General features: G+C 75.3%; 49 protein-coding genes (2 of these 49 running past the window's edge). 27 read left to right on the forward strand and 22 right to left on the reverse strand.

What is annotated here, in order from left to right; all coding sequences use genetic code 11:
- Positions 1-310 carry the 5' end (the start) of an AAA family ATPase gene (locus QK442_RS25960; RefSeq protein ID WP_282696483.1) on the reverse strand. 1610 nt of this gene lie to the left of the window's left edge, so 310 of the gene's 1920 nt are visible here — the first part of the coding sequence; it begins with the start codon at positions 308-310; the stop codon falls past the left edge of the window.
- Between the two features lie 308 nt (positions 311-618).
- The gene (locus QK442_RS25965; RefSeq protein ID WP_282696484.1) at positions 619-1248 is read right to left on the reverse strand and encodes a hypothetical protein; all 630 of its coding nucleotides are present in this window, start codon (positions 1246-1248) and stop codon (positions 619-621) included.
- A 183-nt stretch (positions 1249-1431) separates the two neighbouring features.
- Here QK442_RS25965 and QK442_RS25970 point away from each other — a divergent pair, with 183 nt between their 5' ends.
- Positions 1432-2802 (forward strand): peptidase C39 family protein, encoded by a 1371-nt coding sequence (locus tag QK442_RS25970; protein ID WP_282696485.1) that lies wholly within the window; start codon positions 1432-1434, stop codon positions 2800-2802.
- Positions 2803-2833: 31 nt separating this feature from the next.
- Here the strand turns inward: QK442_RS25970 and QK442_RS25975 are convergent, their stop codons facing one another.
- On the reverse strand, positions 2834-3019 hold the full coding sequence (locus tag QK442_RS25975) for a hypothetical protein (RefSeq protein WP_282696486.1): 186 nt from the start codon (positions 3017-3019) through the stop codon (positions 2834-2836).
- Between the two features lie 397 nt (positions 3020-3416).
- Here QK442_RS25975 and QK442_RS25980 point away from each other — a divergent pair, with 397 nt between their 5' ends.
- Together QK442_RS25980 and QK442_RS25985 are read left to right on the forward strand one after the other, a co-directional pair.
- A complete protein-coding gene (locus QK442_RS25980; protein WP_282696487.1) occupies positions 3417-4538 on the forward strand; it encodes a hypothetical protein in 1122 nt (373 codons plus the stop codon).
- 128 nt (positions 4539-4666) lie between these two features.
- Positions 4667-5773 (forward strand): phosphotransferase family protein, encoded by a 1107-nt coding sequence (locus QK442_RS25985; RefSeq protein ID WP_282696488.1) that lies wholly within the window; start codon positions 4667-4669, stop codon positions 5771-5773.
- Here the strand turns inward: QK442_RS25985 and QK442_RS25990 are convergent.
- On the reverse strand, positions 5770-6156 hold the full coding sequence (locus QK442_RS25990; protein ID WP_282696489.1) for a hypothetical protein: 387 nt from the start codon (positions 6154-6156) through the stop codon (positions 5770-5772). The two genes, QK442_RS25985 and QK442_RS25990, sit on opposite strands and share 4 nt — an antisense overlap.
- A 226-nt stretch (positions 6157-6382) precedes the next feature.
- On the opposite strand from QK442_RS25990, the gene QK442_RS25995 reads away from it, so the two are divergent.
- The 4 genes from QK442_RS25995 to fxsA all read left to right on the forward strand — a co-directional run bounded on the left by QK442_RS25995 (position 6383) and on the right by fxsA (position 10426).
- Positions 6383-6823, forward strand: coding sequence for an Lrp/AsnC family transcriptional regulator (locus QK442_RS25995; protein WP_030493658.1), 441 nt, complete (start codon positions 6383-6385; stop codon positions 6821-6823).
- A 9-nt stretch (positions 6824-6832) separates the two neighbouring features.
- Positions 6833-8461, forward strand: coding sequence for an amidohydrolase (locus tag QK442_RS26000; RefSeq protein ID WP_282696490.1), 1629 nt, complete (start codon positions 6833-6835; stop codon positions 8459-8461).
- A 471-nt stretch (positions 8462-8932) separates the two neighbouring features.
- Positions 8933-9709 (forward strand): polyprenol monophosphomannose synthase, encoded by a 777-nt coding sequence (locus QK442_RS26005; protein ID WP_282696491.1) that lies wholly within the window; start codon positions 8933-8935, stop codon positions 9707-9709.
- 120 nt (positions 9710-9829) lie between these two features.
- On the forward strand, positions 9830-10426 hold the full coding sequence (fxsA, locus tag QK442_RS26010) for an FxsA family membrane protein (RefSeq protein ID WP_282696492.1): 597 nt from the start codon (positions 9830-9832) through the stop codon (positions 10424-10426).
- 94 nt (positions 10427-10520) lie between these two features.
- On the opposite strand, the gene QK442_RS26015 is transcribed toward fxsA, so the two are convergent.
- From QK442_RS26015 to QK442_RS26030, 4 genes are all read right to left on the reverse strand, one after another.
- Complete coding sequence (locus tag QK442_RS26015) at positions 10521-10895, reverse strand: RNA polymerase-binding protein RbpA (protein ID WP_026278069.1); 375 nt, start codon at positions 10893-10895, stop codon at positions 10521-10523.
- Between the two features lie 256 nt (positions 10896-11151).
- Positions 11152-12534 (reverse strand): MFS transporter, encoded by a 1383-nt coding sequence (locus QK442_RS26020; protein WP_282696493.1) that lies wholly within the window; start codon positions 12532-12534, stop codon positions 11152-11154.
- A 49-nt stretch (positions 12535-12583) separates the two neighbouring features.
- The gene (locus tag QK442_RS26025) at positions 12584-13348 is read right to left on the reverse strand and encodes a glycerophosphodiester phosphodiesterase (protein ID WP_282696494.1); all 765 of its coding nucleotides are present in this window, start codon (positions 13346-13348) and stop codon (positions 12584-12586) included.
- On the reverse strand, positions 13345-14055 hold the full coding sequence (locus QK442_RS26030; RefSeq protein ID WP_282696495.1) for a hypothetical protein: 711 nt from the start codon (positions 14053-14055) through the stop codon (positions 13345-13347). Before QK442_RS26030 ends, QK442_RS26025 begins: the two co-directional genes overlap by 4 nt.
- A gap of 136 nt (positions 14056-14191) precedes the next feature.
- Here QK442_RS26030 and QK442_RS26035 point away from each other — a divergent pair, with 136 nt between their 5' ends.
- On the forward strand, positions 14192-15691 hold the full coding sequence (locus QK442_RS26035) for a PLP-dependent aminotransferase family protein (protein WP_282696496.1): 1500 nt from the start codon (positions 14192-14194) through the stop codon (positions 15689-15691).
- A 116-nt stretch (positions 15692-15807) separates the two neighbouring features.
- On the opposite strand, the gene QK442_RS26040 is transcribed toward QK442_RS26035, so the two are convergent.
- Together QK442_RS26040 and QK442_RS26045 are read right to left on the reverse strand one after the other, a co-directional pair.
- A complete protein-coding gene (locus QK442_RS26040) occupies positions 15808-17409 on the reverse strand; it encodes a hypothetical protein (protein ID WP_282696497.1) in 1602 nt (533 codons plus the stop codon).
- Positions 17410-17446: 37 nt separating this feature from the next.
- Complete coding sequence (locus QK442_RS26045) at positions 17447-17641, reverse strand: hypothetical protein (protein ID WP_282696498.1); 195 nt, start codon at positions 17639-17641, stop codon at positions 17447-17449.
- Positions 17642-18009: 368 nt separating this feature from the next.
- Between QK442_RS26045 and QK442_RS26050 the strand changes: the two genes are divergently transcribed.
- From QK442_RS26050 to QK442_RS26075, 6 genes are all read left to right on the forward strand, one after another.
- The gene (locus tag QK442_RS26050) at positions 18010-18402 is read left to right on the forward strand and encodes an ankyrin repeat domain-containing protein (protein ID WP_282696499.1); all 393 of its coding nucleotides are present in this window, start codon (positions 18010-18012) and stop codon (positions 18400-18402) included.
- Positions 18403-18676: 274 nt separating this feature from the next.
- The gene (locus QK442_RS26055; RefSeq protein ID WP_282696500.1) at positions 18677-20173 is read left to right on the forward strand and encodes a HEAT repeat domain-containing protein; all 1497 of its coding nucleotides are present in this window, start codon (positions 18677-18679) and stop codon (positions 20171-20173) included.
- A 208-nt stretch (positions 20174-20381) separates the two neighbouring features.
- Positions 20382-21503, forward strand: a complete 1122-nt coding sequence (locus tag QK442_RS26060) for a glycosyltransferase family 1 protein (RefSeq protein WP_282696501.1) — start codon at positions 20382-20384, stop codon at positions 21501-21503.
- A 107-nt stretch (positions 21504-21610) separates the two neighbouring features.
- Positions 21611-22774: a glycosyltransferase gene (locus tag QK442_RS26065; protein WP_282696531.1), complete on the forward strand. Its 1164-nt coding sequence runs from the start codon at positions 21611-21613 to the stop codon at positions 22772-22774.
- Positions 22771-23673, forward strand: a complete 903-nt coding sequence (locus QK442_RS26070) for an SGNH/GDSL hydrolase family protein (RefSeq protein ID WP_282696502.1) — start codon at positions 22771-22773, stop codon at positions 23671-23673. Before QK442_RS26065 ends, QK442_RS26070 begins: the two co-directional genes overlap by 4 nt.
- Positions 23670-27290, forward strand: coding sequence for a hydantoinase B/oxoprolinase family protein (locus tag QK442_RS26075; RefSeq protein ID WP_282696503.1), 3621 nt, complete (start codon positions 23670-23672; stop codon positions 27288-27290). The genes QK442_RS26070 and QK442_RS26075 overlap by 4 nt, the downstream gene beginning before the upstream one ends.
- On the opposite strand, the gene QK442_RS26080 is transcribed toward QK442_RS26075, so the two are convergent.
- Genes QK442_RS26080 through QK442_RS26090 form a run of 3 tightly spaced genes read right to left on the reverse strand, consistent with a single transcriptional unit; the run spans position 27277 to position 29554 of the window.
- Positions 27277-28143, reverse strand: a complete 867-nt coding sequence (locus QK442_RS26080) for a biotin-dependent carboxyltransferase family protein (RefSeq protein ID WP_282696504.1) — start codon at positions 28141-28143, stop codon at positions 27277-27279. The two genes, QK442_RS26075 and QK442_RS26080, sit on opposite strands and share 14 nt — an antisense overlap.
- The gene (locus tag QK442_RS26085) at positions 28140-28772 is read right to left on the reverse strand and encodes an allophanate hydrolase subunit 1 (RefSeq protein ID WP_282696532.1); all 633 of its coding nucleotides are present in this window, start codon (positions 28770-28772) and stop codon (positions 28140-28142) included. Before QK442_RS26085 ends, QK442_RS26080 begins: the two co-directional genes overlap by 4 nt.
- An 8-nt stretch (positions 28773-28780) precedes the next feature.
- On the reverse strand, positions 28781-29554 hold the full coding sequence (locus QK442_RS26090) for a 5-oxoprolinase subunit PxpA (protein WP_282696505.1): 774 nt from the start codon (positions 29552-29554) through the stop codon (positions 28781-28783).
- A 182-nt stretch (positions 29555-29736) separates the two neighbouring features.
- On the opposite strand from QK442_RS26090, the gene QK442_RS26095 reads away from it, so the two are divergent.
- From QK442_RS26095 to QK442_RS26115, 5 genes are all read left to right on the forward strand, one after another.
- Positions 29737-30438 carry a GntR family transcriptional regulator gene (locus tag QK442_RS26095; RefSeq protein WP_282696506.1) on the forward strand — a complete coding sequence of 234 codons (702 nt, stop codon included), beginning with the start codon at positions 29737-29739 and terminating at the stop codon, positions 30436-30438.
- A 132-nt stretch (positions 30439-30570) separates the two neighbouring features.
- Positions 30571-32100, forward strand: a complete 1530-nt coding sequence (locus tag QK442_RS26100) for a hypothetical protein (RefSeq protein ID WP_282696507.1) — start codon at positions 30571-30573, stop codon at positions 32098-32100.
- Positions 32097-32705, forward strand: coding sequence for a hypothetical protein (locus QK442_RS26105; RefSeq protein WP_282696508.1), 609 nt, complete (start codon positions 32097-32099; stop codon positions 32703-32705). Before QK442_RS26100 ends, QK442_RS26105 begins: the two co-directional genes overlap by 4 nt.
- Complete coding sequence (locus tag QK442_RS26110; protein WP_282696509.1) at positions 32702-33625, forward strand: hypothetical protein; 924 nt, start codon at positions 32702-32704, stop codon at positions 33623-33625. The genes QK442_RS26105 and QK442_RS26110 overlap by 4 nt, the downstream gene beginning before the upstream one ends.
- A 90-nt stretch (positions 33626-33715) precedes the next feature.
- Entirely contained in the window at positions 33716-38341 is a 4626-nt protein-coding gene (locus QK442_RS26115) for a hypothetical protein (RefSeq protein WP_282696510.1), read from the forward strand.
- Positions 38342-38401: 60 nt separating this feature from the next.
- Here the strand turns inward: QK442_RS26115 and QK442_RS26120 are convergent, their stop codons facing one another.
- Positions 38402-38761, reverse strand: a complete 360-nt coding sequence (locus tag QK442_RS26120; RefSeq protein ID WP_282696511.1) for a hypothetical protein — start codon at positions 38759-38761, stop codon at positions 38402-38404.
- Positions 38762-39218: 457 nt separating this feature from the next.
- Between QK442_RS26120 and QK442_RS26125 the strand changes: the two genes are divergently transcribed.
- The 4 genes from QK442_RS26125 to QK442_RS26140 are packed head-to-tail and all read left to right on the forward strand — an operon-like array spanning position 39219 to position 43659.
- Complete coding sequence (locus tag QK442_RS26125) at positions 39219-42170, forward strand: nitrate- and nitrite sensing domain-containing protein (protein ID WP_282696512.1); 2952 nt, start codon at positions 39219-39221, stop codon at positions 42168-42170.
- A complete protein-coding gene (locus tag QK442_RS26130) occupies positions 42167-42610 on the forward strand; it encodes a roadblock/LC7 domain-containing protein (protein WP_282696513.1) in 444 nt (147 codons plus the stop codon). The genes QK442_RS26125 and QK442_RS26130 overlap by 4 nt, the downstream gene beginning before the upstream one ends.
- A gap of 10 nt (positions 42611-42620) precedes the next feature.
- Positions 42621-43073 carry a DUF742 domain-containing protein gene (locus QK442_RS26135; RefSeq protein WP_282696514.1) on the forward strand — a complete coding sequence of 151 codons (453 nt, stop codon included), beginning with the start codon at positions 42621-42623 and terminating at the stop codon, positions 43071-43073.
- Positions 43054-43659: an ATP/GTP-binding protein gene (locus QK442_RS26140; RefSeq protein ID WP_282696515.1), complete on the forward strand. Its 606-nt coding sequence runs from the start codon at positions 43054-43056 to the stop codon at positions 43657-43659. The genes QK442_RS26135 and QK442_RS26140 overlap by 20 nt, the downstream gene beginning before the upstream one ends.
- A gap of 30 nt (positions 43660-43689) precedes the next feature.
- Here QK442_RS26140 and QK442_RS26145 read toward each other — a convergent pair whose 3' ends face one another.
- The 3 genes from QK442_RS26145 to QK442_RS26155 all read right to left on the reverse strand — a co-directional run bounded on the left by QK442_RS26145 (position 43690) and on the right by QK442_RS26155 (position 46256).
- Entirely contained in the window at positions 43690-44847 is a 1158-nt protein-coding gene (locus QK442_RS26145) for a lipid-transfer protein (RefSeq protein WP_282696533.1), read from the reverse strand.
- 26 nt (positions 44848-44873) lie between these two features.
- Entirely contained in the window at positions 44874-45362 is a 489-nt protein-coding gene (locus QK442_RS26150) for a zinc ribbon domain-containing protein (protein ID WP_282696516.1), read from the reverse strand.
- 81 nt (positions 45363-45443) lie between these two features.
- The gene (locus tag QK442_RS26155) at positions 45444-46256 is read right to left on the reverse strand and encodes a M15 family metallopeptidase (protein ID WP_282696517.1); all 813 of its coding nucleotides are present in this window, start codon (positions 46254-46256) and stop codon (positions 45444-45446) included.
- A 60-nt stretch (positions 46257-46316) separates the two neighbouring features.
- Here QK442_RS26155 and QK442_RS26160 point away from each other — a divergent pair, with 60 nt between their 5' ends.
- Positions 46317-46835 carry an NUDIX domain-containing protein gene (locus QK442_RS26160; protein WP_282696518.1) on the forward strand — a complete coding sequence of 173 codons (519 nt, stop codon included), beginning with the start codon at positions 46317-46319 and terminating at the stop codon, positions 46833-46835.
- Between the two features lie 24 nt (positions 46836-46859).
- Here the strand turns inward: QK442_RS26160 and QK442_RS26165 are convergent, their stop codons facing one another.
- Both QK442_RS26165 and QK442_RS26170 read right to left on the reverse strand, forming a co-directional pair.
- Entirely contained in the window at positions 46860-47669 is an 810-nt protein-coding gene (locus tag QK442_RS26165; protein ID WP_282696519.1) for a DUF4253 domain-containing protein, read from the reverse strand.
- Between the two features lie 51 nt (positions 47670-47720).
- Entirely contained in the window at positions 47721-50105 is a 2385-nt protein-coding gene (locus tag QK442_RS26170) for a TIM-barrel domain-containing protein (protein WP_282696520.1), read from the reverse strand.
- 213 nt (positions 50106-50318) lie between these two features.
- Here QK442_RS26170 and QK442_RS26175 point away from each other — a divergent pair, with 213 nt between their 5' ends.
- The gene (locus tag QK442_RS26175) at positions 50319-52298 is read left to right on the forward strand and encodes an acetoacetate--CoA ligase (RefSeq protein ID WP_282696521.1); all 1980 of its coding nucleotides are present in this window, start codon (positions 50319-50321) and stop codon (positions 52296-52298) included.
- A 51-nt stretch (positions 52299-52349) separates the two neighbouring features.
- Here QK442_RS26175 and QK442_RS26180 read toward each other — a convergent pair whose 3' ends face one another.
- Together QK442_RS26180 and QK442_RS26185 are read right to left on the reverse strand one after the other, a co-directional pair.
- Positions 52350-53375: a CU044_5270 family protein gene (locus QK442_RS26180; protein ID WP_282696522.1), complete on the reverse strand. Its 1026-nt coding sequence runs from the start codon at positions 53373-53375 to the stop codon at positions 52350-52352.
- Positions 53372-54091 carry an RNA polymerase sigma factor gene (locus tag QK442_RS26185; RefSeq protein WP_282696523.1) on the reverse strand — a complete coding sequence of 240 codons (720 nt, stop codon included), beginning with the start codon at positions 54089-54091 and terminating at the stop codon, positions 53372-53374. Before QK442_RS26185 ends, QK442_RS26180 begins: the two co-directional genes overlap by 4 nt.
- A gap of 133 nt (positions 54092-54224) precedes the next feature.
- Here QK442_RS26185 and QK442_RS26190 point away from each other — a divergent pair, with 133 nt between their 5' ends.
- A complete protein-coding gene (locus QK442_RS26190; protein ID WP_282696524.1) occupies positions 54225-55964 on the forward strand; it encodes a serine protease in 1740 nt (579 codons plus the stop codon).
- Between the two features lie 72 nt (positions 55965-56036).
- Here the strand turns inward: QK442_RS26190 and QK442_RS26195 are convergent, their stop codons facing one another.
- Entirely contained in the window at positions 56037-57356 is a 1320-nt protein-coding gene (locus QK442_RS26195; RefSeq protein WP_282696525.1) for an aminotransferase class I/II-fold pyridoxal phosphate-dependent enzyme, read from the reverse strand.
- Between the two features lie 47 nt (positions 57357-57403).
- On the opposite strand from QK442_RS26195, the gene QK442_RS26200 reads away from it, so the two are divergent.
- A protein-coding gene (locus QK442_RS26200; RefSeq protein WP_282696526.1) for an MFS transporter crosses the window boundary here: on the forward strand, positions 57404-57671 show its 5' portion. Its footprint extends 1016 nt past the window's final position; the window shows 268 of its 1284 coding nt (coding positions 1-268); the start codon lies at positions 57404-57406; the stop codon falls past the right edge of the window.

Raw genomic sequence — 57671 nt, forward strand, 5'->3', positions numbered from 1 at the left:
GGTCGCGCGGACTTTCGAGCACCGGCTGCACCCACCAGCCCAGCCAGTACCAGGAGTTGAGGGTGCGGCGGTGCCGGGCGCGCTGCTCGCCGAAGCGCTCGCGGTTGCGGTACATGCGCAGCAGCGCGGTCGTGGTCTCCACCCGGAGCGCGTGCAGCCCCAGCCAGGCGTCCGCCATGCCGGGATCGCTCCGCACCGCGGCCCGGAACTCCTCCTCGGCCTGCGGATAGGCGCCCATCGTGTAGGCGTCCACTCCGCGCAGCCAGGCGAGCTCGGCGGGGGCCTGTGAGCCCTGCGTGCCGATGTCCATCGGGTCCCCCACAACCGTCGGCGTATGGACGGGATTTGACCGCACCTGCGGGCATCGTACCTGCGCAGGACCGGTGTGCTTAAGGAGAAGCGAAAGATCCGGAAGCCGTGACCCTGGGTGATCCTGCAGGGGTGGCGGGGGCTTCGTGAGGGGCGCGGCGGGCGGAACGAAGCCCCCGGTCACGGGGGAACAACCGGGGGCTTCGCGTCCGCGGCGGCCGTCGAAAGCCGCACATTCAGAACGTAAGACCTGTACGCCCCCGGGGTCAAGCGGAGTTGGAGCACGTATGGAAACGGACTTCCGGGAACTCAGTCCACCGCCATCAGGCCGTCACGGTGGGTGATGATCCGGCCCGCGCCCGCGGTCACAGCAGGCCCGGGAAGCCAGTCGTACCCCTCGCCACGCTCCCGTACCAGGGTGTCGGCGAAGGGCCGCGACGGATCCCCGGAGAAATGGCGAGTCTCCGCCACCACCCAGCTGTCCCAGAACTCCGCCTGCTCCGGCCCGTCCCGGCGCCGGCCCCGCTCCCAGGACGCCCCGGCCGGCCGCTCCATCCACAGCAGCCACGCCAGGTGCGGGCGCAGCTCCCGCCGCCCGGCCCCCACCCCCTCCACCAGTACCACCGGCGCGGGCGGCAGCTCGCGGGCGGGGCCGAAGCGCCGCAGGATCCAGTCGTACGGGTGATAGCGCGCGGTCGCGCCGCGCCCCAGCGGCTCCAGGATCTGTTCGCGCAGTCGGCCGGTCCAGGCGAAGAGCTCCTCGTGGGTGGCGAGGTCGTCGAGCCGGAGGACGGGCGCCCCGCCGAGGGCGGCGGCGAGCCGGCCGGCGAGGGTGGACTTGCCGGAGCCGGCGTGGCCGTCGACCGCGACGAGCCGGACCGGCCCCAGCGAGGGCGGCAGCCGGAGCAGCGCGCGGGCCGCGCGGTCGAGGTCGTCCATGCGGCCCAGGGTAGGCCAGGGGCGCCGCCGCAGGTCAGCGTGGTGCCGTCGTCACTGGTCCACACCCATGACGGTGGCGGCGACGCGGGCCGAAGTGCTGGCGCGGGCCCCGTCGAGCCGGGATAGTGGGCCCGCGCAGCCCCGCCCGATCGCCGTCCCGTCCCATGACTGGGGGTTCTCGCCATGCCCGGATCAGCGTCACGCCGGACCGTCCTCGCCGCGGCGCTCGCGGCCGCCGCGGGCACGGCCGCGACCGGAGCCGTACCGGCCTCGGCGGCCGAACCCGCCCCCGCTCCCGGAGGGGACGCGGGCGCCGGGGCGCCCGGGACCGTGGCCAACCGCTTCTGGTCCACCCTCACCGACTGGCGGTCCGGGGCCGCCGAGGGGACCCGGGCCGTCGCGGGGCACCGGCCGGGGCTGGTCCTGGACGCCCCCCTGGGCCGTACCGACCACACCGACCCGCACACCGGACGTACCTCCCCCTGGGAGTACGCCCGCTGGACCTCGCCCGCGCACACCCCGGCCGTCCCCGCCACCGAGGTGATCGCCTCCTGGAACGCGCGGACCCCGGCCGGCACCTGGCTGCAGGTCGAGCTGTCCGGCACGTACTCCGACGGGACGGACACCCCGTGGTACGTGATGGGCCGGTGGGCCTCCGGCGACACCGACATCCGGCGCACCTCGGTGGACGACCAGACCGACGGCCGCAGCAGCGTCTGGACCGACACCCTCGCGGTCGACGACCCCGCGAGCGGCCTGCGGCTCGCCGCGTACCGGCTGAGACTCACCCTCTACCGCCGCCCCGGCACGACGCTCACCCCCACCGTCTGGCGGCTCGGCGCGATGGCCTCGGACGTTCCCGACCGCTTCACCGTCCCTGCCTCCGTGCCCGGCCTCGCCCGCGAGCTGGCCGTCCCCCGCTACTCGCAGAACATCCACATCGGCCGGTACCCCGAGTACGACAACGGCGGCGAGGCCTGGTGCAGCCCGACCTCCTCGCAGATGATCGTCGAGTACTGGGGCCGCCGCCCCTCCGCCGAGGACCTGGCCTGGGTGAACCCCGACTACGCCGACCCGCAGGTCTGCCACGCGGCCCGCTTCACCTACGACCACCAGTACGCAGGCTGCGGCAACTGGCCCTTCAACGCCGCCTACGCCGCCACCTACCCCGACCTGAACGCGGTGGTGACCCGGCTCCGCTCCCTCGCCGACCTGGAGACCCTGATCGCCGCCGGCATCCCGGCCATCACCTCCCAGTCCTTCCGCGCGGAGGAACTGACCGGCGCCGGCTACGGCACCTCCGGCCACCTCATGACCGTGATCGGCTTCACCGCCGACGGCGACGTGATCGCCAACGACCCCGCCTCCCCGACCGACGAGGCCGTCCGCCGGGTCTACCGGCGGCGCGAGTGGGAGAACATCTGGCTGCGGACGAAGCGGTACGACGCGAACGGCAGGGTCAGGAGCGGTACGGGCGGGGTCTGCTACCTGTACTTCCCCGAGCGGCCGACTTCCGCGCAGTGCAAGGCGCTTCGGGCCGTCGGGGTGCTCTGAGCCGCGGTCCGCCGGGGCCTCGCCGTCGTGGTCACCGGGCGGCGCCGGGCGGGACCAGGACGCCACTGGCCCGGACGGTCCGGTCGGCCCAGACGGGGCCCGCGGCGAGCCGCGCCCACTCGGCGTCCCGGCGGCCCGGCAGGGTGCGGCCCTGGCTGGCCCAGAGCGCGTACAGGGCCTGGTAGATCGGCGGGTCCGGGTGGACCTGCACGGGCACCGGCGCGGGCAGGGGGGCTGGTACGGGGGTGGGCGCGGGTGTTCTCTCCGGGGCCGGAGCCTGCGCGGGGACCGGGGTCGGCGCGGCGGCGACGGGGGAGGGGCCGGGCAGGTCCGGCGCCTCCGGAATGCGGCGCGGAACCGATTCTTCACCGCGTGGGTCAGTCTGCCGGTGCCGACCGACTCCGCTGGGTGTGGAGTACAGCGTGGTCATGACCGGACCAACGCGCCCCGGGCCGTCGGGTCACCGTCGGACGGATTCGAGCGGCAGTTCGTCCCTTACCCGCGTCTTACCCGCGTCCGCGTGTGCTCCAGGCCTGGGGCCCGTGCACGACTCTGGCCCCGGTCACGGTTGCTGACGTACCGTCAGATCCTCTTCGAGGACCAGGAGGTCAGCCGTGGACGACGACCGGCCCGTCGCGCTCGACGAATACCCCGTGCACCAGGCCCCGCTGTCGATGAAGCACCACGTCAGCGGCGACCGGAACGCCTACGACCGCTGCATCTTCCACGTCTTCGACCACGGCGGCCGGGCCCTGCTCATCGCCGGGCTCGGCGTCTACCCCAACACCGGGGTCGTCGACGCCTACGCCACCCTGCGCACCGGCGACCGGCTGCACGCCGTCCGCGCCTCCGACGCGCTCGGCGACGACCGGATGCGGCTGGAGGTCGGTCCGCTGCGGATCACCGTCGACGAACCGCTGCGGCGCTTCACCCTGAGCTGCGCCGCCGACCCGGGCGACCCCGACGGGCTCTCCTTCGACCTCGCCTGGACCGGCGACTTCCCGGCCGTCTGGGAGCCGCACCACCTCCAGCGCACCGGCGGCCGGCTCACCCTGGAGGGCCGCCGGTTCGTCCAGGCCGGCCGGTGCACGGGCACCGTGCGGGCCGGCGGCGAGCGGTTCGACGTCACGGCGGGGGAGTGGACCGGGACCCGCGACCGCAGCTGGGGCGTCCGTCCGATCCCCGGCGAGGAGCCGGGCCGCGCCGCCGAACTCCGCCCCGAGGGCTTCCACTGGCTCTGGATCCCCATGCGCTTCGAGGACCGCTTCGTGATGGTCGTCGCGCAGGAGGACGCCGACGGCTACCGCACCCTCAACCAGGCCCTGCTCGTCCGCGACGGCCACCGGGACGTCCAACTCGGCTGGCCCCGCACCGAGATCGCCTACCGGTCCGGCACCCGCCACCCCGAGAGCGCCGTCGTCCACCTCACCGACCCCACCGGCAAGCCCCTGGAGATCGGCGTCGAGGTCCTCGCCTCCTCCCCGCTCGCCGTCGGCGCGGGCTACCCGCCCGCCGACGACTGGCAGCACGGCACCTGGCAGGGGCGCGACTGGGCCGACCGGCGCGTCTACGACCTCTCCGACCCGGCCGCCCATCCGCTCGCCGCCTACGGCGTCACCGACCACTCCGCCCGCTTCACCCTCGACGGCCGCACCGGTCACGGCATCTTCGAACACGGCTCCTTCGGCCGCCACGACCCCAGTGGCTTCACGGACTTCACCTCCACGGCCCCCTGATCCCCGCCCCTGAGCCGCTACGCGGCGAGCCCCTGCAGAACCCGGCGAGCGGGCTGAGCGCGGCTGGGGCCGTGAGCTCGGCCGAAGTGCTACCGGAGGCAACCGAGCCCGAACGAGAAGGAGCCCCCATGGTCACGGCACCCCGACCCCGCACCACCACCCGCGACCCCGAGGAGCTGGCCGCGCGGCTCACCGCCTGGCTCGACCGGCGGCTGCCCGGCGCCACGGTCTCCGGCCTCGCCGTGCCCGGCTCCAACGGCATGTCCAGCGAGACCCTGCTCTTCGACCTGGAGCACCCGGACGCGCCCGTGCGCGGCTGCGCCCTCCGGCTGGCCGCCGACCCCGCCGCGTACACCGTCTTCCCCGTCTACGACATGGCCCGCCAGCACCGCGTGATGGCGCTCGTCGCCGAGCACACCGACGTGCCCGTGCCACGGGTGCTCTGGCTGGAGGAGGACCCGGAACCGCTCGGCGCCCCCTTCTTCGTGATGGCCCGCGCCGAGGGCCGCGTCCCGCCGGACGTCATGCCCTACACGTACGAGGGGAACTGGCTGCACTCCGCCACCGACGCCCAACGGGCCGCGCTGGAGGCCGAGTCGGTGGGTGTCCTGGCCCGGCTGCACGACCAGTTCCCGGCGAAGGAGGCCGAGTTCCTGCTCCCGGACGGCACCGGCAGCCCGCTGCGCCGCCACGTCGACGCCCAACGCGCCTACTACGCCTGGGTGGTGGAAGGGCTGGCACCCTCACCGCTCATCGAGGCCGCCTTCGCGCGCCTGGAGGAGCTGTGGCCGGACGACGAGGGGCCCGCGGTGCTCTGCTGGGGCGACGCCCGGATCGGGAACATCGTCTACGACGGCTTCGCCCCCGCCGCCGTCCTCGACTGGGAGATGGCGGCCTGCGCGCCCCGCGAGGTGGACCTCGGGTGGACCGTCTACCTGCACCGTTTCTTCCAGGACCTGACCGTGGGCTTCGGCCAGCCGGGCCTGCCCGGCCTCCTGCGCCGCGACGCGGTCGAGCGGCGGTACGCCGAGCTCACCGGCCACGTGCCGCGCGCGATGGAGTTCCACACCCTGTACGCGGCGCTGCGGCACGCGATCGTGATGCTGAGGATCGCGTACCGCCAGGCGTACTTCGGCGAGGTCGAGGTCCCCGCGGACCCCGACCGCCTGATCCTGCACCACGCCACCCTCGCGGCGATGGTGCGCGGAAGCTACTGGAGCGACACGGACGCCTAGGCGGCGCGGCGCAGCTGCGCCGGACGGATCGGGCGCGAGCCCGGGCCGCCGATGTGCGAGAAGGGCTGCGTCCGCCAGTCGAGTCCCTGAGGCAGCGTCAGGAGCAGGGAGGTGTCCTGCTCCTGGACCCCCAGGCCGTCGTCGGCCGAGCGGGCCTCGGCGGCGGGCCGGCCGGTGCCCGGGCAGACCGTCAGGGTGAAGGGGTTCCACGGCGACGGGCAGAGGGCGTGCTCGGGCAGCGCGTCCTCGTCCGCCAGCAGGGCGATCGGCTGATCGCACTGCGGGCACATCACCCGGAACATCTCAAAGGTGTCGTACGCGTCGAACTCGTCGGCCGTGTCGGCCTGGGCGGACGTGTCGACGGAATCAACGGGCTCCTGCATGGAGAATCTCCCCCTCGGACGGGTCGGCCGAATGTCGTGCGGCCGGGACCACAGCAAGCCCTTCCCATGCGGAACTCCGCATAACCGTGAGCCGCCTCTCGACCCCCGGCCCAAACCTGTGGCGTTCGTCACATGCCTGTCGCAGGTGCCCCGTGACCGCCCATAGCGCCCCATACGGCCCGCTCCCCACTGGGCCCGGGACCCTTCGGCGCAATAGGGTCGGCGCATGGAGGAGCTGGATCGTCAGATCGTCGAGTTGCTCGTCAAGGACGGGCGCATGAGCTACACCGACCTGGGCAAGGCCACCGGCCTGTCCACCTCGGCCGTGCATCAGCGCGTCCGCCGCCTGGAGCAGCGCGGTGTCATCCGCGGCTATGCCGCCGTCGTCGACCCCGAGGCGGTGGGCCTCCCGCTCACCGCCTTCATCTCGGTCAAACCCTTCGACCCCAGTGCCCCCGACGACACCCCCGACCGGCTCGCCGACATCCCCGAGATCGAGGCCTGTCACAGCGTCGCCGGCGACGAGAACTACATCCTCAAGGTCCGCGTCGCCACCCCCCTGGAGCTGGAGCACCTGCTCAGCCGGATCCGCTCCCAGGCGCACGTCTCCAGCCGCACCACCGTCGTCCTGTCCACCCCGTACGAAGCCAGGCCGCCGCGCATTTAGCCTGGTCGCATGAGCGAAAGCCTGAACTCCGGCGAACACCGCACCGTGCTGCTGCGCGGTGGAGAAGTCCACAGCCCCGCCGACCCCTTCGCCACCGCCATGGTGGTGGAGCGCGGTCACATCGCCTGGGTGGGCGAGGAGGGCGCCGCCGACGCCTTCGCCTCCGGCGTGGACGAGGTGATCGACCTGGAGGGCGCGCTCGTCGCCCCGGCCTTCGTGGACGCCCACGTCCACACCACGGCCACCGGCTTCGCGCTCACCGGCCTCGACCTGTCCTCCGCCGCCTCGCTCGCCGAGGCGGCGGAGCTGATCCGCGCCCACGCCGCCGCCCGCCCCGAGGACCGCATCCTCGTCGGACACGGCTGGGACGCCTCCCGCTGGCCCGAGCGGCGTCCGCTCACGCGTGAGGAGCTGGACGGCCTCACCGGCGGCCGCCCGCTCTACCTCACCCGGATCGACGTCCACTCGGCCGTCGTCACCACCGCGCTGCTCGACCTCGTCCCCGGCGTACGGGACCTGGGCGGCTTCCACGACGGGCGCGCCCCGCTGACCGGCGACGCCCACCACGCGGTCCGCGCCGCCGCCTTCGCCGCCGTCTCCCCGCGCCAGCGCACCGAGGCCCAGCGCGCCGCCCGCGCCCACGCCGCCTCCCTCGGCATCGGCACCCTCCACGAGTGCGGCGGGCCGCGGATCTCCTCCGAGGACGACTTCACCGGCCTGATGGACCTCGCCCGCAGCGAGCCCGGCCCCCGCGTGGTCGGCTACTGGGCCGACCTCGACATCGAGCGGGCCCGTGCGCTCGGCGCCCTCGGTGCGGCCGGCGACCTCTTCGCCGACGGCTCCCTCGGCTCGCACACCGCCTGCCTCCACGAGCCGTACGCGGACTCCGCCGGCCACACCGGATCCGCCCACCTGGACGCCGCCACCGTCGCCGCCCATGTCGTCGCCTGCACCGAGGCGGGCCTCCAGGCCGGCTTCCACGCCATCGGCGACGCCGCCGTCACCGCCGTCGTCGACGGCGTCCGGGCCGCCTCGGAGAAGCTCGGCCTCGCCCGGATCCGGGCCGCCCGGCACCGCGTCGAGCACGCCGAGATGCTCACCCCCGAGACGATCGCCGCCTTCGCCGAGCTCGGCCTCACCGCCTCCGTCCAGCCCGCCTTCGACGCGCTCTGGGGCGGCGAGGAGGGCATGTACGCCGAGCGGCTCGGCGCCGAACGGGCCCGCACCCTCAACCCGTACGCGGCCCTGCTGCGCGCCGGCGTGCCGCTGGCCTTCGGCTCCGACAGCCCGGTCACCCCGCTGGACCCCTGGGGGACCGTCCGCGCCGCCGCCTTCCACCGCACCCCCGAGCACCGCGTCTCGGTCCGGGCCGCCTTCACCGCCCACACGCGCGGCGGCTGGCGCGCGGTCGGACGGGACGACGCCGGCACCCTGGTCCCCGGCGCCCCCGCCGACTACGCGATCTGGCGGACCGGCGACCTGGTCGTCCAGGCGCCCGACGACCGGGTGGCCCGCTGGTCCACCGACCCGCGCTCCGGGACGCCCGGTCTGCCCGATCTGTCCCCCGGGGCCGACCTCCCTGTCTGCCTGCGGACCGTGGTGCACGGACAGACGGTGTTCGTACGTCCGAACGAGTGATGTCCGGTTGACGGCCACCCGGATGTGCGTGCCACGGGTTCCTGCCCGACCTGCGCATCTCCCCGTCCGGCCTGCGGCTTCTCGGGAACTCCGCAGGTCAAGCGGGTGTTGACAGGCGACCACCAGGGGCGGGTAGGTTCTCCCGCGTCCACCACAGGACATCCGACCGGATCACGCCTCCTCGCCCGTGCCGACCGCCGCCCGCGCCTCGGCCGCGAAGGAAGGTTCCGCCGGCGGAAGGTGCGACCCGGGTGGGGCCCGGACGTTCAGTAGACAACGGCCTCGTGCCGATCCGCAGCCGGCGGGTCCCGGGTCGGACCGAAGGACGTCGGGCCCCGCACCGCACCGCACCGCACCGCACCACCCGCCCCCTCCGCCCCGCCGCGTCGCACGTCTCACACCCCGCAGGACCGGACCACGCCGGAGACCTCGCTAAGGTGGGGGCCTGTGTCTGTATCCGAAGGGGCAGTAGTGAACGACGGTGGCGTGAGGCGTTACGGCCCGCTCGGCAAGGCCTTGGTGATCATTCCGACCTACAACGAGGCGGACAACATCAGGCCGATCGTCGCGCGCGTGCGGGAGGCCGTGCCGGAGGCGCACGTGCTCGTCGCCGACGACAACAGCCCCGACGGCACGGGCAAGTTCGCCGACGAGATCGCGGCGGAGGACGACCACGTCCACGTCCTGCACCGCAAGGGCAAGGAGGGGCTGGGCGCCGCCTACCTCGCCGGCTTCCGCTGGGGCATGGAGCACGGCTTCGACGTTCTCGTCGAGATGGACGCCGACGGCTCCCACCAGCCCGAGGAGCTGCCCCGACTGCTCACCGCGCTCAAGGGCGCCGACCTCGTCCTCGGCTCCCGCTGGGTGCCGGGCGGCCGGATCGTGAACTGGCCGAAGTCCCGTGAGTTCATCTCCCGCGGCGGCAGCCTCTACTCCCGCGTGATGCTCGACGTCCCGATCCGTGACGTCACCGGCGGCTACCGGGCCTTCCGCAAGGAGACCCTGGAGGGCCTGGGCCTGGACGACGTGGCCTCCGCCGGCTACTGCTTCCAGGTCGACCTGGCCCGCCGGGCCGTCGCCGCCGGCTTCCACGTCGTCGAGGTCCCCATCACCTTCGTCGAGCGCGAGGTCGGCGACTCCAAGATGAGCCGCGACATCCTCGTCGAGGCCCTCTGGCGCGTCACCGGCTGGGGTCTCGCCGCCCGCGCCGAGAAGGTCACCAAGCTCCTCGGCCGCAAGCGCGGCTGACCCCCGGCCCGTACCGGCCCGGACCGCCCCGCGTGGTCCGGGCCGGGCCATTTCCCGCCACCTTCCGTCCTGATCTTTTCCTTACGACGTTCCTGCGGCGCGCCAGGCACACTGGACGGCATGACGACCGGCGCACCGCCCCCTCACGCACCCCAGCGCTCCCGTGCGCGCACCTTCCTCCCGCTGGGCCTCGCCGCCTGGCTGGTCCTGGAGATCTGGCTGCTCACCGTCGTGGCGAACGCGACGAGCGGGCTGATCGTGCTGCTGCTCCTCGTCGGCGGCGCCGTCCTCGGCGCCACCGTCGTCAAGCGGGCCGGCCGGCGGGCCTTCGCCAACCTCACCTCCACCTTCCAGCAGGCCCAGGACGCGGCCCGGAGCGGTACGGCCCCGAGTGCGGCCGACCGGAAGGGCGCCGAGGACCGCAACGGCTTCCTGATGCTCGGCGGCCTGCTCCTGATGATCCCCGGCCTGATCTCCGACGCCGCCGGACTGCTGCTGCTCGTGCCCCAGGTCCGCACGGCCCTCGGGCGCGCCGCGGAGAAGGCCGTGGAGCGCCGGATGGCCGCCGCATCCCCCGGCAGCCTCCAGGACGCCTTCCAGCAGGCCCGTATCCACCGCCCGGACGGAAAGGTGGTCCCGGGCGAGGTCATCCGTGACGACGCGCCCCGGGGGCCGTACGGCCCCGCCGACGGGCAGCGCCCGCCGCTGACGCCCTGACCACCGGCGTACCGCGAGGAACCGCGCGGACGCCGAGGGGCCCGGTACACGGATCGTGTACCGGGCCCCTCGGCGTTGCTCTGTCAGCCGTCCGTCAGGCGGACTTGCGGCTGTCGCGCGGGTGCACCGCGATGTTCATGGCGCCGGAGCGCAGGACGGCCAGCCTCTCGGCGAGGACCTCCTCCAGCTCCTCACGGGTACGCCGCTCCATGAGCATGTCCCAGTGCGTACGCGCCGGCTTGCCCTTCTTCTCCTCGGGACCGTCCCCGTCCACCAGGAGTGCCTGGCTTCCACAGACCTTGCATTCCCACTCCGGCGGAATCTCCGCCTCCACCGAGAAGGGCATCTCAAAACGATGGCCCTTCTCGCATGCGTACTCCACGGCCTGGCGCGGGGCCAGATCGATGCCGCGGTCGGTCTCGTAGCTGGTCACCACGAGGCGCGTGCCGCGAAGAGCTCGCTCACTCATGAATCGTGCCTCCCGGGCTTGTCGCCCACAGGACAGGTGTCGCTGTCGTCGTCATCCGGTCAACGTCCGGTCGGCGAGAAAGATTCCCGTTCCGGGTCATGCGTCGCCCGTCGTGCCGCCCCTTGTTGTACCCACCAGTGCCCGTTTTGTCACATCTGACGGCAGAATATGACTCGACGTTTTCACCAAAGCAGCACGCAGTAACGGTCCGCCTGGCAGGCCAAACGCGTACACTACCGGCCTTTCACTCCCGCGTCTAAATCCGCTCCGGCACGACGTTGCCCGCCGCCCGTACGGCGTCCCGCACGGGCACCCGCGCGAGCAGGGCGAAACCGGCCACGAAGAAGACCAGCAGAGAGATGATGGCAGCTCGGTAGCTGTCCGTCAGCTGGTACACGAGCCCGAACATCAGCGGCCCCAGCCAGCTCAGCCCGCGGTCGCTCAGCTCGTACGCCGAGAAGTACTCCGCCTCCTTGCCCTCCGGCACCAGGTGCGAGAACAGCGAACGGGACAGCGCCTGGGTGCCGCCCATCACGAGCCCGATGGCCGCCGCCAGACAGAAGAAGAGGACCGGCGCCCCGGCCGGCAGCAGATACCCGGCCAGGAGGATGACCGTCCACACGAGGAGTGCGCCCAGGATCGTCCGCTTGGCGCCGTGCGTCCGGGCGAACCGGGCCATCAGGAGCGCCCCGGCCACCGCGAGCACCTGCACAAGCAGCACCGCCGTGATGAGCGTCGTCTTCTCCAGGCCCAGCTCCTTCTCGCCGAAGATCGCGGCCTGGGAGATCACCGTCTGCACCCCGTCGTTGTAGACGAGGTACGCGAGGAGGAAGGCCAGCGTCAGAGGGTGCCGGCGCATGTCCTTCAGGGTCGACCGCAGCTGCCGCCAGCCCGCCCCGACGGTTCCCGAGCCCGCCGCGCCGTCCGCCCCGGCGGCCGCGGGCGGCAGCCGCCGGTCGCGCAGCCGGCGCAGCGGGATCAGCGCGAAAGCCCCCCACCACAGGCCCGCCGAGGCCAGGCAGATCCGCACCGCCTCGCCCTCCTCCAGGCCGAAGGAGTCGTGGGCCGAGTACAGGACCAGGTTGAGCACCAGGACCAGTGCGCCCGAGGTGTAGCCGAAGGCCCAGCCGCGCGAGGAGACCTCGTCCCGCTCCTCAGGGCCCGCGATCTGCGGCAGATAGGCGTTGTAGAGCATCATCGCGACCGCGAAGGCCGCGTTCGCCACGATCAGCAGGAACGCGCCGAGCAGGTACCGCGTGCCCTCCAGGAAGAACATCCCGGTGGTCGCGCCCGCCCCGATGTACGCCGCCGCCGCGAGCAGCGGCTTCTTCCGGCCCCGGCGGTCCGCCGCCGCGCTCACCAGGGGCATCGCGACAATGGCCACCACGAGCGAGACGGAGACCGCGTACGGGAAGAGCGAGCCCGGCGCCACGGGGATGCCGAGCGGGTACACGAGTCCGTCCTCGCCGCCCGCCGCGTTCTCGGCCACCGAGGTGAGGTACGGCCCCAGGAACACGGTCACGACGCTGGTCGAGTAGACCGAGCAGGCGAAGTCGTAGAAGTACCAGCCGCGCTGCTCCCGTCTGCGCGCGGCCGGATCGGTGATGGGCCCTTCAGGACCGGTCGTCTCGGCGGTCACGGCCGCACGCCCCCTCGTTCGTCCCCGACGCGGGGACGCCCGCTCGGCCTCAGACCCATGCCCCGCGGGCGGCGAGGACCTCGCGCAGCGTCTCCAGATGATCGGTCATGATGCCATCCACCCCCAGGTCGAGGAGAGAGTCCATGCGCTCCGGATCGTTCACGGTCCACACGTGCACCTGGAGCCCGCGCGCGTGCGCCGCCCGGACGAACCGGCGGTCCACCACGCGGATCCCGCCCTGGCTCTCCGGGACCTGCGCCGCCACCGCGCCCGCCCGCAGCGGGGCCGGGACCCCCAGGGAGCGCATCCGGAGGGCGGCGACGCCGGTCACGCCGTACGAGGTGGCGAGGCGGGGGCCGGCGAGCCGTTGGGCCCGCGCCACCCGGGCCTCGGTGAAGGAGCTGACCAGGACCCGGTCCCAGGCCTCGGTCCGGGAGATCAGGTCCACCAGCGGGGCGAGCGCCGACTCGGTCTTCAGGTCCACGTTCCAGCGGGCCTCGGGGAACTCCTGGAGCAGGTCCTCGAAGAGCGGCAGCGGCTCCTTGCCGGCCACCCGGGCCTCCCGCACCGCCGCCCACGGCAGGTCCCGGATCCGGCCCGACGCGTCCGTCACCCGGTCCAGGGTGGCGTCGTGGAAGGCGACGAGCACCCCGTCGGCGGTGGTGTGCACATCGGTCTCGAAGTAGCGGTAGCCCGCCGCGGCGGCCCGGCGGAAGGCGGCCGCGGTGTTCTCCAGGCCGTCCGCCGTGCCGCCCCGGTGGGCGAAGGGCAGCGGGACGGGGTGGTCGAGGTAGGGATGGCGTACGCGAGTCACGGGCGCAGTATGGCGCCTTCCGGTGACGTCGGGGCGACGATGGCGTCGACGGCAGGGGTGCCCTGCTCCTGGGCGGTCGCCGGCTCGGGGAGGGCCGCCGGCCCCGGTACGGCGAAGAGGCGCAGGAAGAACTGGGCGAGCGGGCCGATCGACAGCGCGTAGAGGACCGTGCCGACGCCGACCGAGCCGCCCAGCAGGAAGCCGGTGGCGACCACCGTGACCTCGATCAGGGTGCGGATCAGCCGGATCGAGCGCCCGGTGAGGCGGTGCAGACCGGTCATGAGGCCGTCGCGCGGCCCCGGACCGAAGCGGGCCGCGATGTACAGACCGGTCGCCACTCCGTTCAGCGTGATCCCGAGCACCAGCAGGGCGATGCGCGCGGGCAGCCCGTGCCCCTCGGGCAGCAGGGCCAGGCCGCCGTCCATCGCCGCGCCGATCACGAGGACGTTCGAGACCGTGCCCAGGCCCGGCCGCTGCCGCAGCGGGACCCACAGGAGCAGGACGAGGGCGCCGACGATCGTCAGGACGACGCCCATGGAGAGCCCGGTGACCTCCGACAGGCCCTCGTGCAGCACGTTCCACGGCTCCAGGCCGAGGCCGCTGCGGACGAGCATCGCCGAGCTCACGCCGTAGAGGACGAGACCGGCGTAGAGCTGGACGAGCCGCCGGGCGAGGTGCCGGCCGCGCGGGCCGGAGGCGATGGACATGGACGGTGCCCCCTTGTGAGTGGTGATGACGGTGGATCGCGGCCCCCGTGTGGTGAAGGTGGACCGACCCATGACACTCTGTGGCGGGAGGACAGATGCCAACCATGGCCAATTCGAGGAAGGTGGACTGATTTCCATGGCTCAGTGGACCTCGGCCGTCGGGGCCGCTCAGCTCGCCCGGCAACTCCAGGCGCAGCAGCCCCGCCCGGCGGGCCCCGGCACGCGGAAGCCACCCGCCTACCGGGCCCTCGCCGACGGCATCCGCCTGCTCGTGCTCGAGGGCCGGGTGCCGGTCGCCGCCCGGCTTCCCGCCGAGCGTGAACTCGCCCTCGCCCTCACCGTCAGCCGCACCACCGTGGCCGCCGCCTACGAGGCGCTGCGCACCGAGGGCTTCCTGGAGTCCCGGCGCGGCGCCGGCAGCTGGACCGCCGTCCCCGCCGGGAACCCGCTGCCCGCGCGCGGCCTCGAACCGCTGCCGCCGGAGACCCTCGGTTCCCTCATCGACCTCGGCTGCGCCGCCCTCCCGGCCCCCGAACCCTGGCTGACCCGCAGTATCCAGGGCGCCCTGGAGGAACTGCCGCCGTACGCGCACACCCACGGCGACTACCCGGCGGGCCTGCCCGCGCTGCGCGCCATGCTCGCCGAGCGCTACACCGCCCGCGGCATCCCGACCATGCCCGAGCAGATCATGGTCACCACCGGCGCCATGGGCGCCATCGACGCCATCTGCCACCTCTTCGCCGGGCGCGGCGAGCGGATCGCCGTCGAGTCCCCCTCGTACGCCAACATCCTCCAGCTCATGCGGGAGGCCGGCGCCCGGCTGGTCCCCGTCGCCATGTCCGAGGGGCTCGGCAGCTGGGACCTCGGCCGCTGGCGCCAGGTGCTGCGCGACGCCGCGCCCCGCCTCGCGTACGTCGTCGCCGACTTCCACAACCCGACCGGCGCCCTCGCCGACGAGGACCAGCGGCGGCGGCTCGTGGAGGCGGCCCGCGCGGCCGGCACGGTCCTCGTCGTCGACGAGACCATGACCGAGCTCCACCTCGACGACGACGTGGAGATGCCCCGGCCGGTCTGCGCCTTCGACCCGGCCGGCTCCACGGTCCTCACCGTCGGCTCGGCCAGCAAGGCGTTCTGGGCCGGGATGCGGATCGGCTGGGTCCGCGCCGCGCCCGACGTCATCCGCTCCCTCGTCGCCGCCCGCGCCTACGCCGACCTGGGCACGCCCGTCCTGGAGCAGCTCGGCGTCAACTGGCTGATGCGCACCGGCGGCTGGGCGGAGGCGGTCGGGCTGCGCCGGGCGCAGGCCCGCGAGAACCGGGACGCGCTCGTCGCCGCGGTCCGCAAGGAGCTGCCGGGGTGGGAGTTCGAGGTGCCGAAGGGCGGCCTGACGCTCTGGGTGCGCACCGGCGGGCTCTCCGGCTCGCGGCTGGCCGAGGCGGGCGAGCGGGTGGGTGTACGGGTCCCCTCCGGCCCCCGCTTCGGCGTCGACGGCGCCTTCGAGGGGTACGTCCGGCTGCCGTTCACCGTCAGCGGCCCGGTCGCCGAGGAGGCCGCGGCCCGGCTCGCCGCCGCGGCCCGCCTGGTGGAGTCCGGCCTCGGCGGGGGATCGGAGCCGTCGCGGGCGTTCGTCGCCTGAGGACGACCGGGGGCGTTCGCCGCTCGAGAACGACCGGCGGAGCGGAGAGCCACGCGCGCGTGGGCCCGGCGAGGTTCTCGACCGGGGCCACGCGCGCGTGGACGTCCCCGCGCGGGTCAGCCCTCCGCAGGGACCGGCGCGTGGCGGGGGACGGGTCCTGTGGTCGGTTCGGCCGCCGCCTCCGGGACCTTCTCCAGGGCCACCGTCGCCGCCGTCCGCCGCTCCGGCAGCAGGTCGAGGACGGCCTGCCGGTCGGCGTCGCCCGCGGCCTCGTCGTACGGGTCGGGGGTGGCCGGCACCTGGAGCCGGAGGACCGGACCCGTGCCGAGGCGGGCGTAGCCGCGGCCCGGCGGGACCTGCGGGGTCGGGGTGGTGTGCGGCGTAGTACCCAGCACCGCCGCGATCTGGTCGGAGGAGGCGGGCCCGAGGACCACGCGGGCGCGGGTGTGCGCGCGTACCCCCTCGTGGAGCGCGTCGACCGTGTCGAACTGCTCGGCCACCACCACCGTCACCTGGGCCGCCCTGCCGTGCCGCAGCGGCACCTGGAGCAGTTCCTGGGGGTCGGGGCGGCCCTGGGAGGCGGCCAGGTGGCCGAGGATGCCGGGGCGGTCGAGGAGGATCCACAGCGGGCGGCGGGTGTCCGCGGGGGTCGGGCGGCCGGCCTGCCGGGCGCGGTTGGCGGAGATCAGCCGCCGCTCGGTCTCGTGGGCGGCCCATTCCAGGCTCTCCAGGGCTCCGGACAGCTCGCTCTCGACGCCGAGGACGCCGTCGCGGCCGACCAGGCAGGCGTACTCGCCGGTCCCGGTGCCCTCCACGATCAGCACGTCCCCGTGGGTGAGGGCCTGGAGCGCGAGGGAACGCAGCAGCGAGGTGGTGCCGCTGCCGGGCTGGCCGACGGTGAGCAGGTGCGGCTCGGTGGAGCGGGGGCCGGTGCGCCAGACGACGGCCGGCGCGTCCTCGGAGCCGTCCGCCGCGACGACCGGCACCGTCCGCTGCACGGCGTCGGCGTCGGTGAAGCCGAGCACGGTCTCGCCCGGGGCGGTGACGAACCGCTGGGCGGCGATGGTGGTCGGGAGGGCGGGCAGCACGTGCATGACGAGCCGGTTGCCCTCCTCGTCCCAGTCGAAGAGGTACTCGCGGCCGCGCCCCGACTTGGCGTGGAGCAGCTGCTCGATCCGGGCGCGGGAGGCCGCCTCGCCGTCCGTGAAGTACGGCGGGTAGGAGATCCGCAGCCGGGTCAGGCGGCCGTCCTCGTCGAAGGCGTGGTCGCCGAAGGCCCGGCTCCAGTCGCCGCCGTGGGCGAAGAGCGGGTCGGGGTCCTCGGGGACGGAGAAGTACGGCACCAGGGCCTCGTACAGCCCCTTCAGGCGGGCCGTCTCCGCCTCGTCGGGACCGGTCCTGACGACCGGTTTCTCACGCCCCTTCCACGCGGCGGCGCCCATGAGCGCGACGAGCGCGAGCAGCGGCCCGTACGGCACGAGGGCGACGGCCAGGAGGCAGGCCGCGACCAGGAACAGCATGGGACCCCGCCGCTCCTTGGGGGTCGCGGCCCACTTGGCGCGCGCGGTCGCGGCCAGCTTCCGCAGACCACGGGAGACCGTGATCAGCGGGTGGAGCACGTCGGTGGCGCTGTCGGCGGCCGACCGCGCGATCTCTCGGCTGCGCGCGAGCTGCGCGCCGCCGCTGCTCAGAATGCGGGGGAGTGGTCGCCGGGCCACGTCGTACTCCTGGAGGGGTGGAAGGGGGTGAGAGGCGTCAGAACTTGATTCCGCCCAGCAGGCCGGCCAGGCTCTGGCCGCCCGCGGTGATGCTCGGTGCGATGGCGGTGCCCGCCAGGTAGAAGCCGAAGAGCGCGCAGACGAAGGCGTGCGAGGCCTTGAGGCCGTCCTTCTTGAAGAACAGGAAGCAGATGATGCCGAGCAGGACGACGCCTGAGATGGACAGGATCATGGGGTGTTCTCCTGGTTGAGGGGACAGTCACGATGAGTCCTTCCAGGTTCACGGCAAGTATCTATGTGACTAAAGGTGCATTCAGGTGAATGGCGGGCGTTTTCACTTGACCGGCCGACGGTGACCCCCGTCCCGGGTGGCGAAACGGCGGAAGTGGGGTAAGGGGGCGTCGAGGGGTTCCGGCCACGGGCGGTGGACGCGGTGATCCTTGCCTCGGCCGGACGCGGTCATGTCGCCGTCCGGGCAGTACCCTGTCGATTCACTCGTACGGCCGCGCTTGCCGTGCGCAGGTCAAGGGCAGGCGGTACCCGGCGGCCCACGCGCGGCAGCACGGACGGAACGATGGAACACGGAAGGCGGAAGCGAAGATGAGCGAGACCCCGGACCCCGAGGTCGTCGAACTGGCGTCGAAGGTCTTCGACCTGGCGCGCACCGGCGACGCCGAGGCCCTCGCCGCCTACGTCGACGCGGGCGTCCCCGCGAACCTCACCAACGACAAGGGCGACTCGCTCGTCATGCTCGCCGCCTACCACGGCCACGCCGCCGCGGTCACCGCCCTCCTGGAGCGCGGCGCCGACGCCGACCGCGCCAACGACCGCGGCCAGACCCCGCTCGCCGGCGCCGTCTTCAAGGGCGAGGAGGCCGTGATCCGCGCCCTCCTGGCCGGCGGCGCGAATCCGGAGTCCGGCACTCCGTCCGCCGTGGACACCGCCCGCATGTTCGGGAAGACCGAACTCCTGGAACTCTTCTCCAGCCGGTGAACGAGGGCTGAACCCCAGGTGGGAACGGTGCCGTAAATGTGGTCGCGGCGGTGGAAACGGTCGGTCATCATGACGACAAGCCCGGCCGTCCGACCGGGCCACGGACGAGAGGCAGAGGAAGATGAGCAGCACGCACAAGCGACGTACGACGGACGGCCCGGCATGTTGTCCCGCGGCCTACTAGGGCGGGCACCGCGCGGACGGGCCCAGCGCCCGACCCGGTCCAACCCGGTCCACCCCGTCGTGTCGACAGCTTGATGTGAGGCGTCTTCCCATGTTCGAACCAGCCATAGCGCCGAGCGGCACCCTGCTCGGCCTGCTGCAGCGCGGCCGCGGCGACGGCACCCTGCACGCCCTCGCCGCACCACGCGCCGAGGCCCTCGCGGCCCTCGACCGCTGCGTGCTCGCCGACCCCCGCCACGACTGGCGGGTCGAGAACCGCTCCCTGTACTACGCCCGGCTCTACCTCGACCTCCACGGAGGCCTGGAGGCCGTCGAGGCGCACCTCTTCGCGCCCGAGGACCACCTCGACACCGAGGAGCACCGCACCGGGCTCGCCCTCGCCGTCCTCGGCCACCTGGCCTCCTACGGCCGCCACGACGCCCTGCTCCTGCTCCGGCGCTACGCGGCCACCGGGGCCAACTGGGCCTGGGCCCTCGACGAGCTCGCGCTCCGCGACGACGACGCCGGGCTGCGCTCCCTCGCCGAGCCCGTCCTCGCCCGCTTCCCCCGGGACCCGTCCGGCGACGCCGCGCTCGCCGCCGCCGTCCGCGACTCCTTCGAGCCCCGGCCCTGGCGGCTGTGGGCCGAGGACCGGCGCGAGACCGTCGGCGCCCGCGTCCGGGCCGCCCAGGAGCACGGCTCCTTCGACCGCTGGCAGCGGCAGCTGCGCCCCACCGGGCCCCGCCCCGGCTGGAGCGTGCGCGCCGTCCTCGACTGGGCCCAGGAGGGGTACGAGCGCGGCGCCGACCTCTCCGGACCCGCCGCCCGCTGTCTGGCCGCGGTGGCCGGTCCTGAGGACCGCCCCGAGCTGCTGGCCGCCGGCCGCTCGGGCGCCCCCGGCGCGCGTGCCGCCGTCCTGCACCACCTGGCCGCCACCCGCGACCCCGCCGTCCTCGACCTCGTCGAGGCCGCCGCCGACGCCGTCCATCCCCTCGACAACGCGGCCGCCGCCGCGGCCGCGCCCGGTGATCCGTACGGCGACGTCCCCGGGGCCGTCGACCGCGACGCCCTGGCCGTCGCCCGGGCCGCCGTCACCGCCTACCTCCGCATGTGCGGCGAGGACGCGGTCGCCCGCGCCCGCGCCTGGATCCACCGCGCCGACCCCCTCGGCGCCGCCGCCGGCGAACTCCTCGCCGCGCGCGGCGAGGACCGGGACGCCGGGCTCGTCCTCGGCGCCCTGCGCACCGCCATCCGCACCGCCGGGCCCGACGCGCCCGCCCTCGGCGCCCTCGTCGACGGGGCGGGCCGCCTCGGCATCGCCTGCGCGGCCCCCGTGCTGCGCCACGTCTACCGGGAGACGGCCTCCTCCCAGCTGCGCGGCCGCACGGCCCGCGCCCTCGCGGCCACCGACCCCTCCTTCGCCAGCGGCTTCGCCGTCGAGTGCCTCTGGGACTGCGAGGAGACCACCCGGGAGATCGCGGCCCAGCACGCCGAGACGGCCGACGTCCGCGTGGCCGAGCGATTGCGCCGCCTCGCCGCCGACCCGGCCGAGGAGGTCGAGGTCCAGACCGCGGTCCGCAACCGCATCGGGCCCGACCTCCAGGTCTGACCCCGGCACCCGCCACCGCCTCCGCCCGGGGCGGCGCGGCCTGCGGCGGCACCCCCGCCGATCGTGGCCCCGCCCCGGGACCGGGCGGCCCCGTGAGGCTTCGGGCGTACGGCTCCGAGGCCGCCGCGCGGTAAAAGCTCACGGGACGTTCCCCCCGCGTCCAGATCCACGTCGGCGGGGACACGTCGAGCGCGACGAGAACACCCGTATGCGTGTCGTCATCGTCACCGAATCCTTCCCCCCTGACGTCAACGGTGTGGCGCACTGCGCCCTGCAGACCGCGCGCCACCTCGTCCGCCGGGGCCATCGGCCCCTCGTGATCGCCCCGGCCGTCCCCGACCCCGACGCCGACGCCGACGCGCCGTGCCCCGTGGTCCGCGTCCCCTCGCTGCCCCTGCCCGGCTACGCCCAGGTACGGGTCGCCCTCCCCAGCCGCCGGGTGGCCGCGGCCATCGCCGCCCACCGCGCCGACCTCGTCCACCTGGCAGGACCCTTCGTCCTCGGCGCCCGGGCGATGGCCGCGGCCACCCGGCTCCGGGTGCCCGCCGTCGCCGTCTACCAGACCGACCTCGCCGGCTACGCCCGCACCTACGTCGGCGCGGGCGAGGGCACCGCCTGGCGCCGGCTCCGCGCCGTCCACGGCGCCGCCGACCGCACCCTCGCCCCCTCCACCGCCGCCCGGCGCGACCTGGAGGCCCACGGCATCGAGCGGATACGCCTCTGGGGCCGCGGCGTCGACACCACCCGCTTCCACCCCGGCCACCGGGACCCCGCCCTGCGCCGTGCCCTCGCCCCCGGCGGCGAACTCCTCGTCGGCTACGTCGGCCGCCTCGCCCCCGAGAAGCGCGTGGAGCTCCTCGCCGCCACGGACGGGCTCCCCGGGGTCCGGCTCGTGGTCGTCGGCGACGGCCCCAGCGGCCCGGCCCTCCGCGAACGCCTCCCGCACGCCCGTTTCCTCGGCCGCCGCACCGGCGACGACCTCGCCCGGGTCTTCGCCTCGCTCGACGTCTTCGCCCACACCGGTCCGTACGAGACCTTCTGCCAGACCGTCCAGGAGGCGATGGCGAGCGGCCTGCCGGTGATCGCCCCGGCCGCCGGGGGCCCGCTCGACCTCGTCGCCCACCGGCGCACCGGCCTCCTCGTCCCCCCGGAGGACCCGATCGCCCTCCGCGAGGCCGTCACCGCCCTCGCCGCCGCCCCCGCCCTGCGCGCCGCCTACGGCAGAGCGGGCCGGAGCGAGGTCGCCGGACGCACCTGGGAGGCCGTCGGCGACCAACTGATCGGCCACTACCGGGAGGTCCTGCGCGAGCGGACGGCGGTGGCGGCGTGAACGGGCGGAGCCGCGGAACCACCGACCCCGCGCGGGCGCGCGCGTACGGACCGGCGTACGGCGCCCCGCACGGACCGGCGCGCAGGGCCTCGCACGGCCGTGAAGGGCTGCGCATCGTCCGGCTCGCGAACTTCGTCACCCCCACCTCCGGCGGGCTGCGCACCGCGCTCGACCGGCTCGGGCGCGGCTACCGCGCCGCAGGCCACGAACCCGTCCTGATCGTCCCCGGCGCCACGGCCTCGGACCAACCGGCCGAACAGGGCCGGGTGATCACCCTGCCGGGACCCGAACTCCCCGGCACCGGCGGCTACCGCGTCCTCGCCGACCGGCGCCGGCTCGCCGCCCTCCTCGACGCGCTCGCCCCCGACCGGATCGAGGTCTCCGACCGCACCACCCTGCGCTGGACGGGGGAGTGGGCCCGCCGCGCCCGCGTCCCCTCCGTGATGGTCTCCCACGAGACCGCCGACGGCGTCCTGCGCACCTGGGGCGTCCCCGCCGCCCTCGCCGCCTGCGCGGCCGACCGGCTCAACCGCCGCAGCGCCTGGGCCTACGGCCGGATCGTGTGCACCACCGCCTGGGCGGAGGACGAGTTCGCCCGCGTCGGCGCCCGCAATGTCGTACGCGCTCCGCTCGGCGTCGACCTGGAACGCTGCAGGCCCGGCCGGCGCGACCCCGCCGTACGGGCCCGGTACGCGGAAGGGGCCGGGGTCCTGCTGGTGCTCTGCTCCCGGCTCTCCGTGGAGAAACGTCCCGGCACGGCGCTCGACGCGCTCGCCGGGCTGCTCGACGCGGGCGTCCCGGCCCGGCTGGTCGTCGCGGGCGACGGGCCGCTGCGCGCCGGTCTGGAGCGCCGGGCCCGGGAGCGGCGCCTCCCCGCGCGGTTCCTCGGCCACGTCGCCGACCGGGAGGAACTCGCCGACCTCCAGGCCGCCGCCGACCTCTGCCTGGCCCCCGGCCCCGCCGAGACCTTCGGACTCTCCGCCCTGGAGGCGCTGGCCTGCGGGACCCCCGCCGTCGTCAGCGCCTCCTCCGCCCTCCCGGAGGTCGTCGGCACGGCCGGCGCCGCGGCCGCCGACACCCCGGCCGCCTTCGCGGACGCCGCCCGGGGACTGCTCGCCCTGCCGGAGGCCGCCCGCCGGGCCGCGGCACGCGCGCGTGCGGAACGCTTCTCCTGGGACCGCTCGGTGGCGGCCTTCCTCCGGGCCCACGAGGCGGCCACGGCGGCGGTCTCCCCGGCCCCGGCACCCCTGCGCCAGGAGGTCGGCGGATGAGCCCGGCACGCGGGCGTGCCGGGGTGCGGCCTGTTCAGGGGATCCGGGTCCCGGCGGAGACCGAGCCCCTGCGGTTCGTCGCGCTCGGGGACTCGTTCAGCGAGGGCGTCGGGGACCGGGCCGCCGGGGCGTGGCGCGGATGGGCCGCGCTGCTCGCCGACGGGCTCGCCGGGCCGGGGCAGCGCCTGGAGTTCACCAACCTCGCCGTCAGCGGCGCGCTCAGCGCGGATGTCGCCGAGGACCAGGCGCCGCGCGCGGTCGCCCTCCGGCCGCACCTCGCCTCGGTCGTCGTGGGCGTCAACGACACCCTCCGGCACACCTTCGACATCGGCCTGTTCGCCCGCCGCCTGGACCGGGTCCTCGGCACGCTCGACGCGGCCGGAGCCGTACTCCTGACGGCCTGTCTGCCCGACCCCGGCCGGATGCTCGGCCTCCCGGCGCCGCTGGCCCGGCCGCTCGCCCGCCGCCGCCGGTCGGTGAACGCGGTGGTGCACGCGCTGTCCGACCGCCACGGCGCCGTCCACCTCCACCTCGCCGACCCGGCCTGGACCGACGACCGGCGGCTGTGGAGCGCCGACCGGCTGCACCCCGGCGAGCGCGGCCACCGCGCCGTCGCCGGGGCCTTCCACCGGCTGCTCGCCGCGCGGGGACTCGCCCGGGGCCCCGCGCCCTCCCCGGAGGCGTCCGAGCCGCCGCCCACCCGCGCCGGGACCGTGTGGTGGCTCGCCACCGCCGGCACCGGCTGGGTGCTGCGCCGCAGCCGTGACCTGCTGCCCCAGCTGCTGCTGCTCGCCGCGGAGGAGCTGCTCCACCGGGACGACGGCGGCGGCACGGGCCTGCTCGACACACGCGCGGAGGCCGCCCTCGCCGGGGCCCTCGCGGCGACAATGGGGGAATGAGCGGGCGCTGGGAGTTCTGGATCGACCGGGGCGGCACCTTCACCGACGTCGTGGGACGGCGCCCCGACGGGCGCCTGGTGACCCGCAAGGTCCTCTCCCACGACCCGGCCCGCCGGCAGGACGCCGCCGTGGCCGGGATCCGGCTGCTCATGGGCCTCGCCCCCGGCGAGCCCGTCCCCGCCGACCGGGTCGCCGTCGTCAAGATGGGCACCACGGTCGCCACCAACGCCCTCCTGGAGCGGCGCGGCGAACCCACCCTGCTGCTGATCACCGAGGGCTTCCGGGACGCCCTGCGGATCGCCTACCAGAACCGGCCCCGCCTCTTCGACCGGCACATCGTGCTGCCGGAGGCCGTGTACGCGCGCGTGGCCGAGGTCCCCGAGCGGGTGGACGCCCACGGCACCGTCGTCCGCCCCCTCGACGAGGACGCCGTCGCCGCCGCGCTCTCCGCCGCCCGCCAAGGCGGCCTCCGCTCCGCCGCCGTCGTCCTCCTGCACGGCTACCGCCACCCGGACCACGAACTGCGGGTCGCGGCCGCGGCCAGGGCCGCCGGCTTCACCCAGGTCAGCTGCTCGCACGAGGTCAGCCCGCTGATCAAACTGATCCCGCGCGGCGACACCACCGTCGTCGACGCCTACCTCTCGCCGGTGCTGCGCCGCTACGTCGACGAGGTCGCCGCCGAACTCGCCGGGATCCGCCTGATGTTCATGCAGTCCAACGGCGGACTGCGGGAGGCCGCCCACTTCCGCGGCAAGGACGCCGTCCTCTCCGGACCGGCGGGCGGCGTCGTCGGCATGGCCCGTACCTCCGCCCAGGCCGGACACGACCGCGTCATCGGCTTCGACATGGGCGGCACGTCCACGGACGTGTCGCACTACGCCGGAACCTTCGAGCGTGAACTCGGTTCACAGGTCGCCGGGGTGAGGATGCGGGCACCCATGATGAGCATCCACACCGTCGCCGCCGGCGGCGGCTCCGTCCTCCACTACGACGGCCGCCGCTACCGCGTGGGACCCGACTCGGCCGGAGCCGTCCCCGGCCCCGCCTGCTACCGGCGCGGCGGCCCGCTCACCGTCACCGACGCCCAGGTGATGCTCGGCCGGATCCAGCCGGACCACTTCCCGGCCGTCTTCGGCCCGGACGGCGACGAACCCCTCGACGCCGACGTCGTCCGCGAGCGGTTCACGGTCCTCGCCGAGGAGATCGGCGGCGGCCGCACCCCCGAGGAGGTCGCGGCCGGCTTCCTGCGGATCGCGGTCCTCGACATGGCCAACGCCGTCAAGAAGATCTCCGTCCAGCGCGGCCACGACATCACCCGCTACGCCCTCACCTGCTTCGGCGGAGCCGGCGGCCAGCACGCCTGCGCCGTCGCCGACGCCCTCGGCGTCGACACCGTCCTCGTCCCGCCGCTCGCCGGCGTCCTCTCCGCGTACGGCATCGGGCTCGCCGACGCCACCGCCCTGCGCGAACGGTCCGTCGAGGCCCCGCTCGACGAACCCGGCACCCACGCGCGCGTGACCGCCGTCGCCGGCGAACTCGCCGATCGCACCCGGGCCGAACTCCGCGCCGACGGCCTCCCCGACACCGCGATCACCACCCACGCGCGCGTGCTCCTCCGCTACGCCGGCACCGACGCGAGCCTCCCCGTCGACCTCGGCCCCGCCAAGGAGATGGCCGCCGCCTTCACCGCCGTCCACCGGACCCGCTACGGCTTCACCATGGACAAGCCGCTGGTCGTGGAGGCCGTCACCGTCGAGGCCGTCGGCACCGCGGGCCCCCACGGCCCCGTCCACGTCGCCGCCGGAGCACGTACCGGACCCCTCGCCCCCCGCGCCACCGTCCGCACCCACGACGGCGCCACCGCCTCCGACACCCCGCTCCACCGCCGCGAGGACCTGCGCCCCGGCGACACCGTCGACGGGCCCGCGATCCTCGCCGAGGACGACGCCACCACCGTCGTCGACCCCGGCTGGCGGGCCACCGCCGCCCCCACCGGCCACCTCCTGCTGCACCGCGCCGTCCCGCGCCCCGCCCGCACCGCCGCGGGCACCGACGTGGACCCGGTGCTCCTGGAGGTCTTCCACAACCTCTTCATGTCCATCGCCGAGCAGATGGGCGTCCGCCTGGAGAACACCGCCCACTCCGTCAACATCAAGGAACGGCTCGACTTCTCCTGCGCCCTCTTCGACGCCGAGGGCAACCTCGTCGCCAACGCCCCCCACATCCCCGTCCACCTCGGCTCCATGGGGGAGTCCATCAAGGAGGTCCTGCGCCGCCGCGCCGGCGACCTGCGGCCCGGCGACGTCTACGCCGTCAACGACCCCTACCACGGCGGCACCCACCTGCCCGACGTCACCGTCGTCACCCCCGTCTTCGACGACGAGGGGGACGAGCTGCTCTTCCTCGTCGCCTCACGCGGCCATCACGCCGAGATCGGCGGCATCACCCCCGGCTCCATGCCCGCCTTCAGCCGCACGATCGACGAGGAGGGCGTCCGCTTCGACAACTGGCTCCTCGTCCGCGACGGCAGGCTCCGCGAGACCGAGACCCGCGCCCTCCTCACCGGCGCCCCCCACCCCTCCCGCGACCCCGACACCAACCTCGCCGACCTGCGCGCCCAGATCGCCGCCGACGAGAAGGGCATCGAGGAACTCCGCAAGGCCGTCGCCGAGTTCGGCCTCGACGCCGTCCAGGCGTACATGCGCCACGTACGGGCCAACGCCGAGGAGTCGGTCCGCCGGCTCGTCGCCCGCCTGAAGGACGGCACCTGCCGGTACGAGACCGACTCCGGCGCCGTCATCCAGGTCGCCGTCCGCGTCGACCGCGCACGGCGCTCCGCCGTCCTGGACTTCACCGGCACCTCGCCCCAGCTCCCCGGCAACGCCAACGCCCCCACCGCCGTCGTCATGGCCGCCGTCCTGTACGTCTTCCGCACCCTCGTCGACGAGGACATCCCCCTCAACAGCGGCTGCCTGGAACCCCTGGAGATCCGCGTCCCGCCCGGCTCCATGCTCGCCCCCGAACCGCCCGCCGCCACCGTCGCCGGGAACGTCGAGACCTCCCAGGCCGTCACCGGCGCCCTCTACGCGGCCCTCGGCGTCCAGGCCGAGGGCTCGGGCACCATGAACAACCTCACCTTCGGCGACGACCGGATCCAGTACTACGAGACCGTCGCCAGCGGCTCCGGCGCGGGCGACGGCTTCGACGGCGCCGACGCCGTCCAGACCCACATGACCAACTCCCGCCTCACCGACCCCGAGATCCTGGAATGGCGCCACCCCGTCCGCGTCGACGCCTTCGCCGTCCGCGAGGGCAGCGGCGGCCGGGGCCGCTGGCACGGCGGCGACGGCGTGGAGCGGCGGCTGCGCTTCCTGGAACCGATGACGGTCGCCCTCCTCACCGGACACCGGAGGGTGCCCCCGTACGGGATGGCGGGCGGCGAGCCGGGCGCGCTCGGCGAGAACCTGATCGAGCGCGCCGACGGCACCGTCGAACGCCTCGCCGGGACCGCGACCGCGGAGGTCGGGCCCGGCGACGTCCTGGTGCTGCGCACCCCCGGCGGCGGAGGCTACGGCACCCCGCCGTCCGAGGACGCCGACGAGGTCAGGGAGCCGTGACGAAGCGGACCGGCGTCCCCGGCACGGCCTGCGCCGCCGCCCCCAGGTCCCCCTCCCGCACCACCGCCACCACCGGATAGCCGCCGGTCGTCGGATGGTCCGCGAGGAAGACCACCGGCCGTCCGTCCGGCGGCACCTGCACCGCCCCGAGCACCATGCCCTCGCTGGGCAGTTCACCGGTCCGGGTGCGCTCCAGGGCGGGCCCGTCGAGCCGTAGCCCGATCCGGTTGCTCGCCGGCGCCACCCGGTACGCGCGCGTGGTGAGGGTACGGAGCGCCCCACTGGTGAACCAGTCGTCACGCGGCCCGAGCCGGACCCGCAGGACGAGCTCCCCCGGCGGCCCGGGCCAGGGGGGAGCGTCGACCGGCTCCCGTACGGCCGTGGCCGCCGCTCCCAGTGCCAGCACCGCCCCGTCCGCCAGCGGCGCCGGGCCGAGACCGGACAGCAGGTCGGTGGAGCGGCTGCCGAGCACCGGATCGACGGCGATCCCGCCGCCGATCGCCACGTACGAGCGCAGCCCGCGCACTGCGGGGCCGACCTCCAGGAGGGCGCCGGCCGGGACCCGTACCGCAGTGCCCCAGGGCAGCGGCCGGCCGTCCGCCCGCACCGGGCAGGGCGCGCCGCCCACCGCCACGGTCACCGCCCGCCGGGGCCGCAGCGCGCAGCCGTCCACGGTGGTCTCCAGGACCGCGGCCCCCTCCTCGTTGCCGACCAGCCGGTTCACCAGCCGGGCGGCGGCCGGGTCGAGGGCGCCGGAGCGCGCCACGCCGAGGTGCGCGTACCCGGTCCGGCCCAGGTCCTGCACGGTGGTCAGGGCGCCCGCCCGGACCACGGCCACGGCACGGTCGTTCATCGGCCGGCCTCCGTCCCGGACATCGGGGCGAACCGCACGCGTGTGCCGGGAGAGAGCAGCGCCGCCGGCTCGCGGTCGGTGTCCCACAAGACCACGTCCGTCGTCCCGATCAGCTGCCAGCCGCCCGGGGAGGAACGCGGATAGACACCCGTGTACGGCCCCGCCAGCGCCACCGCCCCGGCGGGCACCGCCGTCCGCGGCGTCGCCCGGCGCGGCACCTCGTACCGCGCGCCGAGCCCGGTCAGATAGCCGAAGCCGGGGGCGAAACCGCAGAACGCGACCCGGAACTCGGCCGCGGAGTGGATCCGTGCCGCCTCCGCCGGCGACACTCCCCACCGGGCGGCCACCTCCGGCAGATCCGGCCCGTCGTACCGGACCGGGACCTCCACGACCTCGCCCGCGCGCGCGTGCCCCGGCCGGAGCTCCCAGCCGGACAGCTCGGCCGCGAGCCGCGCCGGCTCTGCCACCCCGTCGAGCAGCACCGTCCGCGCCGCCGGCACGATCTCCCGTACGCCGGACAGCGCGCCCGCCGCCCGGCGGCGCAGCAGCTCCGCGTGGAAGGCCTCCGCGGCGGCGCCGTCGGCGAGTTCGACCAGGAGGGCCGCCTCGCCCACCCGCAGCACCCTCACCCTCACGCTCACGCGAAGGCTCCCACGGTGATCCCGGCGGACTCCAGGCCCGCCCGGACGCGCCCGGCCAGCTCCACCGCGCCCGGGGTGTCCCCGTGCAGGCAGAGCGAACGCGCCCGGACGGCCACGGCGGTCCCGCAGCGCGCGGTCACCGTGCCCGAGCGGACGAGCCCCACCGACCGCTCGACCACCGCGTCCGGATCGTGCACGACGGCCCCTTCCCGCCCCCGCGGCAGCAGTGACCCGTCGGCCTGGTAGGCGCGGTCGCCGAAGGCCTCGGCGACCGCCGGGAGCCCCGCCCGCGCCGCCGCCTCGTGCAGCCGCGAACCGGGGAGCCCGAGCACCGGCAGCCCGCCGCCCGCGAGGAGCACCCCGTCGACGACCGCCGCCGCCTGCTCCGCGTCGTACACCACCCGGTTGTAGAGCGCCCCGTGCGGCTTCACGTACGAGACCCGGGAGCCCGCCGCGCGGGCGAAGACCTCCAGGGCCCCGATCTGGTACGCCACCTCGGCGGCCAGCTCCGCGGGCGGCACGTCCATGGCACGCCGCCCGAAACCGGCCAGGTCCCGGTAGGACACCTGGGCCCCGATCCGTACCCCCCGCTCCGCGGCGAGTTCGCACACCCGCCGCATGGTGACCGCGTCCCCGGCGTGGAAGCCGCAGGCCACGTTGGCACTGGTGACGACCGAGAGCAGCCGCTCGTCGTCGGTCAGCGTCCAGCGGCCGAAGCCCTCGCCGAGATCGGCGTTCAGGTCGATCGGGCCGATCGGGACCTCGCTCATGACGGTGCCGTTCCCTTCACAGGTACGCGCGCAGGCACACGCGCGTGCGGACGGAGCAGAGGCGCCAAGCTAGAGGATTGTTCAACGATCCGACAAGATGCCTGTTGTCCCGGATCCGTTTCTGCGGTTGACTCGGCGCCCGGACGACGACGGGGCCGACCGCCCCGGCAGGAAGGGGAGACGTGGACGCGACCGGCGGACTGGCGGACGACCGCGCGCTGCTCGGGCGCACCAGCACGGCGGAACGGGTCGCGGACATCCTGCGCACCCGGATCGCCGAAGGCTTCTTCCCGCCCGGCACCCGGCTCTCCGAGGAGAGCATCGGCGGCGCCCTCGGCGTCTCCCGCAACACCCTGCGCGAGGCGTTCCGGCTCCTCACCCGCGAGCGGCTGCTCGTCCACGAGCTGAACCGCGGGGTCTTCGTCCGCGTCCTCGCCGCAGACGACGTCGAGGACCTCTACCGCACCCGCCGGCTCGTCGAGTGCGCCGTCGTCCGCGGCCTCGGCCACCCGCCGTTCCCCGTGGACGGCCTCGCCGCCGCCGTCGCCGAGGGCGAGGCCGCCGCCCGGGCCGCCGACTGGCGCGGGGTCTCCACCGCCAACATCCACTTCCACCGCGAACTCGTCGCCCTCGCCGGCAGCGCCCGCACCGACGAGCTGATGCGGAGCGTCCTCGCCGAACTCCGGCTCGCCCTCCACGCCGTGGACGACCCCCGGGCGCTCCACGAGCCCTACCTCGCCCGCAACAAGGAGATCCTGGAGGCCCTGCGGGCGGGGGAACGGGCCCGCGCCGAACGCCTCCTCGCCCGCTACCTCGACGACTCCCGCGACCGCGTCGCCGCCGCCCGCGCCCGCGCCGCGGACGGACCCGCGACACGGGACTGACCGCCCGGCGGCGGAGGGTACTGCCAGGGACAGGGCCGGGACGGCGGTGGAGGGTACCGCTCGGGAGAAGGCCGGGACGGCGGTTTCCCGCCGTTTCGACCCATGTCAGTGCGAGGACCTACTCTGTGCACCGTGACTTCGCCTGCCTCGACGGACCTTGCTCCGCCCCAGCTAAGCGCGGGGCCGCGCCCCGCGCAGGGGCCGGCCGCCGACGAAGGGCTCGCGCGGCGCCTGCGCGCGCTCGCCTGCACCGCGCCGCTGCACGACCTCGACGCGCGCAAGGCCAACCTCGCCGGCGAGTACACGGTCTACGCGATGGCCGAGGTCGCCCTCGCCGCGATCGACCTCGTCACGCTCCACATGGACTTCGACACCGGCGCCGACCACGACCAGGTCGTCGCCCGGCTGCTGCCCCGTGTCGCCGCCCAGGCCCCGGAGCGCCCCGCCGCCGAGCACGAGCGCGTGGCCCGCTGGGTGCTTGAGAACCTGATCAACGTCGGCAGCGTCGACCGCGGCTTCCGTGCGGTCTACGGCACCTTCGGCCCCGACGGCGTGTACGTCCGCAGGGACTACGACTTCAAGCTCGTCGAGGAGGTCCCGGGCTACGGCGGCACCGTCTGCCTCCGGACCACCGACGAGGCGGTCAACGTGCTGGTCGGCGCCCTCGACACCGACGTCACCAGCGCCCAGATCGCCGCCGAGGTGAAGCTGGAGGTCCTGATCAGCCGGGGCCGCCTCGCCGACGCCCAGCTCGCCGCCGAACAGGCCCGCTACCGGACCGTCCAGTACGCCGAGACCCTCCGCAAGACCCTGGAGGCCACCCGGCGCAACGTGCGCGCGGTGGACTGGCTCAACAGCGTCCCCGACATGATCGCCGAGGCGCTCGACCACGTCGCCGACCGCTACCGCCACGAGAACGCGATCCTGACCAACATCCGCAAGGCCCGCGACGAGGCCGAGGACCCCGAGCACAAGCGCCGCGCCGCCGAGCTGGTCGACATCGTCAAGGACTGCATCCGGCGCCACACCCAGCTCCAGTCCCGGCTCCTGGAGGCCGGCCCGCTGTTCCGCGCCGAGCAGGACCGGCAGGCCTTCGCCACGCCCACCCGCTACACCGGCCTCGACCTGTACGGACAGCTCGTCGCGCCCGTGCTGCCGCTCCCCGTCGAGCGGGCCACCCGGGTCACCGACGCCTTCTTCGCGCGCGGCACCGGTCTGCGCACCCCCTCCTCCGTCCGCCTCGGCGACCTCGTGGACCTGCTGCTCACGCCGCCCGTCGAGCGCGAGCACCTCGGCGCGGAGATGCCCGAACCGGACCTGATCGCCACCCCGGACGACTCCCGCTTCAGCGAGCGCCAGCTCGCGGACGCGCTCGCCCTCCTCGACCTGGAGCACGACGCCCCGCGCCGGCTCTCCGGGCTGCTCGCCGACGCCCGCGCCACCGGCGGCGAGGACCTCGCCTACCTGGTGGCCCTGCTCGCCGTCCACGCCGCCAGCCCCCCGGTCGGCACCGCCTACCGCCAGGGCGAGGAGCGCCTGCTCTTCGCCGTCGACGACGGCACCCCGCTCGACGACCCCGGCTTCGGAGGCGCCGACCTCATCGTCGGCACCGCGCTCCTCGACGCCGTCGGCATGGCCGCCGACCGTACGGAGGCGACGTGACGTACGCCCCCGACGCCACCTCCTCCACCGACCCCGGCCGCGAACCCCACCCGCGCCGCCACCCCGCACGCGCCACCCGCGCATGGCTCCCGAAGCCCACCGCCCCGGCGACGGCACCCACCGCCGGCCCCGCGGCACCCCCCGCGGCCACCGAGCCGACGGCCCCGGCCACCGAGCCGCCCCCGGCCGCCGGACCGAGTGAGCCGGCCACGCCCGCCGCCCCGGCCGTCACCGTCCCCGCCCCGCCCGAGGCGCCCGAGCCCGAAACCCTCGCGCCCGAGCCCCCTGCCTCCCCCGGCCCCCGTCTCCTGGCGCCCTTCGTGGACTCGCCCGTCGGGGCGGGGGCGGAGGACGGGCCCGGTGACCGGCCCCGGCTCGGGGCCGTGTCCCTGCCGGAGGCGCCCCGGGCCGCCGCGCGGCGCCGCGGGCTGCCCGCGGTCCGCGCCGTACGGCTCGGGACGCCCGGGGAACCGCCGCCCGCACCCGCACCGGACGAGGCGCCCGCGCCGCCCGCCGCCGTCACCCCCGTGCCGCTGCCCCTGCCCCGGGCCGCCGACACCGCCGCCGTACCGAACGCGAGCCGTACCGAGGAGCCCCAGCCGTGAGCGACAACGCCGTCCAGCACACCGAGTACGCCGAGTACCCGGACGCGTGGAGCGAGCAGGAGTCCCCCCGGCCCCCCGCCCCGGCCCCGGGGACCGCCGCGGTCACCCCCGCCGACGCCGCCGACGCCGCGCGGCTCGTCTCCTTCGGGCTCCAGCCCAAGTTGCTGCCCGCCCGGGACGCCGAGTACGCCGAACTGCTCCGCCGCTACCAGGAGGACCCCGCCTTCGCGCGGCTCGCCGACGCCGTCGCGACCGGCCTCGGCCTGATCGTCCTGGAGGTCTCCCCGCGCGCCGGCATGGCCGTCACCGCCGGCGAGGACTCCGTCTTCGCCGTCCGCATGGGCGACTACGCGCGTCGCGCCCACACGGACTCCGCCGACCGCTTCCTGCACGGCCTCGCCCACCTCGCCGTCGCCGCCATGGCCTTCCCGCGCCCCGAGGACCTGGCCGACGACGCCTACATCGGCCGCCTCACCGTCAACGGCGTGGACTCCTTCGTCCGCCAGGCCTGTCTGCGCCTGCAGCAGCGCGCGGAGGAGCAGGGTGAGAACACCGACCCGGCCTCCGACGCCCCCGGCCTGGAGGCCGCCTGGCGGATCTGGTCCCGCCGTTCCACCACCGGTGCCACCAAGGACGCCCGCCGACTCGCCGGCTCCACCACCGGCATCGTCGCCAAGGCCGTCGCCTTCCTCACCGACTCCGGCTTCCTCCAGCGCACCGGGGACGAGGGCGGCGGCTCCTACCGCACCACCGCCCGCTACCAGCTCCAGGTCCGCGACATGGCCGGCTCCGCCGCCCTGGCCGAGCTCCTGGACCTCGGGATCGTCCCCGTCAGCGACGGCACCGCCACCCTCGTCCCGCCGCCCGAGGGCGACGACCTCGACCTCGCCGCCGACGCCGGCCTGCCCTTCCACGCGTAACCCATCATCCCGTCGCACCCCGCCCCGCGCGGCGCCGTCCCCGCCGCGCAACCGAACTTCCCGAGCACGAGAGCACGAGAGTCCCTCGCCATGTACGAGCTGTCCCGGGTCCGCCTCTACTCCATCGGCCCCGCCGGCGCCCGCTACGCCGACACCGTCCTGGACCTGCGCGGCGTCGGCGCCCCCGTGCCGAACCCCGCCCCCACCCAGGCGGAGTTCTTCGAGGAGGAGCCCGTCGGACCGCCGCGCCGCCCCGCCCCGGCGGGCGTGCTCTTCCTGGAGAACGGCGGCGGCAAGTCCGTCCTCCTCAAGCTGATCTTCTCGGTGATGCTCCCGGGCCACCGCAACACCCTGGGCGGCGCCAGCTCCGGCGTGCTCCGCAAGTTCCTGCTCGCCGACGACTGCGGTCACGTCGCCCTGGAGTGGCAGCACACCCTGACCGGCGAGCTCGTCGTCGTCGGCAAGGTCAGCGAGTGGCGCGGCCGCCAGGTCTCCAACGACCCGAGGAAGTTCGCCGAGGCCTGGTACTCCTTCCGCCCGGGCCCCGGCCTCAGCCTGGACAACCTGCCGGTCGCCGAGGCGACCTCCGTCCGGCCCGCCGCCGAGGGCTCCTCCGGCGCCACCGGCCGCCGCCGCACCATGAAGGGCTTCCGCGACGCCCTCACCGAGGCCGGCAAGGCGTATCCGCACCTCGACGTGGTGTGGGAGGAGATCCACGACCGCTGGAACGAGCACCTGGGCGAGCTCGGCCTCGACCCCGAACTCTTCCGCTACCAGCGCGAGATGAACGCCGACGAGGGCGAGGCCGCCGGCCTCTTCGCGGTCAAGAAGGACTCCGACTTCACCGACCTGCTGCTGCGGGCCGTCACCGACACCCGCGACACCGACGGCCTCGCCGACCTCGTCGGCGGCTTCGGCAACAAGCTCGGCCGCCGCGCAGAACTCACCGCCGAACGCGACTTCACCGCCGGCTCCGTCGACCTCCTGAACCGCATCGTCGACGCGGCCGGAACCCGGTCCCACGCGCGCGAGGTGCACGCCGCCGCCGAGCGCCGCACCCGCACCCTCGCCCGCCGGCTCTCCGGCCGCGCCGCAGGGGAACGCGCGCGTGCCGCCGAACTGGCCCAGCAGGTCACCTCCGCCGGACACGCCGTCTCCGAGGCCGAGACCGCCCGCGAGCGCAGCGCGCTGATCGCCGCCGAACTCGCCTACCGGCACGCCTCCCTGGCGCTCGCCGCCGCCGAGAAGGGCGCCGCCTCGCAGCGCCGCGAGCTCATCGAGGCCCGCACCCTGCACTCCGCCTGGCAGGCCGCCGAATCGGTGCTCCGCCACCGCGCCGCGAGCGACCGCTCCGCACGCGTGGCCGCCGCCATCCGCGAGGCCGAGCGCGACGCCGCCCCGGCCCTCGCCGCCCGAGCCAAGGCCGCCGCCGACCTCGTACGGGCCCTGGCCGCCGCCGCCGAGGACGGCGAGCGCCACGCCGCCCAGGAGGAGGAACGGTCCACCGTCCTCCAGGAGGCGAGCGAGGCCGCCCACCGGGACGCCACCGCCGCCGCCACCGAGGCCCAGCGCGCCCGCAGCGAGGCCGGCCACCTCCGCCAGCGCCTCGCCGAGGTCGAGCAGGAGACCGCCGAGGCCGTCCGGGCCGGCTGGCTCGACGACTCCGCCCCCGACGCCGACCCGGCCCGCGCCGCCCTCGCCGCCTCCGACGCCGAGAAGACCACCGTCGCCGCCTGGGACGCCGCCCGCGAGCTGGCCCGCACCGCGAGCGAGCGGGCCCGCGAGGCCGCCGCCGCCGAGTCCCGCGCCGAACTCGCCGCGGCCCGCGCCGCCGACGCCGCCGAGGCCGCCGGCCACGCCTACGACGCCGAGCGCCGCGCCGCCGAGGCCCTGGCCGCAGAGGAACGCCTCGCCGAACTCCTCGGCCTGCCCGACTCCGGCACCCCGAGCCCGGAGGACGACGCGACGGCCGGGGCCGGTGCCCAGACGCCGCTCTCCGCCACCGACTTCGACCGGTACGCCGACGAGTTGCGCCGCCTGCTCGACGGCGCCGTCTCCTCCGCCGAGCGCCACCTCTTCGACCTGCGGACGGCCGCCGCCGACGACGCCCGCATCCTCGGCGCCCTCGGCGACGGCGGCCTGCTGCCGCCCGGCCCCGACGTCCTCGCCACCGTCGAGTTCCTCGGCGAGCACGGCATCCCCGCCCTCCCCGGCTGGCGCTACCTCGCCCAGTCCGTCGACCCCGTCGACCACGCGCGGGTGCTCGCCGCCCGCCCCGAACTCGTCGACGGCGTCGTCATCACCGACCCCGTCTCCTACGGGCGGGCCCGCGAGGTCCTCGGCTCGGCCGCCCTGCTGCCCCGCTCCGCCGTCGCCGTCGGCACCGCCGCCGCCCTCCTCGCCCCCGTACCGGCCCAGGACACGGACGACGACACCGGGGTCTTCCTCGTACCGCCGAACCCGGCCATGCACGACGAGCACGCCGCCGACGAGGAGCGGCAGGCGCTGCGCGCGCGTGCCGCCGCCCGCGACGAGGAGATCCGCGCCCTCGCCGCCCGGCTCGCCGGCGACCGCGCCCTCGCCGCCCGGATCGGCGCCTGGCGCGCCGACTGCCCGCCCGGCATGCTCACCGAGCTCGCGGCCGCCGCCGCCACCGCCCGCGAGGCCGCCGAGACCGCCGCCCGGACCCTCGACGAGGCCCGGGCCGCCCGCGCGGAGGCCGAGGAGACCGCCGCCGAGGCCCGCGCCGTCCGCGACGAGCGCCAGGAGGCCGCCCAGCGCGCCCGCCGGGTCGCCGACGCCCTCGCCGGCCTCGCCTTCCGGCTCCGCGAGCGCTCCGCCTGGCAGGCCAGGCTCCGCGAGCTCGCCGACGACGCCGCCGAGGCCGAGGCCCGCGCCCAGACCTGCCTGGAGCGCGCGCGTGCCGCCGACGAGGACCGCCGGGCCGCCCAGCGCGCCGCCGACGACGCCCACCGCACCGCCCGCGCCCTGCGCGCCGAGCGCGCGGAGATCGCCGGCGCCCCCGAGCAGCTGCCGGAGGAGGACGCCGACGCGCCCCGCACCGCGCTCCCCACCCTCCGCGAGGCCTACCGGGCCGCCTCCCAGGTGTACGAGAAGGTCGGCGTCGGCGCCGACCTGCGGGCCGAGCAGGCCCGCGCCGAGAGCGACGAGTCCGCCGCCCTCGCCGAACTGGACCGGCTCACCAACAAGGTCCGCACCCGCGCCGAACAGCTCCTGGAGTCCACCGACGGCGCCGACGGCCCGTCCCGGCAGGCCGCCGCGGCCCGCGCCGAGTCCCTGGTGCAGATGCTGGAGTCCCGCGCCTCCGAGGCGAGCGAGAAGCTCGGCCGGCTGCGCGGCGAGGCCGAGCGGCTTGCCCCCGAGGACGGCGGGGCCCACACCGAGCTGCCCGAGGAGCTGGTCCCGGCCGACGCCGACCGGGCGCAGGCCCTGCTGCGTACCGCGAGCGCGGAACTCGCCGCCCGCAGCGACGCCCTGGACGCCGCCCGCGCCGCCCACACCGGGCTGCTGCGCGACCACCGGGCCGCCGAGGACGCGGCCGGCGGCTTCGACGAGACGGCCGCGCTCCTGCGCGACCTGCTGCGCGACCACGCGGAGGAGGAGCCCGAGGAGCAGGAGCCGTACCCCGGCTCCCTGGAGGAGGCCCGGACCGCGGCCGGCGAGGCCCGGCGGGCGCTGCGCGCCTGCACCGCCGAGCTGTCCGCCGCCGACGCCGCCGTCCGCGAGGCGAGCGACATCCTCGTCCGGCACGCCAACTCCACCCGCTACGAGCAGGTCCGCACCCCGGCCCGGCAGCAGATCCGCGAGCTGCCCGCCTCGGCGCTGCCCGAGCACGCCGCCAAGTGGGCCGAGGCCTTCGCCCCGCGCCTGCGCGTCCTCACCGACGAGCTGGCCCAGCTGGAGCGCAACCGCGACTCGATCGTGGACCGGCTGCGCGGCCTCGTGGAGACCTCGCTCGCCACCCTCCGCTCCGCCCAGCGGCTCTCCCGGCTCCCGGAGGGCCTGGGGGAGTGGTCGGGCCAGGAGTTCCTGCGGATCCGCTTCGAGGAGCCCGACCAGGCCACCCTCACCGAGCGGCTCGGCGAGGTCGTCGACGAGGCGACCCGCGCCGCCGTGCGGAAGAACTCCGACCTGCGCCGCGACGGCATGTCGCTGCTGCTGCGCGGCGTGCAGGCGGCGCTCGAACCGAAGGGCGTCGCCGTCGAGATCCTCAAGCCGGACGCGGTGCTGCGCGCCGAGCGGGTGCCGGTCGGGCAGATGGGCGACGTCTTCTCCGGCGGCCAGCTGCTCACCGCGGCCATCGCCCTGTACTGCACGATGGCGGCGCTGCGCTCCAACGACCGGGGCCGGGACAAGCACCGGCACGCGGGCACGCTGTTCCTCGACAACCCGATCGGCCGGGCCAACGCCACGTACCTGCTGGAGCTCCAGCGGGCCGTGTCGGACGCGCTCGGCGTCCAGCTGCTCTACACCACCGGTCTCTTCGACACCACGGCCCTCGCCGAGTTCCCGCTGGTGATCCGGCTGCGCAACGACGCCGACCTGCGGGCAGGACTGAAGTACATCAGCGTCGAGGAGCACCTGCGCCCCGGCCTGCCGCAGCCGGCCGCCGAGGGCGAGACGATCCACGGCGAGATCACGGCGACCCGGATGTTCCGCCGCCACCAGGACGAGGAGGCGCCGGCGGCGCTGTAGACGCGGGAGCGGCCCGGACCCCCACCGGGGATCCGGGCCGCTCGTGTCCTGCCGGGCGGCTCAGGCGACCCGCTCCTCCGCGACCCGCTCCTCCGCGACCCGCTCGCGCCCCGCGGCGTACGCGGTGCTGCTCGGCTCGGAGACCACGCCGTTGCGCTGGCGCCAGACCTGGCGGGTGATCCAGATGTCCAGCACGCTCCAGGTGGCCACGACCGTCGCGACCACGGCCGCGATCGTCATCGGAAAGGCCAGCCAGGAGCCGGTGACCGAGGTGAGGAAGGCGACCACGGCCAGGATGATCGTCACCGACGCGACCATCACCGCCCGCACCGCCGCGTTCCGCACCGGGTCCGGCATCCTCCGCCGGCCGCGCTCGTCCTCCACCCACAACGGACGCGTGGTCCGCGCCTCGTCTTCCATGTCCTGTCACTCCCCACCGCACGACGCTCCCAGGGGTGGCTGCCCGGTTCCGGCGGTTCTACACGGCGCGCACGGTCGGCGCGCGACCCACCCGGCCACGGGCAGGGCGTTCCCCCGTACTTCATGACGCTCCGGACAGGGGAAAGGTTGCCCCGCATCACCCGGCACCGCGAGCGGAACGAATGATTCCAGCCAATGCGGGCAGGGCGGGAAATGGTGCACCGTCAAGTGTCCTGCGCCACAGTGGCCGATCCGAACTCCTGGAATACCAGGACATCTCATGATCAACGCTCACTCGACAGGCTGAAAATCGCCCAGACGCACCTTCGAGAAGGTCGCGATGCAGTAGTAGGCTCGCGCCGCCGTTTGTTGAAACCGAAGGTTGACGCGCCGTGTTGACGCGGCGAAGCCGTTCGAGGGACCTCCGCGGCCACGGAGGCCGTACATGGGGGAGGCCATGCGCTTTCGCGGGAAGTCCATCCGCAGGAAGATCGTGGCGCTGCTCCTCGTACCGCTCGTCTCCCTCACCGGCCTCTGGGGCTTCGCCACCGTCCTCACCGGACGCGAGGCCGACCAGCTCCTCGACGTCGGCTACATCGTCGACAAGGTCGGCTACCCCCTGGAGGACACGGCCCGGGTCATCCAGCTCGAACGCCGCCAGTCCCTCGTCTACCTGGCGGACCCGCGCGGCACCGAGGCCCTGCCCCAGCTCCGCGAGGCCCGCCTCGCCACCGACCGCCAGATCGCCCGCATCCGCGCCAACGCCGAGGACCCCGGCGTGCGCGAGGAGATGCGCCCGGTCACCACCCAGAAGCTCAACTCGCTGCTCACCGCCTTCGGCGAGCTCGAATCCCTGCGCCGCTCGGTCGAGCGGCGCGACGTCGGCCGGCTCCAGGCCCTGGAGTTCTACAACCGGCTCGTCGACCCCTGCTACAGCTTCCTCGTCACCCTCCACGCCCTGGAGAACGTGGAGATGGACAAACAGGGCCGCGCCCTCGTCGGCATCACCCGTGCCCGCGAACTCCTCTCCCGCGAGGACGCCCTCGTCCTCTCCGCGCTCGTCGCCGACCGGGTCACCGCCGAGGAGATCCGGGCCGTCTCCGACCTCGTCGCCGGCCGCAAGCAGTACTACGAGGTCAACCTCGAACTCCTCCCCGCCGCCGAACGGCAGCACTACGAGCAGTACTGGCGCGGCCCCGAGACCTCGGCCCTGCGCACGGCCGAGGAGGCCTTCATCGAGGCGGGACCGACCGAGCGGCCGCGGGCCGTCACCGCCGCCTACTGGCAGGACGAGGCCAGCCCCGTCCTCGACGAGCTCGCCCGCCGGAACACCGCCGCCGGCGACCGCTACCAGGACCGCGTCCAGCCCGCCGCGTACAGCGTCCTGCTCAAGGCGGGCATCGCCGGCGTCCTCGGCTTCCTCGCGCTCCTCGCCTCCGTCGGCATCTCGGTCCGCGTCGGCCGCTCCCTCATCCGCGACCTGCGCCGCCTCCAGAAGGAGTCCCAGGAGGTCTCCGGCGTCCGCCTGCCCAGCGTCATGCGCCGCCTCGCCGCAGGCGAGCACGTCGACGTCGAGACCGAGGTCCCCCGCCTGAAGTACGGCGAGGACGAGGTCGGCCAGGTCGGCCAGGCCCTCAACACCCTCCAGCGCGCCGCCGTCGAGGCCGCCGTCAAGCAGGCCGACATGCGCCGGGGCGTCTCCGAGGTGTTCGTCAACCTGGCCCGACGCAACCAGGTCCTGCTCCACCGTCAGCTCACCCTGCTCGACACCATGGAGCGGCGCACCGAGGACACCGAGGAGCTCGCGGATCTCTTCCGCCTCGACCACCTCACCACCCGCATGCGCCGCCACGCCGAGGGCCTGGTGATCCTCTCCGGCGCCGCCCCCTCCCGTCAGTGGCGCAAGCCCGTCCAGCTCATGGACGTGGTCCGCGCCGCCGTCGCCGAGGTCGAGGACTACGAGCGGATCGAGGTCCGGCGGCTGCCCCGGCTCGGCGTCGGCGGCCCCGCCGTCGCCGACCTCACCCACCTCATCGCCGAACTCCTCGAGAACGCCACCGTGTTCTCGCCCCCGCACACCGCCGTCCAGGTCCTCGGTGAGCGCGTCGCCAACGGCTTCACCCTGGAGATCCACGACCGCGGTCTCGGCATGAGCCCCGAGGTCCTCCTCGACGCCAACCTGCGGCTCGCGGAGACCCCCGAGTTCGAGCTCTCCGACACCGACCGCCTCGGCCTCTTCGTGGTCAGCCGGCTCGCCCAGCGCCAGAACGTCCGCGTCTCGCTCCAGACCTCCCCGTACGGCGGCACCACCGCGGTCGTCTTCATCCCGGCCGCGCTGCTCACCGACGCCCCCGAGACCCACGGCGCGGGCTTCCGCCTCGACCGCAAGAGCCTGGACCCGCGCGCGGACGGCGACAGCCGAAACGGTTCCGCCGACGCCCGTACGGCCTCCGGGACGGCGGTCGGCCTCCTCGACGACAGCCCCCTGCCGCAGCGCCGCCCCGCCCTCGCGCGCGTGCCCGACCTCGCCGACCCCGCCGGGCCCCCGCCGGGCGCCGCGGAGGACCGGGCGCTCGCCCGCCCCCTGGACGGACCGGTCGAACTGGAGCCGCCGCTCGGCCCCGAGGACATCGGCACGCTCCTCGACCGCTCCGCCGACCTCCTCGACAGCGACAGCGAGCGCGGCGGTCTCTTCCGCCCCCAGAGCCGCCGCCCCGGCCTCGTCCCGGCCGGCGAACAGCACCAGCAGGCTCCCGACCGGACCCCCGGCCACGGCGGGGACGACCCGGCCGGCGAGGACGCCCACGGCGCGGTGCCGCTGCCGCGCCGCCGCCCGCCGACCCTGGTCGTCGACCACGGCCGCCGGCTCGACGAACCCGGCCGCGGCCATCCCGCTTCCGGCGGGGGCCGCCGCACCGGCCCCACCCTCGTCCCCGTACGTCCGGAAGGCACCGACGCACGCCCGCACAGCGCCGCCGCCGGTGCGGAAGACGCCGACGCCGATACGGCTCCGATGCCATCGGCCCGGGCAGAGGCCCCGCAGACCCCGGCCCCGCTCCCGGACCCCGAGCCGGTACGGGAGCCGGTACGGGAGCCGGACCGGGCCCCGTCCGGCGACGCCCCCGCGGCGCTCGACGGGCTCCCGCGCCGGGTCCGCCAGGCGAGCCTCGTGCCCCAGCTGCGCGAGCCCGACCGCCCGGACGGCACCGCGGGCGACGGCCGGGGCGGCGCGGAGACCACCGGACCGGACTCCTCCGGCTCCTCCGGGGACGACTTCGAGCGCGACGCCGAGGAGGTGCGGGCCCGCATGGCCGCCATGCAGCGCGGCTGGCAGCGCGGACGCCTGTACGGCTCAGGCCAGGACGACAGCACAGCACACGGAACGACACCCGAGGGGGACGGTCGATGACCGCACCGAACGCCGCAGCAAGCACCAGCAGCCCCGTCCACGGCAACGGCGAGCTGAACTGGCTCCTCGACGAGCTGGTCCAGCGCGTCGCCGCCATCCGCAAGGCCCTGGTGCTGTCCAGCGACGGCCTGCCCACCGGCGCGTCGAAGGACCTGAGCCGGGAGGACGGCGAGCACCTCGCCGCCGTCGCCTCCGGCTTCCACAGCCTCGCCAAGGGCGTCGGCCGCCACTTCGAGGCGGGCAGGGTCCGCCAGACCGTGGTCGAGCTGGAGGACGCCTTCCTCTTCGTCACCGCCGCGGGCGACGGCAGCTGCCTCGCCGTCCTCGCCGACGCCGACTCCGACGTGGGCCAGGTCGCCTACGAGATGACCCTCATGGTCAAGCGGGTCGGCATCCACCTCGGCACGGCCCCCCGGACCGGTCTGCCGACGGGAGGGTGAGCCGCCCCGCATGAGTGACGCAGCCGAGCGCGACCAGCCCGAGCCCGGCCGCCCCGACCGGGAAGCCCCCGGCCGGCGGACGGCCGCCCCCCACCACTGGTACGACGACGAGGCGGGGCCGGTCGTCCGCCCGTACGCGATGACCCGGGGCCGGACGAGCGCCGCCGACCGCCACCGGCTCGACCTCATCGCGGTGGTGGTCCCCGAGCCCGCCGCCGACGACCCCGGTCGCGACCAGACGCTCTCCCCGGAACACGTGGAGATCGTCGAACGCTGCTCCGAGCAGCCCCAGTCGATCGCCGAGCTCGCCGCAGGACTCGACCTCCCCGTCGGGGTGGTCCGCGTCCTGGTCGGCGACCTCGTCGACGAGGAACTCGTGCACGTGACCCGCCCCGTTCCGCCGGCCCAGCTGCCGGACGTGAGCATCCTCCGCGAGGTGATCAATGGCCTTCGGGCGCTCTAGCCGCAAGAAGAACCCCGTCGAGCCGGTGACCCTGAAGATCCTGGTCGCGGGCGGGTTCGGGGCCGGCAAGACGACGCTGGTCGGCGCGGTCAGCGAGATCCGGCCGCTGCGGACCGAGGAGGTCCTCACCGAGGCCGGCCGGCCGGTGGACGACCTGCACGGCGTCGAGTCCAAGACGACCACCACGGTCGCCATGGACTTCGGCCGGATCACGCTCCGCGAGGACCTCGTCCTCTACCTGTTCGGCACCCCCGGACAGGACCGCTTCTGGTTCCTCTGGGACGAGCTGGCCCAGGGCGCGCTCGGCGCGGTCGTGCTCGCCGACACCCGCCGTCTGGAGGACAGCTTCGCCGCCATCGACTACTTCGAGCGGCGCGGCATCCCCTTCACGGTGGCCGTCAACTGCTTCGAGGGCGCCCGCCGCTACCCGACGGAGACCGTGCGTACGGCGCTCGACCTCGACCCCGAGGTCGAGCTCGTGATGTGCGACGCCCGCGACCGCGAGTCGGTCAAGAACGTCCTCGTCGCCGTCGTCGAGCACGCCCTCGTCCTCGCCGACCGGGACCACGCGCCGGTCGCGCCCTGAACCGTACGGCTCAGGGCGCCCGCGCGCGGCTCAGCGCACCGCCACCACCGCCGACCCGTGCCCGAACAGGCCCTGGTTGGCGGTGATCCCGGCCCGCGCCCCCGGCACCTGCCGGTCGCCGGCCGTGCCCCGCAGCTGCCAGGTCAGCTCGCAGACCTGGGCGATCGCCTGCGCGGGCACGGCCTCCCCGAAGGAGGCGAGGCCACCGCTGGTGTTCACCGGCAGCGCGCCGCCGAGCCGGGTCACCCCGTCCCGGAGCAGCTTGGCGCCCTCCCCGGGCCCGCACAGGCCGATGTCCTCGTACCACTCCAGTTCCAGGGCCGTGGACAGGTCGTACACCTCGGCCAGCGACAGGTCCTCAGGGCCGAGCCCCGCCTCCTCGTACGCGGCCCGCGCGATCGAGGCGCGGAAGGTGTGCGGTGCGGGCGCGAGCGCGGCCGTCGAGTCGGTCGCGATGTCGGGCAGGTCGAGCACCGCCTTGGGGTAGGTGGGGGAGACCGTCGACACCGCCCGGATCCGCACCGGATCGGTGTGCCCGTGCCGCCGCGCGAAGTCCAGGCCGGACAGCACGAGCGCCGCCCCGCCGTCCGAGGTGGCGCAGATGTCGAGCAGCCGCAGCGGATCGGCGACCACGGCCGAGGCGGCGACCTCCCCGGGCGTCACCGCCTTCCGGTAGCGGGCCAGCGGGTTGAGCGCCCCGGCCGCCGCGTTCTTCACCTTGACCTGGGCGAAGTCCTCCATGGTGTCGCCGTACAGGGCCATCCGGCGGCGGGCGTAGAGCGCGAAGTACGCGGGGTTGGTGGCGCCCAGGACCCGGAACCGCAGCCAGTCCGGGTCGTCGGGCCGCTCCCCGCCGGCCGGCGCGAAGAAGCCCTTGGGGGTGGAGTCCGCGCCGACGACGAGGACCGCGTCGGCGAGCCCGGCCAGGATCTGCGCGCGGGCCGCGCCGATCGCCTGGGCGCCCGAGGCGCAGGCCGCGTACACGCTGGTGACCCGTGCCCCCTGCCAGCCGAGCGCCTGCGCGAAGGTCGCCCCGGCCACGTACCCGGGATAACCGCACCGCATGGTGTCGGCGCCGACAATGGATCCAATATCCGACCACTCCAGGCCCGCGTCGGCGAGCGCCGTGCGGGCGGCGGCCGTCCCGTACGAGACGAAGCTCCGCCCCCACTTGCCCCAGGGGTGCATCCCGGCCCCGATCACGGCGATGTCGTTCACGCGCGCCCCTCCCCGGCTCCGGACGCGTCCACGGACGTGTCCACGGGCCGCCACCGCCAGGTGGTCCACACGTGCTCGGCGTCCTCGTTCAGGACCCCGGGCACGACCTCGACCTCCATCCCCACCGCGAGGTCCGCGGTCCGCACGCCGGGCGCGGCCTGCCCGAGCACCACCATCCCCTCCGCCGCCAGCTCGACCGCGACGAGCGTGTACGGCTCCCAGGGCGCGTCCGGATCGGAGACGTACGGGGCGGGAGGCCGGTACCGCCCGTCGGTGTACGACCACACCCGCCCGCGCGGCGAGAGCGGGGTCTCGGCGAGCGAGCCGCCGCCCGGACAGACCGGGTTGCGGCAGGTGTCGTCCTCGCGCGGGAAGAACACCGCCGCGCAGGCCGAGCACCGGGTGCCGAGGAGCCGGAACTCCCCTTCCGGCACGGTGTCGTCGGTGAACCAGCCGGCCACCACCGGCCTGCGCGTCCGTGTCATCCCCGGCCTCCCGCATTGATCTGACGACCTGTCAGAATTCTGGCGACGAGTCTGGCACGGGCTTCCTGGAGGCGGAAGACGTCAGTGCCCGGCCACCGACCTGCGCGCCACCGGGAAGTCGAAGTACGTCGACGGGAACGGCTCCGGCCGGTAGGTGAAGTGCCACCACTCCTCCGGCAGGTTCCCGAACCCCTCCGCCGCCAGCACGCCCTTCAGCAGCTGCCGGTTGGCCCGCTGCTCACCCGTGATCCGCGGATCGTCGGTGTGCGAGAGCGTGTCGAAGCAGTCGTACCCGGTCCCCATGTCGACCGAGCTGTCCGGGAACCGCTCCTCACGCGGCCCGGTGCACGAGGTCAGCTCCTCGCCCGGCACGTACGCGCGCGTGGGAGTCGCCGGCAGCCGCACGAGGGTCAGGTCCACGGTCGACCCCCGGCTGTGCCCGGACCTCTCCGCGATGTACCCGTCCGCGAACAGCCGCTCCTTCTCCACCCGCGGATAGAACTCCGCCTTCATCCGCTCGTCCGCCAGGTCCTGCGCCCAACGCACGAAGTGGTCCACCGCCCGCTGCGGCCGGTAGCAGTCGTACACCTTCAGCGTGTAGCCCCGGGCCAGCAGCCGCGTCTGCGCCCGGCGCAGCGCCTCGGCCGCCGACCGGGTCAGCACGCACAGGGGCTGCCGGTAGCCGTCGATCGGCTCGCCCACGAAGTTGTGGGCCGTGGTGTACCGCATCTCCTGAAGGATCGTCCGGTCCACCGAGTCCAGCGCCACGAACTCCCGCGGCGCCTTCGGCTCCGGTGCGGCGACGGCGGGGAAGACGGCGGAGCCGGCGAACGCGAGCAGCGAGGCCGCGCCCGTGACGGCGAGGGCACGGAGCACAGAGGCAAGTCCAGTCATGCGCACCGGGTCTACCAGGTCCGCCCCCACCGGGAAACCCCATCGCGTACGGTCCCCCTCGTGACCGAAACCGCGCCCGTACCCCACTCCCACTGCTCGGCCTGCGGAGCCCCCTACCCCGCCGGCACCACCACCTGGCCCCGCACCTGTCCCGCCTGCGCCACCACCGCCTACCGCAACCCCCTCCCCGTCGCCGTCGCCCTCCTCCCCGTCACCGGCCCCGCCGGCACCGGCCTCCTCGCCGTCACCCGTGCCATCCACCCCGGCCACGGCGGCACCGCACTCCCCGGCGGCTTCATCGACCACGGCGAGGACTGGCGCACCGCCGTCGTCCGCGAACTCCACGAGGAGACCGGCCTCGACGCGAAGGCGAATGAGGTCCGCCTCGCCGACGTCCTCTGCTCCGGCGAACACCTCCTGGTCTTCGGCCTCCTCCCGCCCGTGACGGAGGCGTCCCTCCCCGCCTTCACCCCCACCCCGGAGACCTCCGCCCGCCTGGTCCTCCCGGAACCGCGCGAACTGGTCTTCCCCCTCCACACCGAGGCCACGAGGAAGTGGTTCGCGGGCGCGTACGCCTGACCCGGCTCCCGCCGCGACCGCCCCTCAGTCCCACCAGAAGGTCCACACGTCGGCTCCCACCAGCCGCTCGGCGTACGCGACGAGGTTCTGGGGGCGCGGGCCCTGCCACACGTTGTCGGGACAGAAGGCGAAGTGCTCGGCGGCGACGGGCAGCGCCTCCTCCAGGGTGGCCGGGGGAGCGGCGACGGAGAGCCGAAGGGTGTCGAAGCCGACCGCGAACACCCGCACCCCGAAGCGGCGTTCCCAGTCGCCGACGACCGCCGCGATCCGAGCCGTGTCGCTCTCGTGGTTGAGCGGCCCCGACCAGCCCACGACGGCGAGCGCCTCCGCCCCGGAGGTGGCCTCGACCAGACCCAGACGCGTGTCGGAGGCGGAGGACAGGAACGCCTCCGCGTGTTCGGCGGCCAGCCGGCCGGGGTCCTCCGCCGCTTCCTTGCCTGGTGCGAGGCCGGGCCACATCGCACCGTAGGGGGCGGTGAAGGCGAGCTCGTCCTCGTCCTCGTCGCCCTCGTCGCCCTCGTCAGCCGAGGTGCACGCCTCCCAGCACTCCGCGAGCACCGCCTCCGGATCGTGGTCGGCGGGGCGGGACACGTCCCCGGGGAACAGCTCCCCCGACGCCCACGGCCGGAAGTCCTCGCCCCCGTCCAGCGGTTCGAGCAGCAGCGGCCACAGGCCGGTCCGCGCGTGCGCGGCGCGTATCCGCCCCCACAGCCCGAAGGGCGCGGGCCCGTCGCTCAGCCACAACGGCCGTGCGCCACCCTCCCCTTCGTCGGTCGCGACCATGCGGCCGGCGGGAAGTCGGATGTCGTCGCCCAGCAGGGATTCAGGATGCATGCACCGGATGCTAGGCGAGGGGTCCGACAACCCCCGTCCCTCTCGCTCCCCTCACACGCCCCGCACCCGCACCGGTACCCCCGGCTCCACCGGCCCCTCCTCCGTCAGCCGCTCCATCACGACCCGGCCGTCCACGAGCCGTGACTGGTACCGCTCGATCTCCGCGGCCTCCCAGCCGTCGCCGGTGTCGCGGACGACGAGACCGCCGCCCGTCCGGCCCGCCGCGGGCGCCCACGCCTCCAGGGTGAGCTCCCCGTCCTCGCCCCGCACCGGCAGGACCGCGCCCGCGCGGGCCAGCACCGGCACGCGCGCGAGGGACGCGTCGAGGAGGACCTGGCCGGGGCCCTCGTACGCCGTGCCGGTCGCCGTGTCGTACCAGCGGCCGCGCGGCAGCCGCACCGCCCGCCGGTCCGCGCCCCGGTGCAGGACCGGCGCCACCAGGAGCGCGTCGCCCAGCAGGAAGGCGTCCTCGCACTCCCGCAGCGCCCGGTCCTCCGGCGTCCCCCACCACACCGGCCGCACATAGGGCGCGCCGGTCATCCGCGCGAGCCGGGCCAGGGTGACGAAGTACGGGTGCATCCGCTCGCGTTCGGCCAGCGCCACGCGCGCGTGCTCCAGTACCTCCGGGCCGAACTCCCACGGCTCCCGCCGCCCCGCGTCCAGCGCCGCGTGCGTCCGGAACAGCGGCAGCCACGCCCCCAGCTGGAACCAGCGCAGGAACAGCTCCGGCGACGGGCTCCCGTCGAAACCGCCGACGTCCGGGCCCGAGTACGGCACCCCGCACAGCCCGAGACCGAGCACCAGCGCGAGGGAGGCCCGCAGCCCCGGCCAGCCGGTGGCCACGTCGCCGGACCAGGTCCCCCCGTACCGCTGCATCCCCGCCCACCCCGCGCGCGTGAAGAGGAACGGCCGCTCCTCGGGCCGCAGCCGCCGCAGCCCCTCGTACCCGGCCCGGGCCATCAGGAGCCCGTACACGTTGTGCGCCTCCCGGTGGTCCCCGCCGCGCCCGTCCAGGTCGTGCCGGGCCGACCGGGGGAGCGTCGGATCGCCGAAGGGCGCGAACGAGACCGGCTCGTTCATGTCGTGCCACACGCCGGAGAAGCCCTGCCGGAGCCGCTCCTCGTACAGGCCGCCCCACCACTCCCGTACCGCCGGATCCGTGAAGTCCGGGAAGGCGCACTCCCCGGGCCACACCATCCCCCGCACCTCCTCGCCCCGCGCGTCCCGCACGAACGCCCCGGCCGCCCGCCCCTTCTCGTACAGCACGTTCCCCGGCTCCGCCGCCACCGCCGGGTCGACGATCGACACCAGCCGCACGCCCTGCCCCCGCAGCTCCTCCGCGAGCCCCGGCAGATCGGGGAACCGCTCCCGGTCCACCGTGAACACCCGGTGCCCGTCGTAGTGGTCGATGTCCAGATGGACCGCGGACAGCGGCAGCCCCCGCTCCCGGTACCCGGCCACCACCCGCCGCACCTCCGCCGCGCTGCCGAACCCCCAGCGCGCGTGCTGCGGCCCCAGCGCCCACGACGGCGGCAGCGCCGGCGCCCCGGTCAGCGCCGCCCAGTTGTGCAGCACGCGCGCGGGGGTGCCGACCACCACCCAGCAGCGCAGCGGACCGCCCTCCATCCGCACCTCGCTCGTGCCCGGCCGGTCGTGCCCGGACCCGGCCCCCTCCTCGCCCTCCGCGAGGGTCACCCGCCCGTCCCACGTGTTGTCGTGGAAGGCCAGGTGCGTCCCCGCGTCCGCGACCACGAACTGCACCGGCATCGTGATGTACAGCGGATCGTCCTCCGGCCCGAACCGGCCCTTCGGGTCCGTGTTCCACAGCCGGTACGAGCCGTCCCGCAGGCGCGGCCCCGCCGACCGACCGCCGAGCCCGAAGAACCGCGCGTCCGCCGGCACCTCGGCCCGCTGCACCCACCGCGCAGGCCCCCCGCCCACCGGCTCCCACCAGCGCGGCGGCAGGTCCCGCCGCAGCATCACCCCGCCCGGCGTACGGATCTCCACCGCCCCGTGCCGCGAGACCGCCACCGTCACCCGCTCCGACACCACCCGCCAGCCGCCGTCCGTGTCCGGCTCCAGGACCGCGCGCGGATCTGGCTCCGGCGCCGCGCCCGCCAGCGCGTACGAGGGCTCGGGCTCCGCCCCGTCCCACCCCCAGAAGACCGTGCCGCCCGCCGACACGCGCACCCGCAGCGAGGACCGGGCGAACCGCACGATCCCCCCGCCCGGCAGCGCCTCCGCCCCCTCCGCGAGGCCCGGCACCCGGGCCCGCTCCGCACCCCTCGGCGGCAGCGCCGACGCGTCCGCCCTCCGCCGCCGCCACGCCGTCAGCACCGTCCTGAGCCCCCGCGCCGACCCGAACACCCGCACCGACTCGAACACCCTCACCGCACCGAACACCTTCACCGAACGCACCCGTCCACGACCGTCCATGGCCGCCACCCTGCCACCCACCAGCGGCTTCACGAGCCCCGTTCAACTGTCGTTCACCCGTGGTGGGAGCACATGTTCAACCGGCCGCCCCCGGGCGGGCGGCCCTGGTGCGAAAGCCGCTCCCATGGCATCGTCCTGTCAGCCGCGTCACGCGCACACCCCCGCACGTGCGCGCGACACACGCCGACCCGCGTACAGCCAGGGAGCCACCCGATGACAACTGCGCCGACCGAGCCGACCGAGCCGCTCTGGCAGCCGGACGAGGAGCGCATCGCCCACGCCGCCGTCACCCGCTTCCAGGCGTGGGCCGCCGAACACCACGACGCCCCCGCCGACGGCGGGTACCCGGCCCTGCACCGCTGGTCCGTCGACGAGCTGGAGACCTTCTGGAAGGCCGTCGCCGAATGGTTCGACGTCCGCTTCTCCACCCCCTACGCGCGCGTGCTCGGCGACCGCTCGATGCCGGGCGCCGAATGGTTCCCCGGAGCCACCCTCAACTACGCCGAGCACGCCCTGCGCGCCGCCGCCGACCGGCCCCACGACACCGCGCTCCTCCACGTGGACGAGACCCACGAGCCGGCCCCGGTCACCTGGGCCGAGCTCCGCCGACAGGTCGGCTCGCTCGCCGCCGAGCTGCGCGCCCTCGGCGTCCGCCCCGGCGACCGCGTCAGCGGCTACCTGCCGAACATCCCCCAGGCCGTCGTCGCCCTGCTCGCCACCGCCGCCGTCGGCGCCGTCTGGACCTCCTGCGCCCCCGACTTCGGCGCCCGCTCCGTCCTCGACCGCTTCCAGCAGGTCGAACCGGTCGTCCTCTTCACCGTCGACGGCTACCGCTACGGCGGCAAGGAGCACGACCGCCGCGACACCGTCGCCGAGCTCCGCGCCGAACTCCCCACCCTCCGCGCCGTCGTCCACATCCCGCTCCTCGGCACCCCCGCCCCCGAGGGCGCCCTCGACTGGGCCGGCCTGGTCGCCGCCGACGTGGAACCGGTCTTCGAGCAGGTGCCGTTCGCCCACCCCCTGTGGGTCCTGTACTCCTCCGGCACCACCGGCCTGCCGAAGGCCATCGTCCAGTCCCAGGGCGGCATCCTGATCGAGCACCTCAAGCAGCTGGGCCTCCACTGCGACCTGGGCCCCGAGGACGTCTTCTTCTGGTACACGTCCACCGGCTGGATGATGTGGAACTTCCTCGTCTCCGGCCTCCTCACCGGCACCACCGTCGTCCTGTACGACGGCAGCCCCGGCTACCCCGACACCGCCGCCCAGTGGCGCGTCGCCGAACGCACCGGCGCCACCCTGTACGGCACCTCCGCCGCCTACGTGATGGCCTGCGCCAAGGCCGACGTCCACCCCGGCCGCGACTTCGACCTGTCCGCGGTGAAGTGCGTCGCCACCACCGGCTCCCCGCTGCCGCCCGACGGCTTCCGCTGGCTCCACGACGAGGTCCGCGAGGACCTGTGGATCGCCAGCGTCAGCGGCGGCACCGACGTCTGCTCCTGCTTCGCAGGAGCCGTCCCCACCCTGCCCGTCCACATCGGCGAGCTCCAGGCCGCGGGCCTCGGCACCGACCTCCAGTCCTGGGACCCGTCCGGCAAGCCGGTCATCGGCGAGGTCGGTGAACTCGTCGTCACCAACCCCATGCCGTCCATGCCGATCCACTTCTGGAACGACCCCGACGGCAGCCGCTACCGCGACAGCTACTTCGAGATGTTCCCCGGCGTGTGGCGGCACGGCGACTGGATCACGATCACCGACCGCGGCTCGGTCGTCATCCACGGCCGCTCCGACTCCACCCTCAACCGCCAGGGCGTGCGCATGGGCAGCGCCGACATCTACGAGGCGGTGGAGCGGCTCCCCGAGATCAGGGAAGCCCTCGTCATCGGCCTGGAGGAGCCGGACGGCGGCTACTGGATGCCGCTCTTCGTCCACCTCGCCGAGGGCGCGAGCCTCGACGACGAGCTGACCGACAGGATCAGGCGCACGATCCGCGCCGAACTGTCGCCCCGCCACGTCCCCGACGAGATCATCGAGGTCCCCGGCGTCCCGCACACCCTCACCGGCAAGCGCATCGAGGTCCCGGTCAAGCGACTCCTCCAGGGCACCCCCCTGGAGAAGGCCGTCAACCCGGGCTCGGTCGACAACCTCGACCTGCTGCGCTTCTACGAGTCCCTCGCGGCCGCCCGCCGGGGCTGACGCACGGAAAGGGGCGCCCCGCGTGGGGGCGCCCCTTCACGACGGACCGGCTCAGCCGGGCAGCTGACCGGCCCGCCCCACCGCCGCCTTCCTGAGCACGGCCGTCTCGCTCAGGACCGTCCCGGCCGGCCCGGCGTCCGAGGCCGCGACGAGCACGGTCCGCTCTCCGAGGAACGCCGAGGTCGCCCGGTCGAAGACCCACTGGGTCCGCTCCCCGCCCGCCGTACGGGCCACGGCGACGCCTTCCCGGCCCGCCGCGTCCCGCGCCGACGGCACCACCACGACCCCCGGGATCCGCGCGGCCGCCTCGAACAGCGCGGCCGTCACCCGCGGCGGCGCCCACGTCTCGGCCAGCAGCGTCCCGACCGCCGTGAACGCCCGCTGGTCCGCGTCCCCGCCGCCGGTACGGGTCTGCTCCCGCACCAGCCGCAGCAGCGCCTCGGGCTCGGTCGGCAGCCCCGCCACGAAGGCGTGCGTCGGAGCGGTCACGGACGGTTCCTCCGGTTCCGGCACCGTCCGCCGGGGTTCGGCGCCCCGGTGGTCCAGCTCGTACACGGGCAGCCGCGGCGCCAGCTCCTGGTCGGCGGCCCCCTCCTCCCGCAGCAGCCCGGCCCGGCTCCCGTCCGCGGACAGCCACACCTGCCGCCGGTGTACGGGCTCCACCACGGTCGGCCCGCCGCCCGCCGGACGCCCGGCCCGGGCGACCAGGCTCTCCACGTACACGAACTGCTCCGGCCGCGCGTCCGGCGCGGGCGCGGCCGCAGCGGCGAGCGCCGCCCGGGACAGCACCGCGGAAGCCCCCTCAGCCCGCACCACAGGCCGCTGCTCACGCGGCTCCGGGGGAGCGGCGACCAGCACCGCTCCGGCCGCCACACCGCACACCAGGGCGGGCACCGCGAACCGCACGGCCCGCCGGGTCCACCACACCGCAGGCCGTGCGGGCCGCGCCGAGGCCAGCAGGGCCCGCCGCAGCTCCCGCTCCCGCTCCGGCCCGAACTCCGGTACGGGAGGCGGCGGCAGCAACTCCGTCAGTTCGGCGCGCAGCGCGTCCTGGGGACGAGGATCGATGTCGTTCATGCCGGCTTCTCCGGGGAGGTCGGGGGGACGAGTACGGTACGGCCCGTGCTCACGGGCGGGGAGGGGAAGAGGCCGGCGACGGGGGAGGACCGGTGACCGGACCGGGAGCCGACAGGAGCACCGCCCCCTGCACCGCCCCCCGCGTCAGCACCGGTTGTACGTCGGCCTCGGCCGCGCCGCTCGGCCCGCAGCTCCGCGTCGGCGAGCGCCCGCAGCCGCTCCCGGGCCCGCGAGAGCCGGGAACGCACCGTCCCGACGGGGACGCCCAGCGCCTCGCCCGCGGTCACGTAGTCGAGGCCGGCCCACACGACGAGCGCGAAGACCTCCCGCTCCCGGCGCCGGAGCCGCCCGAGGGCGGCCCGCGCGGCCCGCAGCCGCTCCTCGTCGGCGAGCCGCGCGGCCACCGCGTCGCTGAAGTCCGGCAGCACTCCCGTGTCGGGCATCCTGGCCAGCGCCGCGTCCCGCCTCCGCGCCTCCCGCGCGGCACCGCGCAGGACGTTGGTCGCGATGCCGAGCAGCCACGGCCTCAGACTCCCGCCCTCGGCCCGTACCCTGCCCCGGCAGCGCCACGCCTCCAGGAAGGTCGCGGACACCACGTCCTCGGCCGCGGCCCGGTCACCGCACATCCGGTACGCGTATTGGAAGAGCACACGCGCGTGTGCGTCGTACGCGTCGCCGAGCGCCGAGGGATCCCCGGCCCGGAAACGCTCTCTCATCTCTGCTTCCACACCGGGTACTGACCGCCGGTTCGCCCGGGTTCCCGTGACCCGCACCACACCGCCCGCCCGCCGAGCACCCTCTGTGGCCCAGGTCACGGGAACTCCGCCCGCTCCGGGGCCAGTTCCCTGCATGAACGAAACACCGACGACCGGATCCGATATCCGACCCACCGGATCCAGGATCCAGAACACCGCACCCGAGCTCCACACGACCGGATCCAAGATCCAGTACACCGGATCCAGGATCCAGAAGATCGGATCCACGACCCACCATCCTGGATCCACGTCCCCGAACACCGGATCCAGGATCCGGCCCACCCTCCGCCCCCTCGCCCTCACCGCCGCCCTCGCGGCCACAGCCTTCACCTTCCCGCCCGCCACCGCCCTGGCCGCCCCCGCCCAGGACGGGACGGTCACCCTCACCATCCGCCACCTGGACCGCTCCGGCGCCGACGCCTCCGCGTACACGACCCACGTCACCGGCGTCTCCGGCCCTGGCGCCGACGTCCGGGAACAGCCCCACGATCCCTCCGGCACCGTTACCCTGCGCCTGCCCAAGGGCCGTTACCTCCTCGACTCGACGCTGGAGGCGCCGAGCGAGGGCTCCGGCACGGACTGGATCGTCCAGCCCCGGCTCGACCTCGACCACGACACGACCGTCACCGTCGACGCCCGCACCACGGCCCCCGTCGACGTCCGCCCGCCCGAGGACGGCGCCCGGCCCCGGCACGCCGTCTCGTTCGTCGAGGTCAACCACGGCGGAGCGACCCGCTCCGCGAACCTGATCTCCTCGGCGACGGGCCTCCGCGTGGCCCACCTCGGCCCCGCCGCCGAGCCCGGCTCCGTCACGGCGTGGGTCGACAGCTACTGGAGCGGTGCGCGGGCCGACTACGGCCTCGGCTACCGCTTCACCTCCGACCGCGCCCTCACCGGCCTCGTCCGCAAGCCCGCCCCCGCCGACCTGGCGACCCTCCGGGTCCGCGCCGCCGACCGGGACGGCACCGGAGGCACCGGCTTCGTCTCGTTCCAGCCTTCCGAGGGCACCTCCGCCGGCCTCACGACCCCCGTGACCCGCCCGGGCATCGCGACCTTCCTCGTGACCCCCGAACGCGGCCGCTGGGACCTCGGGTACACCGCCCCCGGCACCGCGGGAGCACCTCCCAACCAGTACGAGGAGTCCGACGTACCGGTCCGCGCCGGCGCGTCCACCACCCACACCTTCGACAACGCCGTCCTCGGCCCCGCGCTCGACCCGTCCGCCGACGCGCCGCCCGCCGGCGTCCGCGACGGCGACCGGCTCTCCCTCGACCTCCCGCTGCTCGCCGACGGCGACGGCCACGCCCCCTCCGCGCCGGCCTTCCGCTCGGCCACCACCACCCTCCACCGCGACGGCGTCCTCGTCGGCACCCACCGGGGCGACCCGGGCCGGGCCTCCTTCACGCTCGACGCCCCCGACCGGGCCCGTTACCGCCTCACCGCCACGGCCCTCCACGGCACCGGCACGCGCGCGGGGCGCACCACCGCCGTCTGGACCTTCGACTCCGCCGCGACCACGGCCCCGACCGCGCTCCCGCTGAGCGTCGTCCGCTTCACCCCGCCGCTCGCCCTCGACGGCACCGCCCCCGCCGGCACGGACCTCCGTGTCCCGGTCACGGTCCAGGGGCCGGCCGCGGGCGCGGGCCTCCGCTCGCTCCGCGTCCAGGTCTCCGCCGACGGCGGCACCACCTGGGCCGCCGTTCCGGTCGTGGACGGCGCCGTCGTGATCCGCAACCCCGCCCAGGGCCGTACGGTCTCGCTCCGCGCCACCCTCACCGACACCGAGGGCAACACCCTCGACCAGACCCTCGGCCACGCCTACCGCACCCGCTGATCCCGCCCCACGCGCGTGTGGGTCCGCCGCCCGGCCGCCTCCCCGGCCCGGGCGGCGGACCCGTGCCGCCTCTCAACCCCCGTACGTCGCCTGCGCGTCCCCCAGGACCCGCGCGAAGTCCGCCGCCAGTCGCTCCGCCGCCTCTGGCGGAAGCACGGACGCCGTGATCCGTACGGCGGGCGGCGCGGCGATCCGGAACCGGGTGCCCGCCGCGACCCACCAGCCGTGCGTCCGCAGCCCGTTGACCACCGCCGACTCGTCCCGCACCGGCACCCACACGTTCAGCCCCCCGGCGCCGACCGCGCGGATGCCGCGCGCGCCGAGGGCGTCGATCAGAGCCCGCCTCCGCTCGGTGTACGCGGCCTCCCCCCGCGCCACAAGGCGTGCCACCTCCGGATCGGAGAGCAGCCCCACGACGATCTCCTGGAGCACATGGCTGACCCAGCCGGAGGTCATCAGCATCCGGCCGTCGTGCCGGGCCAGCGTCACCGCGTCACCGGTCAGCCCGGCCCACCGCAGGTCCACCCCCAGCCGCTTCGAGACCGTGCGCACCTGCGCCCAGCGGGCCGGCCCCAGTGAGCCGAGGGTGACCGGCGGGGGGCCGTCGAGCTCGGCGAGGTAGTCGTCCTCGATCACGAGGACCTCGGGGAACTCCCGGAGCAGCGCGCCCAGTTCGTCTCGTCGTCCGGGCGAGAGCGCGGCCCCGGTCGGGCACTGCGCGCGCGGACTGAGGACGACCGCCCTGACCCCGGCCCGCAGCGCCGCCCGCAGGGCGTCCGGCGTGATCCCCTCGCCGTCGACGGCGACCGGCACCATCCGCAGCCCCAGAGCGGGCACCAGGTCGAGGAGGTGATGGAAGCCGGGGTCCTCGACCGCCACGGCGTCCCCCGGTCTCAACTCCACCGAGAGCAACCGGGCGATGCAGTCGAGCGCCCCGTGCGCGAAGGTCACCCCCTCCGCCGGCACGCCGTCCCGCCGGAACCACGCCCGGGTCAGCTCCTCCAGGGCCGCCAGCCGGGGCGCGGCCCGGTGCGAGCCGTAGACGGGCCGCCTCTCGCCCTGCGGGTGGAGCACCGGCAGGAAGGCGGGATCGGGCAGGCCGCTCGACAGGTCCGTCAGCCCCTCCGGTATCCGGGGAGGGCGCCGGGACGCCACCGAGGGCGCCTCCGCCACGACCGTGCCGCCCCGCCCGCGCGTCACCACGAGCCCGCGCCCGCGCAGCTCCTTGTACGCGGTCGCCACCGTGCCCGGGCTCACCCCCAGGTCGTCCGCGAGCTTCCGTACGGGAGGCAGCGCGTCGCCCGGCGCGAGTTCGCCCTCGGTCACGCCGCGTTCGACGGACGCGGCAATCCCCTTGGCCGTCGCCCCTTGGATCGAATATTGTGTCGCCACATTCAAAAGTATGTATCAGTACATAACTTGCGTCAAGGGGGAACCGCGTGAGCCGCCCGTCCTCGTGGCACCGCACCGCACTCGACCGCATCCCCGGAGGCCGCGACGGCCGCCGGATGCTCGTCGTCAGCATCATCGACAAGACGGGCACCGGCCTCTGGGCCGGCTGCACCGCCCTCTACTTCACCTACGTCTCCGGCCTGAGCCTCGCCCAGGTCGGCCTCCTCATGACCGTCGCCGGCGGCGTCGGCACGGCGGGCGCCCCTCTCGCGGGTCTCCTCGCCGACCGCTTCCCCCTCGTACGCGTCATCGTCG

The sequence above is a fragment of the Streptomyces sp. CC208A genome, from assembly GCF_030010625.1.
GTDB lineage: Bacteria > Actinomycetota > Actinomycetes > Streptomycetales > Streptomycetaceae > Streptomyces.

Coding starts and splice junctions, on each gene's coding strand:
- QK442_RS25965 (WP_282696484.1), bottom strand. CDS start 1,248: ATGGACGACCTCGACCGCGCGGCCCGCGCGCTGCTCCGGCTGCCGCCC.
- QK442_RS25970 (WP_282696485.1), top strand. CDS start 1,432: ATGCCCGGATCAGCGTCACGCCGGACCGTCCTCGCCGCGGCGCTCGCG.
- QK442_RS25985 (WP_282696488.1), top strand. CDS start 4,667: ATGGTCACGGCACCCCGACCCCGCACCACCACCCGCGACCCCGAGGAG.
- QK442_RS25990 (WP_282696489.1), bottom strand. CDS start 6,156: ATGCAGGAGCCCGTTGATTCCGTCGACACGTCCGCCCAGGCCGACACG.
- QK442_RS25995 (WP_030493658.1), top strand. CDS start 6,383: ATGGAGGAGCTGGATCGTCAGATCGTCGAGTTGCTCGTCAAGGACGGG.
- QK442_RS26000 (WP_282696490.1), top strand. CDS start 6,833: ATGAGCGAAAGCCTGAACTCCGGCGAACACCGCACCGTGCTGCTGCGC.
- fxsA (WP_282696492.1), top strand. CDS start 9,830: ATGACGACCGGCGCACCGCCCCCTCACGCACCCCAGCGCTCCCGTGCG.
- QK442_RS26015 (WP_026278069.1), bottom strand. CDS start 10,895: ATGAGTGAGCGAGCTCTTCGCGGCACGCGCCTCGTGGTGACCAGCTAC.
- QK442_RS26030 (WP_282696495.1), bottom strand. CDS start 14,055: ATGTCCATCGCCTCCGGCCCGCGCGGCCGGCACCTCGCCCGGCGGCTC.
- QK442_RS26035 (WP_282696496.1), top strand. CDS start 14,192: ATGGCTCAGTGGACCTCGGCCGTCGGGGCCGCTCAGCTCGCCCGGCAA.
- QK442_RS26045 (WP_282696498.1), bottom strand. CDS start 17,641: ATGATCCTGTCCATCTCAGGCGTCGTCCTGCTCGGCATCATCTGCTTC.
- QK442_RS26050 (WP_282696499.1), top strand. CDS start 18,010: ATGAGCGAGACCCCGGACCCCGAGGTCGTCGAACTGGCGTCGAAGGTC.
- QK442_RS26055 (WP_282696500.1), top strand. CDS start 18,677: ATGTTCGAACCAGCCATAGCGCCGAGCGGCACCCTGCTCGGCCTGCTG.
- QK442_RS26060 (WP_282696501.1), top strand. CDS start 20,382: ATGCGTGTCGTCATCGTCACCGAATCCTTCCCCCCTGACGTCAACGGT.
- QK442_RS26070 (WP_282696502.1), top strand. CDS start 22,771: ATGAGCCCGGCACGCGGGCGTGCCGGGGTGCGGCCTGTTCAGGGGATC.
- QK442_RS26075 (WP_282696503.1), top strand. CDS start 23,670: ATGAGCGGGCGCTGGGAGTTCTGGATCGACCGGGGCGGCACCTTCACC.
- QK442_RS26080 (WP_282696504.1), bottom strand. CDS start 28,143: ATGAACGACCGTGCCGTGGCCGTGGTCCGGGCGGGCGCCCTGACCACC.
- QK442_RS26090 (WP_282696505.1), bottom strand. CDS start 29,554: ATGAGCGAGGTCCCGATCGGCCCGATCGACCTGAACGCCGATCTCGGC.
- QK442_RS26115 (WP_282696510.1), top strand. CDS start 33,716: ATGTACGAGCTGTCCCGGGTCCGCCTCTACTCCATCGGCCCCGCCGGC.
- QK442_RS26120 (WP_282696511.1), bottom strand. CDS start 38,761: ATGGAAGACGAGGCGCGGACCACGCGTCCGTTGTGGGTGGAGGACGAG.
- QK442_RS26125 (WP_282696512.1), top strand. CDS start 39,219: ATGCGCTTTCGCGGGAAGTCCATCCGCAGGAAGATCGTGGCGCTGCTC.
- QK442_RS26130 (WP_282696513.1), top strand. CDS start 42,167: ATGACCGCACCGAACGCCGCAGCAAGCACCAGCAGCCCCGTCCACGGC.
- QK442_RS26135 (WP_282696514.1), top strand. CDS start 42,621: ATGAGTGACGCAGCCGAGCGCGACCAGCCCGAGCCCGGCCGCCCCGAC.
- QK442_RS26140 (WP_282696515.1), top strand. CDS start 43,054: ATGGCCTTCGGGCGCTCTAGCCGCAAGAAGAACCCCGTCGAGCCGGTG.
- QK442_RS26145 (WP_282696533.1), bottom strand. CDS start 44,847: ATGCACCCCTGGGGCAAGTGGGGGCGGAGCTTCGTCTCGTACGGGACG.
- QK442_RS26150 (WP_282696516.1), bottom strand. CDS start 45,362: ATGACACGGACGCGCAGGCCGGTGGTGGCCGGCTGGTTCACCGACGAC.
- QK442_RS26155 (WP_282696517.1), bottom strand. CDS start 46,256: ATGACTGGACTTGCCTCTGTGCTCCGTGCCCTCGCCGTCACGGGCGCG.
- QK442_RS26165 (WP_282696519.1), bottom strand. CDS start 47,669: ATGCATCCTGAATCCCTGCTGGGCGACGACATCCGACTTCCCGCCGGC.
- QK442_RS26170 (WP_282696520.1), bottom strand. CDS start 50,105: ATGGACGGTCGTGGACGGGTGCGTTCGGTGAAGGTGTTCGGTGCGGTG.
- QK442_RS26175 (WP_282696521.1), top strand. CDS start 50,319: ATGACAACTGCGCCGACCGAGCCGACCGAGCCGCTCTGGCAGCCGGAC.
- QK442_RS26180 (WP_282696522.1), bottom strand. CDS start 53,375: ATGAACGACATCGATCCTCGTCCCCAGGACGCGCTGCGCGCCGAACTG.
- QK442_RS26185 (WP_282696523.1), bottom strand. CDS start 54,091: ATGAGAGAGCGTTTCCGGGCCGGGGATCCCTCGGCGCTCGGCGACGCG.
- QK442_RS26190 (WP_282696524.1), top strand. CDS start 54,225: ATGAACGAAACACCGACGACCGGATCCGATATCCGACCCACCGGATCC.